At 68.8% G+C, this 57,671-nt stretch carries 36 protein-coding genes (1 of these 36 running past the window's edge); 17 read left to right on the forward strand and 19 right to left on the reverse strand.

Annotated elements, in window-relative coordinates; genetic code table 11:
* Positions 1-56 precede the first annotated feature (56 nt).
* The 8 genes from ABIA33_RS24735 to ABIA33_RS24770 all read left to right on the forward strand — a co-directional run bounded on the left by ABIA33_RS24735 (position 57) and on the right by ABIA33_RS24770 (position 31,134).
* The gene (locus tag ABIA33_RS24735) at positions 57-17,021 is read left to right on the forward strand and encodes a type I polyketide synthase (protein WP_370084620.1); all 16,965 of its coding nucleotides are present in this window, start codon (positions 57-59) and stop codon (positions 17,019-17,021) included.
* Positions 17,022-17,076: 55 nt separating this feature from the next.
* Positions 17,077-22,020 (forward strand): type I polyketide synthase, encoded by a 4,944-nt coding sequence (locus tag ABIA33_RS24740; protein ID WP_370084621.1) that lies wholly within the window; start codon positions 17,077-17,079, stop codon positions 22,018-22,020.
* Between the two features lie 308 nt (positions 22,021-22,328).
* The gene (locus ABIA33_RS24745; RefSeq protein WP_370084623.1) at positions 22,329-22,547 is read left to right on the forward strand and encodes a DUF5988 family protein; all 219 of its coding nucleotides are present in this window, start codon (positions 22,329-22,331) and stop codon (positions 22,545-22,547) included.
* A 51-nt stretch (positions 22,548-22,598) separates the two neighbouring features.
* The gene (locus ABIA33_RS24750) at positions 22,599-24,212 is read left to right on the forward strand and encodes an acyl-CoA carboxylase subunit beta (protein WP_370084770.1); all 1,614 of its coding nucleotides are present in this window, start codon (positions 22,599-22,601) and stop codon (positions 24,210-24,212) included.
* Positions 24,213-24,337: 125 nt separating this feature from the next.
* Positions 24,338-25,660 carry a GNAT family N-acetyltransferase gene (locus tag ABIA33_RS24755; protein WP_370084624.1) on the forward strand — a complete coding sequence of 441 codons (1,323 nt, stop codon included), beginning with the start codon at positions 24,338-24,340 and terminating at the stop codon, positions 25,658-25,660.
* A gap of 386 nt (positions 25,661-26,046) precedes the next feature.
* Complete coding sequence (locus ABIA33_RS24760; protein WP_370084625.1) at positions 26,047-26,730, forward strand: SDR family oxidoreductase; 684 nt, start codon at positions 26,047-26,049, stop codon at positions 26,728-26,730.
* A 160-nt stretch (positions 26,731-26,890) separates the two neighbouring features.
* Positions 26,891-28,972, forward strand: coding sequence for a glycogen debranching protein GlgX (glgX, locus tag ABIA33_RS24765; protein ID WP_370084626.1), 2,082 nt, complete (start codon positions 26,891-26,893; stop codon positions 28,970-28,972).
* Positions 28,972-31,134 (forward strand): AGE family epimerase/isomerase, encoded by a 2,163-nt coding sequence (locus ABIA33_RS24770; RefSeq protein WP_370084627.1) that lies wholly within the window; start codon positions 28,972-28,974, stop codon positions 31,132-31,134. Before glgX ends, ABIA33_RS24770 begins: the two co-directional genes overlap by 1 nt.
* A 150-nt stretch (positions 31,135-31,284) precedes the next feature.
* On the opposite strand, the gene ABIA33_RS24775 is transcribed toward ABIA33_RS24770, so the two are convergent.
* The 6 genes from ABIA33_RS24775 to ABIA33_RS24800 all read right to left on the reverse strand — a co-directional run bounded on the left by ABIA33_RS24775 (position 31,285) and on the right by ABIA33_RS24800 (position 38,319).
* Complete coding sequence (locus tag ABIA33_RS24775) at positions 31,285-31,716, reverse strand: VOC family protein (RefSeq protein WP_370084628.1); 432 nt, start codon at positions 31,714-31,716, stop codon at positions 31,285-31,287.
* A gap of 163 nt (positions 31,717-31,879) precedes the next feature.
* Positions 31,880-32,239 carry an STAS domain-containing protein gene (locus ABIA33_RS24780; protein WP_370084629.1) on the reverse strand — a complete coding sequence of 120 codons (360 nt, stop codon included), beginning with the start codon at positions 32,237-32,239 and terminating at the stop codon, positions 31,880-31,882.
* A gap of 126 nt (positions 32,240-32,365) precedes the next feature.
* Positions 32,366-33,010, reverse strand: coding sequence for an NAD(P)-dependent oxidoreductase (locus ABIA33_RS24785; protein WP_370084630.1), 645 nt, complete (start codon positions 33,008-33,010; stop codon positions 32,366-32,368).
* A 62-nt stretch (positions 33,011-33,072) separates the two neighbouring features.
* Positions 33,073-33,756 carry a TetR/AcrR family transcriptional regulator gene (locus ABIA33_RS24790; protein WP_370084631.1) on the reverse strand — a complete coding sequence of 228 codons (684 nt, stop codon included), beginning with the start codon at positions 33,754-33,756 and terminating at the stop codon, positions 33,073-33,075.
* A gap of 169 nt (positions 33,757-33,925) precedes the next feature.
* Entirely contained in the window at positions 33,926-36,289 is a 2,364-nt protein-coding gene (locus ABIA33_RS24795; protein ID WP_370084632.1) for an alpha-amylase family glycosyl hydrolase, read from the reverse strand.
* Between the two features lie 878 nt (positions 36,290-37,167).
* Complete coding sequence (locus ABIA33_RS24800) at positions 37,168-38,319, reverse strand: lactonase family protein (RefSeq protein ID WP_370084633.1); 1,152 nt, start codon at positions 38,317-38,319, stop codon at positions 37,168-37,170.
* Positions 38,320-38,841: 522 nt separating this feature from the next.
* Between ABIA33_RS24800 and ABIA33_RS24805 the strand changes: the two genes are divergently transcribed.
* Positions 38,842-39,330: a VOC family protein gene (locus tag ABIA33_RS24805; RefSeq protein WP_370084634.1), complete on the forward strand. Its 489-nt coding sequence runs from the start codon at positions 38,842-38,844 to the stop codon at positions 39,328-39,330.
* A gap of 266 nt (positions 39,331-39,596) precedes the next feature.
* Here ABIA33_RS24805 and ABIA33_RS24810 read toward each other — a convergent pair whose 3' ends face one another.
* The 6 genes from ABIA33_RS24810 to ABIA33_RS24835 all read right to left on the reverse strand — a co-directional run bounded on the left by ABIA33_RS24810 (position 39,597) and on the right by ABIA33_RS24835 (position 45,103).
* Positions 39,597-40,220 (reverse strand): glyoxalase, encoded by a 624-nt coding sequence (locus ABIA33_RS24810; RefSeq protein WP_370084635.1) that lies wholly within the window; start codon positions 40,218-40,220, stop codon positions 39,597-39,599.
* Between the two features lie 5 nt (positions 40,221-40,225).
* Entirely contained in the window at positions 40,226-40,690 is a 465-nt protein-coding gene (locus ABIA33_RS24815) for a helix-turn-helix transcriptional regulator (protein WP_370084636.1), read from the reverse strand.
* Between the two features lie 96 nt (positions 40,691-40,786).
* Positions 40,787-41,197: a VOC family protein gene (locus ABIA33_RS24820; RefSeq protein WP_370084637.1), complete on the reverse strand. Its 411-nt coding sequence runs from the start codon at positions 41,195-41,197 to the stop codon at positions 40,787-40,789.
* Positions 41,198-41,592: 395 nt separating this feature from the next.
* The gene (locus ABIA33_RS24825; protein ID WP_370084638.1) at positions 41,593-43,863 is read right to left on the reverse strand and encodes an FtsX-like permease family protein; all 2,271 of its coding nucleotides are present in this window, start codon (positions 43,861-43,863) and stop codon (positions 41,593-41,595) included.
* A complete protein-coding gene (locus ABIA33_RS24830) occupies positions 43,860-44,582 on the reverse strand; it encodes an ABC transporter ATP-binding protein (RefSeq protein WP_370084639.1) in 723 nt (240 codons plus the stop codon). The genes ABIA33_RS24825 and ABIA33_RS24830 overlap by 4 nt, the downstream gene beginning before the upstream one ends.
* Entirely contained in the window at positions 44,579-45,103 is a 525-nt protein-coding gene (locus tag ABIA33_RS24835; protein WP_370084640.1) for a helix-turn-helix transcriptional regulator, read from the reverse strand. The genes ABIA33_RS24830 and ABIA33_RS24835 overlap by 4 nt, the downstream gene beginning before the upstream one ends.
* Positions 45,104-45,371: 268 nt before the next feature.
* On the opposite strand from ABIA33_RS24835, the gene ABIA33_RS24840 reads away from it, so the two are divergent.
* The 3 genes from ABIA33_RS24840 to ABIA33_RS24850 all read left to right on the forward strand — a co-directional run bounded on the left by ABIA33_RS24840 (position 45,372) and on the right by ABIA33_RS24850 (position 47,031).
* Positions 45,372-45,923 (forward strand): hemerythrin domain-containing protein, encoded by a 552-nt coding sequence (locus ABIA33_RS24840; protein WP_370084641.1) that lies wholly within the window; start codon positions 45,372-45,374, stop codon positions 45,921-45,923.
* A gap of 243 nt (positions 45,924-46,166) precedes the next feature.
* Entirely contained in the window at positions 46,167-46,466 is a 300-nt protein-coding gene (locus ABIA33_RS24845; protein WP_370084642.1) for a muconolactone Delta-isomerase family protein, read from the forward strand.
* 193 nt (positions 46,467-46,659) lie between these two features.
* Positions 46,660-47,031: a nuclear transport factor 2 family protein gene (locus ABIA33_RS24850; RefSeq protein ID WP_370084643.1), complete on the forward strand. Its 372-nt coding sequence runs from the start codon at positions 46,660-46,662 to the stop codon at positions 47,029-47,031.
* A 240-nt stretch (positions 47,032-47,271) separates the two neighbouring features.
* Here the strand turns inward: ABIA33_RS24850 and ABIA33_RS24855 are convergent, their stop codons facing one another.
* The gene (locus ABIA33_RS24855; protein ID WP_370084644.1) at positions 47,272-47,724 is read right to left on the reverse strand and encodes an Lrp/AsnC family transcriptional regulator; all 453 of its coding nucleotides are present in this window, start codon (positions 47,722-47,724) and stop codon (positions 47,272-47,274) included.
* 202 nt (positions 47,725-47,926) lie between these two features.
* On the opposite strand from ABIA33_RS24855, the gene ABIA33_RS24860 reads away from it, so the two are divergent.
* From ABIA33_RS24860 to ABIA33_RS24875, 4 genes are all read left to right on the forward strand, one after another.
* The gene (locus ABIA33_RS24860) at positions 47,927-48,838 is read left to right on the forward strand and encodes a 2-dehydropantoate 2-reductase (protein WP_370084645.1); all 912 of its coding nucleotides are present in this window, start codon (positions 47,927-47,929) and stop codon (positions 48,836-48,838) included.
* Entirely contained in the window at positions 48,835-50,010 is a 1,176-nt protein-coding gene (locus tag ABIA33_RS24865; RefSeq protein WP_370084646.1) for a pyridoxal phosphate-dependent aminotransferase, read from the forward strand. Before ABIA33_RS24860 ends, ABIA33_RS24865 begins: the two co-directional genes overlap by 4 nt.
* A gap of 215 nt (positions 50,011-50,225) precedes the next feature.
* Positions 50,226-50,618: a YciI family protein gene (locus ABIA33_RS24870; RefSeq protein WP_370084647.1), complete on the forward strand. Its 393-nt coding sequence runs from the start codon at positions 50,226-50,228 to the stop codon at positions 50,616-50,618.
* A 198-nt stretch (positions 50,619-50,816) separates the two neighbouring features.
* Complete coding sequence (locus tag ABIA33_RS24875) at positions 50,817-51,341, forward strand: pyridoxamine 5'-phosphate oxidase family protein (protein WP_370084648.1); 525 nt, start codon at positions 50,817-50,819, stop codon at positions 51,339-51,341.
* Between the two features lie 90 nt (positions 51,342-51,431).
* Here the strand turns inward: ABIA33_RS24875 and ABIA33_RS24880 are convergent, their stop codons facing one another.
* Positions 51,432-51,887: a helix-turn-helix transcriptional regulator gene (locus ABIA33_RS24880; protein ID WP_370084649.1), complete on the reverse strand. Its 456-nt coding sequence runs from the start codon at positions 51,885-51,887 to the stop codon at positions 51,432-51,434.
* A 172-nt stretch (positions 51,888-52,059) separates the two neighbouring features.
* Positions 52,060-52,656 carry a TetR/AcrR family transcriptional regulator gene (locus tag ABIA33_RS24885; RefSeq protein WP_370084650.1) on the reverse strand — a complete coding sequence of 199 codons (597 nt, stop codon included), beginning with the start codon at positions 52,654-52,656 and terminating at the stop codon, positions 52,060-52,062.
* Positions 52,657-52,823: 167 nt separating this feature from the next.
* On the opposite strand from ABIA33_RS24885, the gene ABIA33_RS24890 reads away from it, so the two are divergent.
* Entirely contained in the window at positions 52,824-53,783 is a 960-nt protein-coding gene (locus ABIA33_RS24890; protein ID WP_370084651.1) for an alpha/beta hydrolase family protein, read from the forward strand.
* 135 nt (positions 53,784-53,918) lie between these two features.
* Here ABIA33_RS24890 and ABIA33_RS24895 read toward each other — a convergent pair whose 3' ends face one another.
* From ABIA33_RS24895 to ABIA33_RS24910, 4 genes are all read right to left on the reverse strand, one after another.
* Positions 53,919-54,449: a GNAT family N-acetyltransferase gene (locus tag ABIA33_RS24895; protein ID WP_370084652.1), complete on the reverse strand. Its 531-nt coding sequence runs from the start codon at positions 54,447-54,449 to the stop codon at positions 53,919-53,921.
* 10 nt (positions 54,450-54,459) lie between these two features.
* Positions 54,460-55,029, reverse strand: coding sequence for a GNAT family N-acetyltransferase (locus tag ABIA33_RS24900; protein ID WP_370084653.1), 570 nt, complete (start codon positions 55,027-55,029; stop codon positions 54,460-54,462).
* 293 nt (positions 55,030-55,322) lie between these two features.
* The gene (locus ABIA33_RS24905; protein WP_370084654.1) at positions 55,323-56,354 is read right to left on the reverse strand and encodes a porin PorA family protein; all 1,032 of its coding nucleotides are present in this window, start codon (positions 56,352-56,354) and stop codon (positions 55,323-55,325) included.
* 383 nt (positions 56,355-56,737) lie between these two features.
* Positions 56,738-57,671, reverse strand: the 3' portion of a protein-coding gene (locus tag ABIA33_RS24910; protein ID WP_370084655.1) for a multicopper oxidase family protein. The gene runs 686 nt beyond the window's last position; only the last 934 of its 1,620 coding nucleotides appear in the window; its start codon lies off the right edge, out of view; its stop codon occupies positions 56,738-56,740.

Genomic DNA, 57,671 nt, shown 5'->3' on the forward strand with positions numbered 1-57,671 from the left:
GGTTCGCGGAGGCGACCGGGACGTTGTTGGATGAGGGTTTTGGGACGTTTGTTGAGGTGAGTGCGCATCCGGTGTTGGTGATGGGTGTGCAGGAGAGTATTGATGCGGCTGGGCGCGATGCGGTGGCGTTGGGGACGTTGCGGCGTGGTGAGGGTGGCCTGGAGCGGTTGTTCGCGTCGTTGGGGGAGGTCCAGGTGCGGGGTGTGGGGGTGGACTGGTCGTCGGTGTTCGCGGACCGGGGCGCCCGGCAGGTCGAACTGCCCACCTACGCCTTCCAACGCGAGCACTACTGGCTCGAGTCGACTGGGTCTGTGTCGGCGGTCGAGGTGCCCGTCGATGCGATGGACGCACGCTTCTGGGAGGTCGTCGAAAGTGGTGACCTCGAGGCGTTGTCCTCGGTTCTGGATCTGGATGGCGACCAGCCGCTGAGTTCGGTGCTGCCGGCTCTGTCGGCGTGGCGTCGGCAGAGCCGCGAGCAGTCCACAGTGGACGGCTGGCGCTACCGGGACAGTTGGAAGCCGGTGAGCGAGACCCCGAGTGGTCCTTCGTCCGGCACGTGGCTGATCGTCGTTCCATCCGGACATGACGAGGACGGCTGGCTGACGGAGGCTACGCGGGCCCTGACCGGGCGGGGAGTAGACGTCCGGCAGATCGAGTTTGACGGTGCGAATGCCGACCGTACCGCTGTGGCCGAGTCGCTACAGCAGGTGCTCGCGGATGGCGTGGTGTCCGGTGTGTTGTCGTTGTTGGCGCTGGATGAGGTTGTGGTTCCGGCTGCTGGTGGGGTCAGTGCTGGTGTGGTTGGGACGCTGGCGTTGGTGCAGGCGTTGGGTGATGTGGGTGTGGGTGCTCCGTTGTGGTGTGTGACGCGGGGTGCGGTGTCGACGGGTCGTTCGGAGCGGCTGGTCAGTGCGGTGCAGGCGCAGGTGTGGGGTCTGGGTCGGGTGGTGGCTCTGGAGCATCCGGATCGCTGGGGTGGTCTGCTGGACCTGCCCGAGATCCTGGATGAGCGGGCGCTGTCGCGTCTGTTGGGTGTCCTGGCGGGTGCGGGTGTTGAGGACCAGGTGGCGGTGCGGTCTTCGGGTGTGTTCGCGCGTCGGTTGGTGCGTGCGGTGCGGCCGGAGGCGTCGGCTTCCGCGTGGCAGCCTCGTGGGACGGTGCTGGTCACTGGTGGTACGGGTGCGTTGGGTGCGCAGGTGGCGCGCTGGTTGGCGCGTAACGGCGCCGAGCAGCTGGTGTTGACGAGTCGTCGTGGGTTGGATGCGCCGGGTGCCGTGGAGTTGCGGGACGAGCTGGTCGCCTTGGGTGCTGAGGTGACGGTGGCGGCGTGTGATGTGGCGGATCGGGTGGCGCTGGCGGAGCTGTTGGCGCAGTTCCCGGTGTCGGGTGTGTTCCACACGGCTGGTGTGTTGGATGACGGTGTGGTGGATGGTCTGACGGCGGAGCGGTTTGCGGGGGTGGCGCGGGCGAAGGTCGCGGCGGCGCTGAACCTGCACGAGCTGACCGCAGATCTTGATCTCTCTGCGTTCGTGCTGTTCTCGTCGATGGCGGGCACCGTCGGCAGCGCGGGTCAGGGCAACTATGCGGCGGCGAACGCGTTCCTTGATGCGTTGGCTGAGCAGCGTCGTGCCGAGGGTTTGCCGGCTACGTCGATTGCGTGGGGTGCGTGGGCGGATGCGGGGTTGGCGACCGAGGATGTGGTGGTGGCCGAGCGGCTGCGCCGTGACGGTGTGCTGGGCATGGCTCCGGGGCTGGCGATCACAGCTCTGCAGCAGGCCCTGGACCACGACGATGTCACGCTTACCATCGCCGACATCACGTGGGACAGGCTCACCGCGGAGTTCGTCGCCGTCCGGCGGACCACCCTGTTCGACGAGATCCCCGAGGTTGTGCGTTTCCTGGCTGCTGCCGAGTCGCGAGTTGAGGGCGCGGAGATCACCACCGGATCCTCCCTGGTGCAGCGTTTGCTTGGGTTGTCGGGGGTGGAGCGGGATCGGGTGGTGTTGGACCTGGTGCGGATGCAGGTTGCTGCGGTGCTGGGGTATGCGGGGTCGGAGGCGGTGGAGTCGGGTCGGGCGTTCAAGGAGCTCGGTTTTGATTCGTTGACGGCGGTTGATCTGCGGAACCGGTTGAATGCGGCGACGGGTCTGCGGTTGCCGGCGACGTTGGTGTTCGACTACCCGTCGGCGGCGGCGTTGGCTGAGTATCTGCGGTCCGAGCTGCTGGGTCAGGAGCTTGAGGTCGCGGTGCCGGTTGCGCTTCCGCTGGCACCGGTGGATGACGAGCCGATCGCGATCGTGGCGATGAGCTGCCGGTTCCCCGGCGGCGTCCGCTCCCCGGAGGAGCTGTGGCAGCTGCTCGTATCGGGTGGCGACGCGGTGGTTGACTTCCCAACAGACCGTGGTTGGGACATCGAGTCACTCTATGACCCGGACCCGGACCGGATCGGCAAGATCTACACCCGCAAGGGTGCTTTCCTTCAGGACGCGACGCAGTTCGACGCGGCGTTCTTCGGAATCAGCCCGCGTGAAGCGATCGCCATGGATCCGCAGCAGCGGCTGTTGCTGGAGACCTCGTGGGAGGTGTTCGAGCGGGCGGGTATCGACCCTGCGACCCTACGCGGCAGCCAGTCAGGTGTCTTCATTGGTACCAACGGTCAGGATTACATCTCCCTCCTGACTGAGGGCCAGGAAGGCGCAGAGGGTCATCGTTTGACGGGTACGGCGACGAGTGTGGTGTCGGGGCGGTTGTCGTACACGTTTGGGCTTGAGGGTCCGGCGGTGTCGGTGGATACGGCGTGTTCGGCGTCGTTGGTGGCGTTGCATCTGGCGGTGCAGGCGTTGCGTGCGGGTGAGTGTTCGTTGGCGTTGGCTGGTGGTGTGACGGTGATGTCGACGCCGGACTTGTTTGTGGAGTTCAGTCGGCAGCGTGGGTTGTCGGTGGATGGGCGGTGTAAGGCGTTCGCGGGTGCGGCGGATGGTACGGGGTGGGGTGAGGGTGCGGGGATGCTGCTGGTGGAGCGGTTGTCGGACGCGCGGCGCAATGGGCATCCGGTGTTGGCTGTGGTGCGTGGTAGTGCGGTGAACCAGGATGGTGCGAGTAATGGTCTGACGGCGCCGAATGGTCCGTCGCAGCAGCGGGTGATTCGGCAGGCGTTGGCGTCGGCGGGTTTGTCGGCGGGGCAGGTCGATGCGGTGGAGGCGCATGGGACGGGTACTCGGTTGGGTGATCCGATCGAGGCGCAGGCGCTGCTGGCGACCTACGGCCAGGAGCGGGCTGGGGATCGTCCGCTCCTGTTGGGGTCGGTGAAGTCGAACATCGGGCATACGCAGGCGGCTGCGGGTGTGGCTGGTGTGATCAAGATGGTGATGGCGATGCGGCACGGGGTGTTGCCGCAGACGTTGCATGTGGATGAGCCCACTCCGCAGGTGGATTGGTCGGCGGGTGGTGTGTCGTTGTTGACGCAGGCCACGCCGTGGCCGGAGATCGGCCAGCCCCGCCGTGCAGGCATCTCCGCCTTCGGTGTGAGTGGCACAAACGCGCACACCATCATCGAGCAGGCCCCGGCCCCCGCTGAGCAGATAGCGACTACGGACCGCCCGGTTCAGGCCGCTGCAGTGCCTTTGGTGCTGTCGGCGAAGAGCGACGAGGCTCTGCGGGCGCAGGCCGAGCGGTTGCGGTCTCTCGTCGAGAGCTTGCCTGAGGTGGCTCTGCCAGACCTTGGGTTTTCGTTGGCGACGGGTCGGGCGGCGTTGGAGCGTCGTGCGGTGGTCGTGGCTGGTGAGCGTGAGGAGTTCCTGCGCGGGTTGGCGGTGCTGACTGGGGGTGAGTCGGCGGCGAACGTGGTGCAGGGTTCGGTGGTCGAGGGCCGGGTTGCGTTCTTGTTCACCGGGCAGGGTAGTCAGCGTGTGGGCATGGGCCGGGAGCTGTATGAGGCGTTCCCGGTGTTCGCAGATGCGTTTGACGAGGTGTGTGCGCATCTGGATGGCCAGCTGGAGCGTCCGCTGCGCGAGGTGGTCTTCACCGCCGAGGGAATGCTGGACCGGACCGAGTTCACGCAGCCGGCGTTGTTCGCGGTCGAGGTGGCGCTGTTCCGTCTGCTGGAGGCGTGGGGTGTGCGGCCGGACTTCCTGGCCGGACACTCGATCGGTGAGTTGGCGGCTGCGCATGTGGCCGGGGTGTTGTCGTTGGCGGATGCGGCCGCTCTGGTTGCGGCGCGTGGTCGGTTGATGCAGGCGTTGCCGTCCGGTGGGGCGATGGTGGCGGTGCAGGCCGCCGAGGTGGAGGTGCTGCCGCTGCTGGCGGGCCGTGGGGCCGAGGTGGGCATTGCGGCGGTCAATGGTCCGAACGCCGTCGTGCTTTCCGGTGTCGAGGACGCCGTGCTGGAGGTGGCGGCCCTGCTGGCAGCCGAGGGCAGCAAGACCAAACGGCTGACCGTCAGCCACGCCTTCCACTCCCCGCTGATGGACGACATGCTGGCGGACTTCCGCCGCGTCGCCGAGACCATGTCCTTCGAAGCGCCCCGCATCCCGATCGTCTCCACCCTGACCGGACAGCTCGCCGCAGTAGCCGATCTACGTTCGCCCGAGTACTGGGTGCGCCACGTCCGCGAAGCCGTCCGCTTCCTGGACGGTATCCACACCCTCGAAGCCAACGGGGTTGCTACCTTCGTCGAACTTGGCCCCGACGGCGTGCTGAGCGCCATGGGCCAGGACTGCGTGGCCGACGCCGGCGCAGTGACATTCGCCCCGGCACTGCGCGGCGACCGCCCCGAAGTTCAGGCACTGAACACCGCCGTCGCCCAGGCGCATGTGCGCGGCGTGGCGGTGGACTGGCAGGCGGTCTTCGCCGGCCAGGGCGCGCAGCGGATGGACCTGCCCACCTACGCTTTCCAGCACCAGTCGTACTGGCCACAGCCTGTGCTCTCGAACCCAGGCGATGTCAAGGCGGCCGGTCTGGGCGAGGCCGACCACCCCTTGTTGGGAGCAGCGGTGTCGTTGGCCGCGGCAGACGGGTTCCTCTTCACGGGTCGGTTGTCGGTGCGGACGCATCCCTGGTTGGCCGATCACGTGGTGATGGGTGCGGTTCTGCTGCCCGGCACTGCGTTTGTGGAGTTGGCAGTTCGGGCGGGCGACGAGGTCGGTTGCGACGTGTTGGAGGAGCTGACACTGGAAGCGCCGCTGGTGCTGCCCGAGCAGGGCGGCGTCCAGGTGCAGCTTGAAGTGGGCGGAGCCGACGAGTCGGGGCGCCGTGCGTTGAGTCTGCATTCGCGTCTTGACGACGCGGTGAGTGGCGAGCCGTGGACGCGGCATGCCACGGGTGTGCTGGCTACTGGTGCTGATTCGGTGTCGTTTGAGCTGTCGGAGTGGCCTCCGGTTGGTGCGGTGGTGGTTGAGGTCGGGGACCTGTATGAGCGTCTGGCCGGGGCCGGGTTCGGTTATGGTCCGGTGTTCCAGGGTCTGCGGGCGGCCTGGCGCAGGGGCGACGAGGTGTTCGCCGAGATCCGTCTGCCGGAGAGCGCGCACGATGATGCGGCGCTCTTCGGTATGCACCCAGCCCTGCTCGACGCCGCTCTGCACGCGGTCGGCATCGGCAGCCTGCTGGAGGACACGGGAGGCGGGCGGCTTCCGTTCTCGTGGAGCGGCGTGACCCTGCACGCTTCTGGTGCTGCGGTGTTGCGTGTGCGTATGTCTCCGGCAGGTCGGGACACGGTCTCTCTAGTGCTGGCGGACGAGTCCGGGCAGCCGGTTGCGTCGGTCGGGTCCCTGGCGCTGCGTGCGGTGTCGGAGGAGCAGGTTCGGGCGGCGCGCGGTGGGTTTGTGGAGTCGTTGTTCCGGGTGGAGTGGACGGCGTTGCCGGTGTCGGCTGCATCGTCTGGCCGTTGGGCGGTGCTGGGTGCCGGCGGCCTCGGTGTGGTGGGTTCGGTGGCTGAGGCGTATTCGGATCTGTCGGCGTTGGGTGCCGCGGTGGATGCGGGTGCGGCGTTGCCTGACGAGGTGTTCCTTGCGGTGGAGCCGCTGGGAGATGCCGGTGATGTGGCTGGTGCGGTGCGTTCGGCGTTGCGTGGCGTGTTGGGTGTGGTGCAGGGGTGGTTGGCGGATGGACGGTTTGCCGGGTCGCGTTTGGTGTTGGTGACGCGTGGTGCGGTTGCTGCTGGGTCTGCGGGTGTTGACGATCTGGTAGATGCGCCGGTGTGGGGTTTGGTGCGGTCCGCGCAGGCGGAGAATCCCGATCGGATCGTGCTGGTCGACCTGGACGACCTGGACGGCCGGGGGGCATCGCATCAGGCCTTGGCTGGGGCTCTCGCCTCCGGTGAGCCGGAGTTGGCGGTGCGTGGTCGTGCGGTGCTGGTGCCTCGGTTGGCGCGGGTCGCGGCGGCTGCGGCTGGCGCCCAGGAGCCGGTGTTCGGTGGGCGTGGCACGGTGTTGGTGACGGGTGCGTCGGGGATGCTGGGTGGTCTGATTGCGCGGCATCTGGTGGTCGAGCATGGTGTGCGGAGTCTGCTGCTGGTGAGTCGTCGTGGTGGTTCGGCGCCGGGTGCGCTGGAGCTGCGTGATGAGTTGGCCGCTTTGGGTGCAGAGGTGTTGTGGGCGGCGTGTGATGTGGCGGATCGGGAGGCGCTGGCGGCGGTCCTGGCCTCGGTGTCTGCCGAGCATCCGTTGACGGGTGTGGTGCATACGGCGGGTGTGCTGGATGACGGTGTGGTCTCTTCGCTCACCCCGGAGCGGATCGATGCGGTGTTGCGGCCGAAGGTGGACGCGGCGTTGAACCTGCACGAGCTGACCGCGGGCCTCGACCTGTCGGCGTTCGTGCTGTTCTCCTCGGCTGCTGGCACGTTCGGTGGTCCGGGGCAGGGTAACTATGCTGCGGCGAATGTGTTCCTGGATGCGCTGGCGCAGCAGCGCCGGGCGCAGGGCCTGGCCGCCACCTCCCTGGCCTGGGGAGCGTGGGCGGACGGTGGCATGGTGGGCAGCCTTGCCGAGCTCGATGTGCAGCGGATGAACCGTGGCGGGGTCCAAGGGATGCTCCCGGACGAGGGTCTGGCGTTGTTCGACGCCGCCTGCTCTGCGGGTGATGCGGTGCTGGTGCCGATGCGGCTCGACCTGTCCGCGTTGCGCGCCGAGTCGGTGTCAGGCACCCTGCCGCCGCTGCTGCGCGGTCTGGTCAGGAAGCCGGGTCGACGGGCGGTTGAGGTCGGAGCGGCGGAGACGGCGACAGGTTCGTCCCTGGTGGATCGTCTGTTGGCGTTGGCGGGTGGTGAGCGTGAGCGGGTGCTGCTGGAGTTGGTGTGTGCTCGGGTGGCGGGGGTGTTGGGGTATGCGGGTGCGCAGGCGGTGGAGCCGGGTCGGGCGTTCAAGGAGCTCGGTTTCGACTCTTTGACCGCTGTGGAGTTGCGTAATGCGTTGAATGCGGTGACGGGTCTGCGGCTTCCGGCGACGTTGGTCTTCGACTATCCGACTCCGGCCGCGCTGGCCGAGCACCTTCGTGTGGAGCTGGTGGGTGAGGCGCCGGTGGCGGTCGCGGTCGATTCGGTGGTTTCGCTGGATGATGAGCCGATTGCGATTGTGGGGATGAGCTGCCGGTATCCGGGTGGGGTGGAGTCTCCGGAGGATCTGTGGCGGTTGGTGTTCGCGGGGCAGGATGCGGTCTCGGGGTTCCCGACGGGTCGTGGTTGGGATCTTGAGGGTCTGTATCACCCGGATCCGGATCATCAGGGTACGACGTATGCCCGTGAGGGCGGGTTCTTGCATGATGCGGGTCTGTTCGATCCTGGGTTCTTCGGGATTTCGCCGCGTGAGGCGTTGGCGATGGATCCGCAGCAGCGGTTGCTGTTGGAGACCTCGTGGGAGGCGTTCGAGCGGGCGGGTATCGATCCGGCCACGGTGCGGGGCAGTCGGACCGGGGTGTTCGCGGGGGTGATGTACCACGACTATGCGACGAGTATCGGTGAGCTGCCGGAGGGGGTCGAGGGTTACCTGGGTACGGGTAACTCCGGGAGTATCGCCTCGGGTCGGGTGGCGTACACGTTGGGGCTTGAGGGTCCGGCGGTGACGGTGGACACGGCGTGCTCGTCCTCGTTGGTGGCGTTGCACTGGGCGATCCAGGCGTTGCGGCAGGGCGAGTGCACCATGGCCCTGGCCGGCGGCGTCACGGTGATGGCCACCCCCGAGACCTTCGTCGACTTCAGCCGCCAGCGCGGCCTTTCGACCGACGGGCGTTGCAAGTCCTTTGCCTCGTCAGCGGATGGTACTGGGTGGGGTGAGGGTGTCGGGATGCTGCTGGTGGAGCGGCTGTCGGATGCTCGCCGCAACGGGCATCCGGTGTTGGCGGTGGTGCGTGGCTCTGCGGTGAATCAGGATGGTGCGAGTAATGGTCTGACGGCGCCGAATGGTCCGTCGCAGCAGCGGGTGATTCGGCAGGCGCTGGCCAATGCCCGCCTGTCGGCGGATCAGGTCGACGCGGTCGAGGCGCACGGCACGGGCACGACGCTGGGTGATCCGATCGAGGCGCAGGCTCTGCTGGCGACGTACGGGCAGGACCGTGACGAGGCGTCGCCGCTTTGGCTCGGGTCGTTGAAGTCGAACATCGGTCACACGCAGGCCGCCGCGGGTGTTGCCGGGATCATCAAGATGGTGATGGCGATGCGGCACGGGGTGCTGCCGCGGACGCTGCACGTAGACGAGCCGTCGGCGCAGGTGGACTGGGCCTCGGGCGCGGTGGAACTGCTGACCGAGGCGCGGCCGTGGCCCGAGACCGGACGCCCGCGCCGGGCGGCGGTGTCCTCCTTCGGGATCAGCGGCACCAACGCCCACACCATCCTCGAACAACCCCCGACCCCCGCCCAGCAGCCGGTGACCACGGCCGTTCCGGTCCGAGCCACCGTGGTGCCGTGGATGCTGTCGGCGAAGAACGACGACGCTTTGCGTGCGCAGGCCGGACGGTTGCTGTCTCTGGTCGTTGGGCAGTCGGAGCTGTCACCGGTGGATGTGGGGTTCTCGCTGGCAACGGGTCGCGCGGCGTTGGAGCGTCGCGCGGTGGTCGTGGCCGGCGAGCGGGATGAGTTCCTGCGTGGGCTGGCAGCGCTGGCCTCCGATGAGCCGGCTGCCCAGGTAGTCCGGGGGTCGGTGGTAGGAGGTCGGACTGCGTTCCTGTTCACCGGGCAGGGGAGCCAGCGCCTCGGTATGGGTCGCGAGTTGTACGCGGCGTTCCCGGTGTTCGCCGAGGCTCTGGACGCGGCGTGCGCAGAGCTCGACCAGCACCTCGACCGTCCGCTGCGTGAGGTGGTCTTTGCGGCTGGTGGGTTGCTGGACCGGACAGGGTTCGCACAGCCGGCGTTGTTCGCCCTTGAGGTGGCGCTGTTCCGCCTGTTGGAGGCGTGGGGTCTTCGGCCGGACGTTCTGGCTGGGCATTCCATCGGCGAGCTGGCGGCGGCGCATGTCGCCGGAGTGTTGTCGCTGGCGGATGCGGCCCAACTGGTTGCGGCTCGTGGCCGGTTGATGCAGGCGATGCCGTCCGGTGGTGCGATGGTTGCGGTGCAGGCATCCGAGACTGAGGTGCTGCCGCTGCTGGCAGGCCGCGAGGCTGAGATGGGGATCGCGGCGGTCAACGGACCTTTGTCGGTGGTGATTTCTGGCGCTGAGGAAGCCGTGCTGCAGGTTGCGGCGCACTTCGAGGAGCTTGGCAGTAAGACGAAGCGGCTGAGCGTGAGCCACGCCTTCCACTCCCCGTTGATGGAGGGGATGCTCGCGGAGTTCCGCGAGGTCGTGGACAGGATTGAGTTCCAGTCCCCCCACATCCCGATCGTCTCGACCTTGACGGGTGTGGTCGCGACCGCCGAAGAGTTGTGCTCGGCGGACTACTGGGTGCGGCATGTCCGCGAGACGGTGCGGTTCAGCGACGCCGTACGGACATTGGCGGCTCAGGGGGTCACCACCTTCGTCGAGCTGGGTCCGGACGGGGTGCTGAGTGCGATGGGCCAGGACTGCCTGGCCGACACCGACACGGCGGTCTTCGTCCCGGCGCTGCGCGGTGACCGGCCCGAGGTCCAGATCCTGACCGCGGCCGTGGCCCGGGCACATGTGCAAGGCGTGGCGGTGGACTGGCAGGCGGTCTTCGCCGACCGAGGTGCCCGCCGCGTGGATCTGCCCACCTACGCCTTCCAGCGCGAGCGGTACTGGCTGGAGGGAGTCGCGCCGGCCCCGGCTGCCTCGTCGGCCGACCCGGTGGACGCGCGCTTCTGGGAGGCGGTGGAGCGCGAGGATCTTGAGGCGCTGGCCGAGACACTTGCGGTTGAGGCTGCGGGCGAGGGGCCTCTGGGGGTCCTTCTGCCGGCATTGTCGGCATGGCGTCGGCAGGGTCGTGAGCAGTCGAGGGTGGATGGCTGGCGGTACCGGGTCACCTGGAAGCCGGTCGCCGATGCGGCCTCGCGGGCGCCTTCGGGAACGTGGGTTGTGCTGGTTCCGGGAGGCCACAGCGAGGACGTTGCGGTACGGGGTGTGGTCGGGGCGTTGGCGGGGTGCGGCATCGAGGTCCGCCAGGTCGAGGTCGATGGGGCGGGTGTGGAGCGCGCCGGGCTTGCCGAGCGCGTGAAGGACGCGTCGGGTGCCGGCTCGGTCGCGGGTGTGCTGTCCCTGCTCGCGCTGGATGAGGCGCCGCACGCGGTGTGTTCGGCGGTGCCTGCGGGTCTGGCGTCGACGGTTGCGCTGGTCCAGGCGCTGGGTGACGCGGGGATCAGTGCTCCGCTGTGGTGCGTGACGCGGGGTGCGGTGTCGACCGGGCGTTCGGAGCGGCTGGTCAGTGCGGTGCAGGCACAGGTCTGGGGTCTGGGCAGGGTCGTGGCTCTGGAGCACCCGCAGCGTTGGGGTGGTCTGGTGGACCTTCCCGAGACCCCGGACGAGCGTGCGTTGTCGCGTCTGGTGGGCGTGCTGACGGGTGGCGCAGATGCTGAGGACCAGGTGGCGGTGCGGTCCTCGGGTGTGTTCGCGCGTCGGTTGGTACGGTCCGCCAGGCAGGAGGCCCCGGGTGCGATGTGGCAGCCTCGTGGGACGGTGCTGATTACCGGTGGTACGGGTGCGTTGGGTGCGCAGGTGGCGCGTTGGTTGGCGCGCAACGGTGCCGAGCATCTGGTGTTGACGAGTCGTCGTGGATTGGATGCGCCGGGTGCCGTGGAGTTGCGGGACGAGCTGCTCGCGCTGGGTGCACAGGTGACGGTGGCGGCGTGCGATGTGGCCGACCGGGATGCCCTCGCGGAGCTCCTGGCGGAGTTCCCGGTGACGGGCGTGGTGCATGCTGCGGGAGTGGCTGCTGACGCTGCGCTGATGGATACCCAGTTGGTTGATCTGGCGGCTGTTGTTGAGGCGAAGGTGTCTGGGGCGGTGCATCTGGATGCGCTGCTGGAGGGTGTTGATCTTGATGCCTTCGTCGCGTTCTCGTCGATTGCCGGTGTGTGGGGCAGTGGTGGGCAGGCGGGGTATTCGGCGGCGAACGCGTTCCTGGATGCGTTGGTGGAGGGTCGTCGGTCGCGTGGTCTGGTGGGGACGTCGGTGGCGTGGGGGCCGTGGGCCGAGAGCGGTATGGCTGCCGATGAGGTGGTGGCCGGGCATCTGGCTCGGCAGGGTCTGCTGGTGATGGCGCCGGGTCTGGCGTTGCTGGGTTTGCAGCGGGCGCTGGAGTGCGGTGAGGCCACGTCGGTGGTCGCCGATGTGGACTGGGAGCGGTTCGCGCCGGCGTTCAGCATGGCGCGGTCTCGGCCGCTGATCGGGGATCTGCCCGAGGTGCAGCGGGCACTGGAGGCCGGTCAGGCCGCCGTCGTGGCGATCGGCGAATCGGCCGGTTTGCGTGCCGAGCTGGCCGGGCTGGCCGGGGCTGATCGGGACCGGGTGCTGCTGGAGCTCGTACGCGGTCAGGTGGCTGCGGTGCTGGGCTATCCCGGGGCGCAGTCGGTGGAACCGGGCCGGGCTTTCCGGGAGCTCGGCTTCGATTCACTGACCGCCGTCGAACTGCGCAACCAGCTCAACAAGGCGACGGGTCTCGCGCTGCCCGCCACAGTGGTCTTCGACTACCCCACGGCGGGCACGCTCGCCGAATACCTGCGGACCGAGCTTCTGGGCGAGGTCGGCGACTTGACCGCGCCAGTCGCGGAGACTGCCGTCGACGACGAGCCGATCGCGATCGTCGCGATGAGCTGCCGCTTCCCCGGCGGTGTCCGCACCCCTGAGGAGCTGTGGCAGCTGCTGGCCTCCGGTGGCGACGCGATCTCAGGGTTCCCGACCGACCGTGGCTGGGACTTGGAGTCTCTGTACAGCACCGACCCCGCTGCTCAGGCACACACGACGTATGCCCGCGAGGGCGGCTTCCTCTACGACGCTGCCGAGTTCGATCCGGGGTTCTTCGGGATTTCGCCGCGTGAGGCGTTGGCGATGGATCCGCAGCAGCGGTTGCTGCTGGAGACCACGTGGGAGGTCTTCGAGCGGGCCGGGATCAACCCCGCTACGGTGCGTGGCAGCCAGGCAGGGGTGTTCGTCGGCACCAATGGCCAGGACTACCTCCAACTGGCGATGGACGCCTCGGACGAGTTCGGCGGCTTCCTGGGCACGGGCAACGCGGCGAGTGTGGTGTCCGGCCGACTGTCCTACACCTTCGGCCTTGAGGGTCCAGCGGTGTCGGTGGACACGGCGTGCTCCTCGTCCCTGGTGGCGCTGCACCTGGCGGTGCAGGCGCTGCGGCAGGGCGAGTGCTCGCTGGCTCTGGCCGGTGGTGTGACCGTGATGGCCACCCCGGGCGCGTTCGTCGAGTTCAGCCGCCAGCGCGGCCTTTCGACCGACGGGCGGTGCAAGGCGTTCTCGGACGGCGCGGATGGCACCGGGTGGGGTGAGGGGGTCGGAATGCTGCTCGTCGAGCGGTTGTCGGATGCCCGCCGCAACGGGCACCCGGTGCTGGCGGTGGTGCGCGGCTCCGCGGTGAACCAGGACGGTGCGAGCAACGGTCTGACGGCGCCGAACGGGCCCTCGCAGCAGCGGGTGATCCGGCAGGCGCTGGCCAATGCCCGGCTGACGGCGGATCAGGTGGACGCGGTCGAGGCGCACGGGACCGGTACCAAGCTGGGTGACCCGATCGAGGCGCAGGCCCTCCTCGCCACCTACGGCCAGGACCGCGTTGCGTCGCCGTTGTGGCTCGGATCCGTGAAGTCGAACATCGGGCACACGCAGGCCGCCGCCGGTGTCGCCGGTGTCATCAAGATGGTGATGGCGATGCGGCACGGTGTGCTGCCGAAGACCCTGCACGTGGACCAGCCGTCGCCGCACGTGGACTGGTCGGCGGGTGCCGTGTCGCTCCTGACGGAGTCGACGCAGTGGCCGGAGACCGGCCGCCCGCGCCGGGCGGCGGTGTCCTCCTTCGGTATGAGCGGCACCAATGCCCACACCATCCTGGAAGAGGCGGCCGTCTGGGCGGACGACGCACGGGCCGATGAACAGGAGCAGCGGGTCACCCCGCCCGGGGCGACGGCTGCGCCACTGGTTCTGTCCGGGCGGAGCGAGGAGGCGTTGCGCGCGCAGGCGGCTCAGTTGCGGTCCCTGGTCGAGGGTCCGTCCGAGCCGAGCGTTGCTGACCTGGGTTTCTCGTTGGTGACGGGGCGGGCGGCGCTGGAGCACCGTGCGGTGGTGCTGGCGAGCGGGCATGAGGAGATCCTGCGGGGTCTGGCGGCGCTGGCTGCGGGTGAGTCTGCGGCGAATCTGGTGACGGGCTCGGTGCAGGAAGGCCGGGTAGCGTTCCTGTTCACCGGGCAGGGCAGTCAGCGCGTGGGCATGGGCCGCGAGTTGTACGCGGCGTTCCCGGTGTTCGCCGACGCGTTCGACGACGTGTGCGCGCATCTGGACGCCCACCTGGAGCGTCCACTGCGCGAGGTGGTCCTCACCGCCGACGGAATGCTTGACCGGACGGCCTTCACGCAGCCGGCGCTGTTCGCGGTCGAGGTGGCGCTGTTCCGTCTGCTGGAGGCATGGGGCGTGCGGCCGGACTTCCTGGCCGGGCACTCGATCGGTGAGCTCGCGGCGGCGCATGTCGCCGGGGTGTTGTCGTTGGCGGATGCGGCTGAACTGGTGGCGGCGCGTGGGCGGTTGATGCAGGCGCTGCCATCCGGTGGCGCGATGGTCGCGGTGCAGGCGTCCGAGGCGGACGTGCTGCCACAGCTCGCGGGGCGCGAGGCTGAGATGGGCCTCGCTGCCGTCAACGGACCCGCGTCCGTGGTGATCTCCGGTGCCGAGGAAGCTGTGCTGCAGGTTGCGGCGCACTTCGAGCAGCAGGGCCGGAAGACGAAGCGGCTCACGGTGAGTCACGCCTTCCACTCCCCGCTGATGGACGGCATGCTGGCGGACTTCCGCAAGATCGCCGATGGCCTGGAGTTCCACGCACCTCGCATTCCCGTGGTCTCGACGCTGACGGGTGCGGTGGCGACCGCCGTGGAGTTGTGCTCGCCCGAGTACTGGGTGGCGCACGTTCGCCAGGCGGTGCGGTTCTGCGACGCTGTGCAGACGCTGGAGGCTCAAGGGGTCACCACCTTCGTGGAGCTCGGCCCCGATGGCGTGCTGAGTGCGATGGGCCAGGACTGCCTGGCCGACAGCGCCGCGGCCGTGTTCGCCCCGGCGTTGCGCGGCGACCGTCCGGAGGCCCAGGCCCTGACCACCGCCCTCGCCCAACTGCACGTCCGGGGCGTGGCGGTGGACTGGCAAGCGGTGTTCGCGGGCCGGGGCGGGAAGCGGGTCGACCTGCCCACCTATGCCTTCCAGCGCGAGCGCTACTGGCCGACCGTCGTCGGCTCGGGCGAGGGCGACTCCGTGGGCCCGGTCGCGGCCGACCTGGTGGACGCCCGCTTCTGGGAGGCGGTGGAACGGGAGGATCTCGAAGCGCTGGCCGAGACGCTTGAGGTGGAGGCTGCGGGCGAGGGACCTTTGGGTGTTCTGCTGCCGGCGTTGTCGGCGTGGCGTCGGCAGGGCCGCGAGCAGTCGACGGTGGAGGGTTGGCGGTACCGGGTCGAGTGGAAGCCGGTCGGTGATGCGGCGTCGGGTGCGGTCTCCGGGACGTGGCTGGTGGTCGTTCCGGCCGGACACAGCGAGGACCCGTGGACCTCGGGCGCCGTCCGGGCGCTGACGCGTCAGGGTGCGCAGGTTCGGCAGATCACCCTCGACGAGGCTGCTGTCAACCGCGTCGGCGTGGCTGAACGACTCGGGCAGGCGCTCGCCGAGTGCGGTCCGGTGTCGGGCGTCCTGTCGCTGCTGGCGCTGGACGAGGTGCCGCATACGGCGTGTTCGGCTGTGCCCGCTGGTCTGGCGTCGACGGTCCTGCTGGTGCAGGCGCTGGGCGATGCCGGGGTGCCGGCTCCGTTGTGGTGCCTGACGCGGGGTGCGGTCTCGACGGGTCGGTCGAATCGTCTTGACCGTCCCGCGCAGTCGTTGGTGTGGGGTCTGGGCAGGGTCGTGGCTCTGGAACACCCGGAGCGCTGGGGCGGTCTGGTCGACCTGCCGGAGAGGGCGGACGAGCGGGCGCTGTCCCGTTTGGTGGGCGTGCTCGCCGGTGCGGGCGGTGAGGACCAGCTGGCGGTGCGGTCCTCGGGTGTGTTTGTCCGCCGCGTGGGACGCGCGGGGCAGGGCGATGCTGCCGTGCAGGCGTGGCAGCCGCGCGGGACGGTCCTGGTCACCGGCGGCACGGGGGCCCTTGGCGGGCAGGTGGCGCGTTGGCTGGCGCGCAATGGAGCCGAGCACCTGCTGCTGACGAGCCGCCGCGGGGCGGGTGCGCCGGGTGCGGCCGAGTTGCGGGACGAGCTGGTCGGGCTGGGCGCTCAGGTGACGATCGCTGCGTGTGATGTGGCGAATCGCGATGCGCTGGCGGCTGTGCTGGCGTTGGTACCGGCGGAGTTGCCCTTGACGGGTGTGGTGCACGCGGCGGGTGTGGCTGTCGATGCGCCGTTGATGGACAGTGACGTGGCCGGCCTGGCGGCTGTTGTCGAGGCGAAGGTGTCTGGGGCGGTGCATCTGGATGCGCTGCTGGAGGGTGTTGATCTTGATGCCTTCGTCGCGTTCTCGTCGATTGCCGGTGTGTGGGGCAGTGGTGGGCAGGCGGGGTATTCGGCGGCGAACGCGTTCCTGGATGCGTTGGTGGAGGGTCGTCGGTCGCGTGGTCTGGTGGGGACGTCGGTGGCGTGGGGGCCGTGGGCCGAGAGCGGTATGGCTGCCGATGAGGTGGTGGCCGGGCATCTGGCTCGGCAGGGTCTGCTGGTGATGGCGCCGGGTCTGGCGTTGCTGGGCTTGCAGCGGGCGCTGGAGTGCGGTGAGGCCACGTCGGTGGTCGCCGATGTCGACTGGGAGCGGTTCGCGCCGGCGTTCAGCATGGCGCGGTCTCGGCCGCTGATCGGGGATCTGCCCGAGGTGCAGCGGGCACTGGAGGCGGGTCAGCCTGCTGCCGTGGATACCGGCGAATCGGCCGGGCTGCTGGCCGAGTTGACCGGATTGCCCGAGGCGGAGTGGGACCGGGTGCTGCTGGAGCTCGTACGGGGCCGGGTGGCCCAGGTCCTCGGCTACCCCGGGGCGCAGTCGGTGGAACCGGGCCGGGCCTTCCGGGAGCTCGGCTTCGACTCGCTGACCGCCGTCGAACTGCGCAACCAGCTCAATACGGCCACCGGGCTGCGCCTGCCCGCGACCATGGTCTTTGACTACCCGACTCCCGCCCTGCTGGCCGACTATCTGCGGTCCGAGGTCGCCCCCGAAGGCCAGGAGCCTGCGCGGCAGCTCCTCGGCGAACTCGGCCGTCTGGAGGCCGCACTCTCCTCGATCGCTCCCGACGACCTGGCCGCCCTTGCCCCCGACGACGCCGCCCACGCACAGATCGCGGTCAGGTTGCAGGCTCTGCTCGCGACCTGGGACGACGTCAGGGGTACGACCGGAATCAGCGCAGGCACGGAGCACATCGACGATGCCAGCGACGACGAGATCTTCGACTACATCGACAAGAAGTTCGGCAGGGGCTGAGCGTAGCGGCGGCTACGACCTCAGCACCCCCTCGGTCTCGACCCCGACTACGTGAATGGGCAGCGTTCCGATGGCCAATGAAGACAAGCTCCGCGAATACCTCAAGCGCGTTCTGAAGGATCTGGACGACGCCCACGAGCGGTTGCGTGACCTGGACGAGAAGGCTCGGGAGCCCATCGCGATCGTCGGAATGAGCTGCCGATTCCCTGGGGACGTCCAGTCTCCCGAGGACCTGTGGCGGCTGGTGTCCGCAGGCGGCGACGCTATCTCCGGCTTCCCCACCGACCGCGGCTGGGACACGGACGGGCTGTACGATCCGGATCCGGACGCGCCAGGTACCTTCTATACCCGCGAGGGCGGCTTCCTGCGCGACGTCGACAGGTTCGACGCCGCACTGTTCGGGATCTCGCCGCGCGAGGCCTTGGCCATGGACCCGCAGCAGCGGCTGCTGCTGGAGACGTCCTGGGAGGCCCTCGAACGGGCCGGCATCGACCCGCTGTCGCTGCACGGCACCCCGACCGGCGTCTTCGTCGGCACCAACGGGCAGGACTACGTGCCTGTCCTGATGCGCTCCGCGGAGAGCTTCGAGGGACACCTGGGCACCGGCAACATCGCCAGCGTGATGTCCGGTCGACTGTCCTACACCTACGGCTGGGAGGGACCCGCAGTCACCGTCGACACCGCCTGCTCGGCGTCGCTGGTGGCCCTGCACCTGGCGGTGCAGGCACTGCGCGCCGGCGAGTGCACGCTCGCCCTGGCCGGGGGTGTCACGGTGATGCCCAATCCGGGCACCCTCATCGAGTTCAGCCGGCAGCGCGGGCTCGCTGCCGACGGTCGTTGCAAGTCGTTCGCCGGAGCGGCAGACGGCACCAACATGACCGAGGGCGTGGGCCTGCTGTTGGTGGAGCGCCTGTCGGACGCGCGGCGCAACGGGCATCCGGTGCTGGCGGTGGTGCGTGGCTCTGCGGTGAATCAGGATGGTGCGAGCAACGGTCTGACCGCGCCGAACGGTCCGTCGCAGCAGCGGGTGATCCGGCAGGCGCTGGCCAACGCGGGTCTGTCGGCGGATCAGGTCGATGCGGTGGAGGCCCACGGCACGGGTACGACACTGGGGGACCCGATCGAGGCTCAGGCGATCCTGACGGCCTACGGGAGTAACCGTCCCGAAGGCAGTCCGCTCTGGCTGGGGTCGGTGAAGTCCAATATCGGGCACACACAGGCCGCTGCGGGTGTGGCAGGTGTGATCAAGATGGTCATGGCGCTACGGCACGGGATGCTGCCGCGGACACTGCACGTCGACCAGCCGTCCCCGCACGTGGACTGGTCAGCAGGCGCGGTCTCGCTGTTGACGGAGAACCACGCCTGGCCGGAGACCGGACGCCCTCGCCGGGCTGCGGTCTCGTCCTTCGGTATCAGCGGGACCAATGCGCACGCGGTCCTGGAGCAGGCGCCCGCCGAGGAGGATGCTGGGCCGACCGGGCAGCGGGAGTCGTCGGTGCGGGCTGCGGCGCTGCCGTTTCCTCTTTCGGGGAGGAGCGAGGCGGCCCTGCGGGCGCAGGCGGCACGCCTGCGCGAGCGAGTGCATGCCGATCCGCGGCTTGAGCCCGTCGATGTGGCGTATTCGCTCGCCACGAGCCGGGCGTCGCTTGAACACCGCGCCGTGGTCGTGGCCGGTGACCGCGACGAGTTCCTGCGTGGACTGGACGCCCTTGCCTCAGGCAGCGGTGCCGCGCAGCTCGTGCAGGGGACGGCGGCCGAGGGCAGGACCGCGTTCCTGTTCGCGGGGCAGGGCAGCCAGCGCCTGGGCATGGGTGCGCAGTTGTACGAAACGTACCCGGTGTTCGCGGAGGCCCTGGACGCGGTGTGTGCGGAGCTGGACCAGCACCTGGATCTCCCCTTGCGTGAGGTGGTCTTCGCGGGCGAGAGCACCTCGGAGAGCGCGCTGCTGGACCGGACGGGTTTCACGCAGCCGGCGCTGTTCGCCGTTGAGGTGGCTTTGTTCCGCTTGGTGGAGTCGTGGGGTGTGCGGCCCGATGTTCTGGCCGGGCATTCGATCGGTGAGCTGGCGGCTGCGCATGTGGCCGGGGTGTTGTCGTTGGCGGATGCGGCCGCTCTGGTTGCGGCGCGTGGCCGGTTGATGCAGGCGCTGCCGACGGGTGGGGCGATGGTGGCGGTGCAGGCGTCCGAGGGCGAGGTGCTGCCGCTGTTGGCGGGCCGCGAGGCCGAGGTGGGCATCGCGGCGGTCAACGGTCCGAACGCCGTCGTGCTCTCCGGTGTCGAGGACGCCGTGCTGGAGGTGGCGGCCCTGCTGGCCGCCGAGGGCAGCAAGACGAAGCGGCTGACCGTCAGTCACGCGTTCCACTCCCCGCTGATGGACGGCATGCTGGCGGAGTTCCGCAAGGTCGCGGAGAGCCTGGAGTTCCGGCCTCCCGGCCTCCGGATCGTCTCCACCTTGACCGGTGGGCTCGTGACCGCCGAGGAGTTGTGCTCGCCCGAGTACTGGGTGCGGCACGTCCGCGAGCCGGTTCGGTTCTGCGACGCCGTGCGGACCTTGGAGGGCGACGGCGTCACCACCTTCGTCGAGCTCGGTCCGGACGGGGTGCTGAGCGCGATGGGCCAGGACTGCCTTATCGACACCGACACGGCGGCCTTCGTCCCGGTGTTGCGCGGCGATCGGCCCGAGGTTCGGACCCTGGCGACGGCCGTGGCCAGGGCACATGTGCGAGGTGTGGCAGTGGACTGGCGGGCGGTGTTCGCGGGACAGGCCGCGCAGCGGGTCGACCTGCCCACCTACGCCTTCCAGCAGGTCCGCTACTGGCCTGAGCCGGCCGGAACCGACCAGGCCACGGCGCAGGAATCCGCCGTCGACGCCCAGTTCTGGGAGGCGGTCGAGCGGGAGGATCTTGAGGCGCTGGCCGAGACGCTTGAGGTTGAGGCTGCGGGCGAGGGGCCCTTGGGTGTTCTGCTGCCGGCGTTGTCGGCGTGGCGTCGGCGGGGTCGTGAGCTGTCGAGGGTGGATGGTTGGCGGTACCGGGTTGAGTGGAAGCGGGTTGGTGAGGCGGCGTCGGGTGCGGTCTCTGGGATGTGGCTGGTGGTGGTTCCGGCCGGATTCTCGGAGGACGTTGCGGTGTCGGGCGTCGTGCGGGCGTTGGCGGGGTGTGGGGTCGAGGTTCGTCAGGTCGAGGTTGGCGGGGCGGGTGTGGAGCGCGCTGGGTTTGCCGAGCGTGTGATGGACGTGGTGGGTGTCGACTCGGTGGCGGGTGTGTTGTCGCTGGTGGCTCTTGATGAGGGTCCTTGTGTTGAGGGCTCGGTGGTGGCGGGTCTGGCGTCGACGGTGGTGTTGGTGCAGGCGTTGGGTGATGCCGGGGTGCTGGCTCCGTTGTGGTGTGTGACGCGGGGTGCGGTGTCGACGGGTCGTTCGGAGCGCTTGACGAGTGCGGTGCAGGCGCAGGTGTGGGGTCTGGGTCGGGTGACCGCTCTGGAGCTTCCGGAGCGCTGGGGTGGTCTGGTCGATCTGCCCGAGGTGGTCGACGGGCGTACGTGGTCGCGTCTGTTGGGTGTGCTGGCGGGTGGTACTGGCGGTGAGGACCAGGTGGCGGTGCGGTCCTCGGGTGTGTTCGCGCGTCGGTTGGTGCGTGCGGTGCGGCCGGAGGCCCCGGGTGCGATGTGGCAGCCTCGTGGGACGGTGCTGATTACTGGTGGTACGGGTGCGTTGGGTGGGCAGGTGGCGCGTTGGTTGGCGCGTAACGGTGCCGAGCATCTGGTGTTGACGAGTCGTCGTGGGTTGGATGCGCCCGGTGCCGTGGAGTTGCGGGACGAGCTGCTCGCGCTGGGTGCTGAGGTGACGGTGGCGGCGTGTGATGTGGCGGACCGGGAGGGGCTGGCGGAGCTTCTGGCGGAGTTCCCGGTGTCGGGTGTGTTCCACACGGCCGGCGTGTTGGACGACGGTGTGGTGGATGGTCTGACGGCGGAGCGGTTTGCGGGGGTGGCGCGGGCGAAGGTGGCGGCGGCGCGGAACCTGCATGAGCTGACTGCCGGACTGGACTTGTCCGCGTTCGTGCTGTTCTCGTCGATGGCGGGCACGATCGGCAGTGCGGGTCAGGGCAACTACGCGGCAGCGAACGCGTTCCTGGATGCGCTGGCCGAGCAGCGCCGTGCCGACGGTCTGCCCGCCACATCCATCGCCTGGGGCCCCTGGAGTCAGGGCGGCATGGCCGCTGACGGGGTCGTCGGACAGCGACTGCTCCGGAACGGAATCCCGCCGCTGGCCCCCGAGTTGGCGATCGCCGCGCTCCAGCATGCACTTGACCACCATGACGGTGCGCTGACGGTCGCCGACATCGCTTGGGAGCGTTTCGCGCCGGCCTTCGTCGCGACAAGGCCCAGCCGCCTGTTCGATGAGCTCGCGGAGGCACGGCAGGCCACTGACGAGGCTGCGGCCACTGCCACGATCGGCGGGGGCGTCGCTCTGGCCAGGCGGATCGCCGACTTGTCCGAGTCCGAGCGCGATACGGTGCTGCTTGACCTCGTGCGAACCCATGTCGCCGCCGTCCTGGGCTACGTCGGCTCCGAGGCCATCGAGGTCGGCAGGGCGTTCAGAGAGCTCGGATTCGACTCGCTGACCGCAGTCGAGTTCCGGAATCTGCTGGGCGCGGCCACGGGCCTGGCGCTACCCGCCACGGTGGTCTTCGACTACCCCACGGTGCGCGCCCTGGCTGACTATCTGCACGACGAACTCTTGCCTGATGGTGCCGCCGCGGCCGCCTCGGTGCTCGACGAACTCGGACGTCTGGAGGCCGCACTTGCGGCGAGTACCCCGGACGGCCTCACCCGGGCCCGCATTCAGATGCGCCTGTACGCCCTGGCAACCAAGTGGAGCGAGGCGCAGCCGTCGGCTGAGGTCGCAACCAGCGAAGTCGGCGATCTCGTCGACGCAGACAGCCTGGACTCGGCCTCTGACGAGGAGTTGTTCGCATTCATCAATGACGGCCTGGCCTGATCTGCCTGCCAGGCAACTCCGGGGCAGCCCGCGGTATTTGATGCCACGCCGCAGGGCTGTTCCGGCACGTCCTGGTGTACCCCTCCATAGGGCCGGTTAGGGGCTGGCACCACGCACGCTAGGGGTTGGCCGGAATACCGGGCTGTGGCACGGTTAGCGGCAGCCGGATCGAACCGGCAGCCGTGACGGCGCGCCGACTTGCTGCGGAATCCCAGGTGAGACCGCCTTCGCGGCCGACCGTCCCGCGGCTCCCGATTCACCTCCAGCGCTCCTGCCCTGCTGTTTCGGCGAGAGATTGAGAGAAATCCATGGCCCTTCGTCAGGCTCACCCGAATGTCGTCCTCCACGGCGGATCGTTGATCCCGGAGGAATTGAGGATCCGTCACATCGAGGACCCGAAGCAGGTGTTCAAACTCCCGGTGGCGAACCGCTACGAGCACTTCGAACCCAGCCCGGACACGGTTGTGATGGACGGCCGCGAATTGCGGGTCCTCGTCTGGGTCGGGCGCACATACGTCGCCGAGTGAGGTGCTCGTCCTCGAACGGACCGTGATCGCCGGAATCGTGAGTTGGTGGAAATGACCGTTCTGCAGTGGACGCCTGCCGGGCCTGGCGCAGCGGCGCCTCCTGAGCAAGCTCCGGACAGTATGGCGGCTCGGGTGGCCGAGCTGCACGGTGTCAAGGACCGGGTGCGTCGCGGGCCCGGCGAGAAGGCGACAGAAGCCCAGCACGCCAAGGGCAAACTGACGGCTCGTGAGCGCATCGAACTCCTGCTGGACGAGGGCTCGTTCCAGGAGGTGGAGCCGCTGCGCCGGCATCGCGCCACCGGGTTCGGCCTGGAGGCCAAGAGGCCGCACACCGACGGCGTGATCGTCGGTTGGGGCACCGTGCACGGTCGTGTCGTCTTCACCTATGCGCACGACTTCCGGATCTTTGGCGGCGCGCTGGGCGAGGCCCATGCGCAGAAGATCCACAAGATCATGGACATGGCCCTCCAGGCCGGTGCGCCGCTGGTGTCGTTGAACGACGGCGCCGGCGCCCGCATCCAGGAAGGCGTCACCGCTCTGGCCGGCTACGGCGGCATCTTCCAGCGCAACACCCGCGCCTCCGGCGTGATCCCGCAGATCAGTGTGATGCTCGGCCCGTGCGCCGGAGGCGCGGCGTACTCCCCGGCGCTGACCGACTTTATCTTCATGGTCCGTGAGACCTCACAGATGTTCATCACCGGCCCGGACGTGGTCCAGGCGGTGACCGGCGAGAAGATTACCCAGAACGGCCTCGGTGGCGCGGACGTTCACTCCGGCGTCTCCGGGGTGTCCCACTTCGCCTGCGACGACGAGGAGAGCTGCATCGAGGAGGTCCGCTATCTCCTCTCGCTGCTCCCGCAGAACAACCGCGAGATGCCGCCAGTAGTGGCCAGCGAGGACCCGGTGGACCGCCGCAACGACGCGCTCCTGGCTATGGTCCCGGTCGATGTCAGGCGTCCGTACGACATGCGCAGGGTGATCGAGGAGATCGTCGATGACGGCGAGTTCCTGGAGATCCACGAGCGCTGGGCGACGAATGTCCTGTGCGTACTGGCTCGGATCGACGGCCATGTGACCGGCATCGTCGCCAACCAGCCGCAGTCGCTGGCCGGAGTGCTGGACATCAACGCCTCGGAGAAGGCCGCGCGATTCGTCCAGATGTGCGACGCCTTCAACATCCCGCTCGTGACGATGCTGGACGTCCCGGGCTTCCTGCCCGGCGTGGCCCAGGAACACGACGGCATCATCCGGCACGGTGCCAAACTCCTGTACGCGTACTGCAACGCGACCGTTCCACGGATCCAGCTGATCCTGCGGAAGGCCTACGGCGGTGCCTACATCGTCATGGACTCCCGCTCCATCGGAGCCGACCTCTCCTACGCGTGGCCCACTAACGAGATCGCCGTCATGGGCGCCGAGGGCGCGGCCAACGTCATCTTCCGTCGGGAGATCGCCGGATCCGTCGACCCGGAGGCGACCAGGGAGCAGAAGATCAAGGAATACCAGACTGAGCTGATGCACCCCTACTACGCCGCCGAGCGCGGCCTCGTGGATGACGTCATCGACCCGGCCGAGACCCGCGAGGTGCTTGCCTCGGCGCTCGCGATGCTCCGTACCAAGCACGCCGACCTGCCGAACCGCAAGCACGGCAACCCGCCCCAGTGACCGACACGGCGTTTCCGATACGTACGGTGCGTACGGTCGCGGCTCCCGGACTGTCCTGATCGGAGCAGGCCCGGGCACTCGGGCCGCCCCTAGCCTCGGGCCACCACAGGCGAGAGGCGGCACCGGTGAACTGGCTCATCCATGACTACCGCGAGGACGACCTGGCGGACGTCGTCCATCTGATCGACACCACGGCCGAGCTCGGCCAGGAGTCGGTCTTCTCCCTCGCCGAGTGCATCGGCGCGCTGACATCCCGGCAGCCGGCGGTCGTCGCCGTGAACGGCGGGGTGCCGGTCGGGGCGGCACTCGCCTGCGTGGCGGGTGACCGTGCCTGGGTGATGCGCATCGCCATCGCCCCCGCCTGGCGCGGCAGGGGGTTGGCCAGTGCCCTGCTCAAGGAACTGGAGCGGAGGCTGCTCGCCGCCCGGGTCCGACGCATCGCCTACGTGCTCCCCGAGGAGGAGTTGCTGGGGGAGGGGCTGCGCAACGCCGGCTACACCAGGCGCCCGGCCGTGGCCTACTTCGAGAAGGCGGAGCCGCCGAGCGGCCCCGCGACCGGCCCCCTGGAGGAGCTCGGAGGAAGGCTCATGCCCGGCGACCTGTGGGCCAAGGTCTCCGGAATGGAGACGGAGAAGAACCTCATCGAGCGGCGCATCGTGCTGCCGCTGGCCGAACCCGAACGAGCCGCCCGCCACGGCGTCCGCCCGCCCCGGGCCATCACCCTCTTCGGGCCGCCGGGCACCGGTAAGACCACCTTCGCCAGAGCCATCGCCTCGCGGCTCGGCTGGCCCTTCGTGGAACTGCTGCCCTCGCGCCTCGCCGACGAGGGCAACCTCGCGGCGGCGCTGCGTACGGCGTTCGCCCGCGTCGCGGAGCTGGAGCGGGTGCTCGTCTTCATCGACGAGGTGGAGGAGATCGCTCCGGTCCGTGGAGGACAGGCCCAGCCGGGCATGCACGGCGTCACCAACGAGCTGCTCAAACTCATCCCCGGATTCCGGGAGGGGGAGGAGCGGCTGCTGGTGTGCGCGACCAACTCCGTCCGCTCGCTCGATCCGGCCTTCCTGCGTCCGGGCAGGTTCGACTACCTGGTTCCGATCGGTACACCCGATGCTGCGGCCCGGTCGGCGATCTGGTCCAGGTATGCCACCGGACGGCCCGACGTCGACCTGGACGCGCTGGTCGCGGCGAGCGAGCTGTTCACCCCTGCCGACATCGAGCACGCGGCGCGGACCGCTGCGCAGGCCGCGTTCGAACGCGATCTCGCGGGGGTCGTCGGTGCCGCCATGGGTGGCGCTGGCGCTGGTGCCGGCGTCGTGCGGGCCGACGGCGACCCGGACGGCGCGAGTACACATGACTACCTGACCGCGCTGAGCCACTGCCGACCCACCGTCACCCCGGAGATGATCGAGGAGTTCACCGCGGACATCGCGTCGCACGCGCGGCTCTGAGCTGTCGCGTACTGCGTCAAGTCGGCTGTAGTTATTGGGTTCTGCACTGCCAATCGGGGTGGTGCCACTGGGACGAGGCCTCCGTTTCTGCTGGTAGGAGGGACCAGGTTCGGAGAATACGAAAGCTTGCGGTTTACACCACTCTTGACTGACCTTGACTGATCTTGTTGTATGGCTTTGGCTGGACCAATGACCAGAGGAGCGGGGATGAGTGGGGGAGGACGCGCGACTGTCGGCATCGCCTTGGCCGATGCTCGTGGCGGGTCGGCGAGGCCGATCACCCTGGAGGCCACCGACCACATCCGCGACGAAGCAGTCATCCCGTTCGCCGGCCGGCGGCGGCTCCGTGCTCTCCCGCCGCTCGGTGTTCCGTCTGGGAGGTTGTGATGGACAGTCCGGTCGCGGTGGTGGGCGGATCCGGTCGAGTCGGGCGCCTGATCGTCCAGCAGTTGCTGGGTCGTGGCGAGCGGGTGAGCGTGATCGGCCGCGCGACGCCGGACGGGTTGCCGGCCGGCGCGGTTTTCCATCAAGGGGATGTCCGGGAACCGGAGTCGCTGGCGGGGCCGCTGGCGCGGTGTTCGGCGATCGTGTTCTGCGTCGAACCGGGGACCGACGAGCGTGGGCCCGACCGACCGGAGGCGACCATGCATCTGGGCGTGTGCAACGTACTGGCTGCGGCACAGGCCGCGGGAGGGCGTCCGCACGTGGTGTTGGTCAGCCAGCATCACGTGACGCACCACGGTCATCCACTGAACGCCTACGGGCGGGTGCTGGACTGGCGGTTGGCGGGCGAGGACGCGGTTCGCTCGTCCGGCCTTCCGTACACCGTGATCCGTCCGGGCTGGCTGACGCAGGGTCCGGTGGCGGGGCGCGGCGTACGACTGGAGCAAGGAGACCGGGCCGACGGCCGGGTCTCACGCGAGGACTTGGCGCAGGCATGTGTGCAGTCCCTGTACTGCCCATCGGCCAGCGCGGTGACGTTCGAGATCTTCAACGAGAGCGGTACGGCGCCGTCGGGCTGGGAGGAGATGTTCTCCGCGCTCGAGTGGGATCCGGCCTCGGTGGGTTGAGCCCGAGACCGGTCTGGTCAGGTCCGTGTGTTGAGTCTGTGAGAGGCGGTTGTGGGTCATGTCGGGTGTGGGTGTGGGTGTGGTCTCGGAGTCTGAGGGTGCGTCGCCTTCGTCTGTCTCCTCCTCGTCGGCTGCGTCGCCGTCGGGGATGGGTGGAGCGGTGTCGATCGGGGTGCCGCAGCCGCTGGGTGCCTCGGTGGTGCGCGCGGGTGTGAACTTCTCGGTGTTCTCGCCGGGGGCGACACGGGTGGAGTTGTTGCTGTTCGAGCGCCACGACGCGCAGGAGCCCTCGCGGGTGGTGGTGCTGGACAGCGAGATGAATCGGTCGTACGACTTCTGGCACTGCCACGTGGCGGGGTTGAGCGCGGGTCAGGTCTACGGGTTCCGGATGGACGGGCCCGGCGGCACACGGGAGACGGGGTTCAGATTCGACCGGGCCAAGGTGCTGCTGGACCCCTATGCGCGGGCCAACATCAATTCGGTGTGGGACCGGGTGGGCGCCGTGGGGCCCGGGGACAACTGCGCGTCGTCGATGCGGTCGATGGTCGTTGACCTGGACGCCTACGACTGGGAGGGAGACCGGCCGCTCAGGACGCCCCTCGCGGAGTCGGTGATCTACGAGGCACACGTGCGCGGGCTCAGCGCGTCGCCGACGTCGGGGGTGGAGCACCCCGGGACCTTCGTGGGTCTGGTGCAGAAGATCCCCTACCTGAAGGAACTGGGGATCACGGCGGTCGAACTGCTGCCGGTGTTCGACTTCGACGAGACGCAGGTGCTGCGGACCGGTCCGGACGGGACGGAGCTGCGCAACTACTGGGGATACGACCCCTTCGGCTTCTTCGCCCCGCATACCGGTTACTGCGCCGACGCGCGGAACTGCCATCACATCACCGAGTTCCGGGACATGGTGAAGGCGATGCACCGCGCGGGCATCGAGGTGATCCTCGACGTGGTGTTCAACCACACGTCGGAGGGAAACGAGAACGGGCCGACGATCAGCTTCCGGGGCCAGGCCAACGAGGCGTACTACCACCTGTGGGCTCAGGACCGTAGGCACTACATGGACTTCACCGGCTGCGGGAACGCGGTGAACGCGAACCACCCGGCGGTGGCGAAGTTCATCATCGAGTGCCTCGAGTACTGGGTCACCGAGCACCATGTGGACGGGTTCCGCTTCGATTTGGCCTCGGAGCTGTCGCGCGGGCCGGGCGGCTACGAGCTGGAGGTGCCGCCGTCGCTGTGGGGGATCGAGCTGTCGGGGATCCTCTCCGAGACGAAGATCATCGCGGAGCCGTGGGACGGGTCCGGGCTGTACCAGGTGGGGCGTTTCCCCGGGAACCGGTGGTCGCAGTGGAACGGGCCGTTCCGCGACGAGGTGCGACGGTTCGTCCGCGGCGACGCCGGGCTGGTGGGGTCGATCGCGACGCGGGTGGGCGGGTCGCGGGACGTGTTCTCGCGGTCGTCGGACCTGGCGACGAACGGCATCAACTTCATCACCTGCCATGACGGGTTCACCCTGAACGACCTGGTGAGCTACGACACGAAGCACAACTGGGCCAACGGGGAGTCGAACGCCGACGGCGCGGGGGAGAACTACTCCTGGAACTGCGGCGTGGAGGGGCCCACCGACGCCGAGGACGTGGAGCGGCTGCGGGTGCGGCAGATCAAGAACCTCGCCGCGATCCTGCTGCTGAGCCGCGGGGTGCCGATGATCCTGGCCGGCGACGAGTTCCGCAACAGCCAGGGCGGCAACAACAACGCCTACTGCCAGGACAGTGCGCTGGCCTGGCTCGACTGGGACCAGGCCGACAAGGAGGTCGAGGTCCGGGGATTCTTCCAGGGCATGATCGGGCTCAGGAAGGGCGTGGCGGCTCTGCGCTCGGCACGGTTCTTCTGCGGACGCCTCAACGAGCGCGGCCTGCCCGACGTTTCCTGGCACGGGACCGCCCTGGGGGCACCGGGGTGGGATGACCCGCAGGCGCGGGTGCTGTCGTTCACCCTCGCGGGCTTCGACGGCGAGCAGGACCTGCACGTGATCTTCAACATGTTCCATCTGGGGCTGGACTTCGAGGTGCCGGCCATCGCCGGGCACCGCTGGGTCAAGACCGCGGACACCGCGGAGGGGACGGGGCGTGACGTGTTCGCGCCCGGGTCCGGTCTGCCGGTGTCCGGTTCCACCATCCATGCTCATGGGCGCAGCGTGGTCGTGCTGACCGCGCTGCCGGACGACGGAGCGATCTGATGAGCCAACCGACTGAAACCCCGCGGACGTTTTCGGATTTGGTTGCGGGGTATGTGACTGGGTTTGAGCCGACGTTGTCGCGGTTTGGGTTGCGGACGTCGGACGGGCGTGTGTTCACGGTGTATCTGGGGGATTCCCTGGTTTCGCAGGTGGTGCGGAATCTGGGGGACGAGCGGCGGGACACCTCGGCTTCGACGCGGGACATGTTGGCGGCGGGCCGGTATGTGTTCGTGTACGGGATTTTCCACCGGTGGGAGGGTGGGGAGCGGATCGAGGCGCGGGAGGTGGTGTTCCCCGAGGAGCGGCGGGGGTCGTATGTGTTCGAGCATCCGGGGTGGTGGGTGCAGCAGGCGACGGAGATCGCGGATTTCTATCTGCGGGGGCATTTCCCGGACGGGAAGTACGACTGGCGGCATTTCCGGACGCGTCTGACGTTGGGCGGCACCCATGTCCCCGACGCGGAGGGCGTGGATGTGCGCCAGGAGACCGATACGATCTCGCGGCTGGTGTACGGGCTGGCGACGGCGTATCTGCTGACCGGGCAGGAGCGGTTCCTGGAGGCGGCGGAGTCCGGGACGGAGTATCTGCGCGAGCACATGCGGGTGGTGGACGACGTGGACGCGGTGGTGTACTGGTATCACGGGATCGATATCACCTCCTCGGGGCAGCGCAAGGTGCTGGCGTCGGAGTTCGGCGACGATTTCGATGCGATTCCGATGTATGAGCAGATCTATGCGTTGGCGGGGCCGACGCAGACGTACCGGGTGACCGGGGATCCGCGGATCCTGGAGGACATCGACCGGACGGTGGCGTTGTTCCACCGGTATTTCAAGGATCCGGAGCGGGGCGGGTTCTTCTCGCATCTGGATCCGATCACGATGGATCCGCGGGCGGACTCGTTGGGGCGGAACCGGTCGCGGAAGAACTGGAACTCGGTGGGGGACCACGCGCCGGCGTATCTGATCAACGCGTATCTGGCGACCGGGCGGCCGGATTTCGCGGCGTTGCTGGAGGAGACGGCGGATGCGATCGCGACGCGGTTCCCGGACGAGCCGAATTCGCCGTTCGTGCAGGAGCGGTTCCATGAGGACTGGTCGCCGGACCGTACCTGGGGCTGGCAGCAGGACCGGGCGGTGGTGGGCCACAATTTGAAGATCGCGTGGAATCTGACCCGGATCGGGGCGTTGTTCGACAAGCCGGAGTATGCGGCGTTGGCGGAGCGGATCGCGCAGATCATGCCGGCGGTGGGTTCCGACACTCAGCGCGGTGGCTGGTACGACGTGGTGGAGCGGGTGGCGGACCCGGACAGTGGGGCGCACCGGTTGGTGTGGCATGACCGCAAGGCGTGGTGGCAGCAGGAGCAGTCGATCCTGGCGTACCTGATTCTGGCGGGGGTGACCGGGGATCCGGAGCACCGGCGGCTGGCGCGCGAGGCAGCGGCGTTCTACAACGCGTTCTTCCTGGACTACGACGACGGGGGGGTGTACTTCAACGTCCTGGCCAACGGGATCCCGTATCTGGTGGGGACCGAGCGGCTCAAGGGCTCGCATTCGATGGCGGGGTACCACGCGTTGGAGTTGTGCTACCTGGCGGCGACCTACACCGGGTTGCTGATCACTTCCTCGCCGCTGACCTTGCACTTCAAGCCGCAGCCGGGTGCGTTGCCGGGCAATGTGCTGCGGGTGGCGCCGGACCTGCTGGCGGCCGGCACGGTGCAGGTGGCGCGGGTGTGGGTGGACGACGAGCCGTACCGGGACTTCGACGCGGCCGCGTTGACGGTCAAGCTGCCGGTGTCCTCGAAGGCGTTGCGGGTGCGAGTGGAGGTGGAGCCGGTGCAGATGCGGTTGCGGATCTCCAGCGACTTCGACGGCCGCACCGCGCACATCCATCTGCAGGGCGTGGTGGACCGCGCGGAGTTGGACAAGTTCCGGCGCGGGCTCTCCGAGGCGTTGTCGGCGGGTCCGCGCCGGGTGGAGTTCCACCTGGGGCAGGTCACCGAGATGAGCCGACCGGCGATCAACGAGTTGCTGTTCCAGCGCACGAAGATCGGCCTGGACGTGGACTTCGTGATCGTGGGCTGCGTCCTGCCGGACGTGATCGCCGCACTGGTGGCCACCGACGCCTTCCTGGTCGACCCCACCCCCACCACCCCCCAACCCTGACCCCAGGCCCGGCGCCCACCCCGGCGCGCGCACCGTCCCTGAGCCCGCCGACCCCCCCGGGGGCCGACGGGCTCAGGCACACCACGACCTGCCCGTACACGAGCCACACCCAAGCCCCGGCAACGCCCCCGCCCGGACCGGGGCGAGGCGTCACCCGGGAGTGATCGAGGTGCCGCCCCATTCCTCCGGGGCGACATCCGCCAGCGTCTCCGAGAACGTCCACTGGTGGCCCGCGAGGTCCTCGGCGGCATATTGCCGCTCGCCGAACTCGAAGTCGGTCGGCTCCATGACGATGCGCGCTCCGTGCGCGCGTGCCCGCTCGCAGTGGGCACGCACGTTCTCCACGCGCACCATCACCGAGTGGGTGACTTCGCCGGGGCGCGGCGGTCGGCGATCATGTCGTACATCGCCGACGATCACGGCACCATCGCCGATGCTGAGCTGAGCGCGATGATCCTCACCAATGCGCACCCGCTCGACAAACCCGAACGCTGCACCAAGCCAAGCGACCGCCTGCCGGACATCGGGATAGATCAGGACGGGGATCACCGTCGACGCCGGGACGGAGCGATTCGGCTTCACCAGTGACTCCCGATGCTAGGACCACGCAGCGGCTCGTCGTATCCCACGCAGGGGCATGTCGCGGCGAGCAGCAACGCTACCCCGGTAGAGCGCGAACCGGCGGTCTGACGTTCGGATTGAAGTGTCCATGCTTGTCGCTGCCGGCAGGCACCCTGTGGTGCGCTCACCCGGCGTCGTCCAGGAGGCGCAGGCCACTGACAGCCTGGTGCATGTCGCGGAAGAGTGCCGTCCAGTCCAGCCCGAGGGCCTGCAGTATTCGCCGGTGCAGCAGTGAGGGGGCAGCCACGCGCACCGGCACTCCAGCTTGCTGGCCTCGACGCCAGGTATCGATGATGAGCGCGCCGCCCTCGGATCCCATGAAGGAGACGTGGGTGAGGTCGAAGACGACATCACTCAGTTCGGGCAGGTGGTCCCAGAGCTGGTTGCGCGCGCAGAATCTGAGGTGATCGATGTTGGCCAGGTCCACCTCGGCCGGCAGCGTGACAATGGCGCAGCCCTTCAGGGTGCGAACGCGCAGCGGCATGGCCCTCGCCTCCCGTGGCAGTGTGAACCAGGGTCCGGCGGCAGTTCCGGTGCATCCCAGTGTGGCCCAACCGCCCCGGCTGCACCATAGTCCTGTTTTCCATGCCGTGACGCGTGGAGGTATGGGTCATTTCCCAGGGGTGAGGACGGCGACGCTTCGGCTGAACGCGGAGCTGTCGATCTGATTGAGCATGAAATCGGCGACGTCGGCACGACTGATCCGCGGCATGCCCGTCAGCTTCACGGACACATCCGACCTGTAGGCACCTGTGTGCGGGCCGTTGGTGAGCAGGACGGGGTAGACCAGCGTCCAGTTCAGGGTGCTGTCGCGCAGCAGCTTTTCGGCTGCGGCCTTGTCGGCGTAGACCGGCCCCAGGAAGTACCTGAACATCACCTTCAGCAGCGGCGGAGCTGCGGCGTAGGAGTCGCCGACGCCAAAAGAGGAGAGAAACACCAGCCGGTCTACTCCGCCGTCCGTCATCGCTTGGATGATGACGGGCATGGCCTGGGACATGATCGTCGGTGAGCGCATGCCGTGGAGCGTCCGAGCAGTGCCCAGAGCACTGATGACGGCGTCGTGTCCCTCGACGGCGGCGGTGACGGCCGCCTGGTCGGTCGTCACCTGTCCGACGGAGACATGCAGCTGGGGGTGGTGCACGTCGAGCCGAGCGGGATCACGCACGAAGGCAGTGACCTCGTGGCCGGCGTCCAGTGCTCGTTGCACGACCTGCCGGCCGGTCTTGCCTGTTGCTCCGAAAACGATGATCTTCATGACGTGCACCTTTGTGTGGGTGTAGGTGTGCGAGGCCGCAGGTCCGGCAGCGTGCGCGCTGTTCAGCTGCCGCCCGGTCGCACGAGGTCGGCCCGTCTGCGCTTGAACAAGGAGACCTCCATCGCCGGACCCTCCAGAGCGCTGGTCGGGCGGGCGGACCCGAAGGCCCGCAGCCCGTCGAAGTAGATGTCCAGGTGCCGGTGGGCCAGAGGCCGGTCCTCCGGATACGGGCCGCCAGGGAAGGCGCGTGACAGACGGACGGTCATCATGACGATGTCGCCGAATGCCGCGTCGGGGCGGATGAGGCCCTGCGCGCGGGCCCGCTCCAGCAGCGCCTGGACGAGGTCTGCGTTGTCCGCCTGGAGCTCCTCCACCACCGCGTCGAAGTCGAACCGCGATACCAGGGCCGGCAGTACCGACCCCACGTTGAGATCGAGGGAGACGTGCATGAGGCGGCGTAGCGCTTCGAACGGATCGTTGTTCGCCGCCACGGCTTCCCGTCCGGATTCGGTCAGCTTGCCCAGGACGTCGGCGGCGACGCCTTGGTAGAGCGCCTCTCTGGTCGGAAAGCGCCGGTAGAGAGTGCCGACCCCCACCCCGGCTCGGGAGGCGATCTCCTCCATGGCCACGTCCGGACCCGCCTCCACGAATACCTTGCTTGCCGCGCGCAGGATCAGTTCGCGGTTGCGCCGGGCGTCTGCCCGCTCCCCGCGCACCCGAGGTATGCCCTGCTCTTTCGGCTTCATCTCTGCGCTTCCGTGCTGACCCAATCTTAGCTGGACGAAAATCGTCCGGATAGAGGCAAGAGTAGTCCGTCAGGAACTCTCCGCCCGCCCCGCCGAGGACGCATTGCCGTGCGACGAGGAAGGTCGCACGGGCGAGCGACACCGTGGGCCGGGCGGAGACGCGGCGGCGCTACTTGGCGATCAGCAGCAGCACGGCCCGGGCGTGCAGCACGTAGGTTGTTCCGGCGCCGCCGATGAGGGCCTCGCTACCGGGCAGGGCCACCTGGCTGGGACCTTCGGCCCAGGTGGAGGTGTCGGTGACGCGGTACCAGTTCTTCCCGGTTCCCGGCGAGGGCAGAGTGAAGGTCACGTCGCCCGACCAGCCGTTGTAGCCGACGTAGAGGGCGCTGCTGGGATCGCCCAGCTCGGTGCCGTCGATGCGCCAGCCGAGGGCGTGGTTGTTCGGGTCGTTCCAGTAGGTGGAGTCGGGCGTGCCGCCGGTGGGGGTGAACCAGTCGAGCTGGTTCATGCCGTTGCCGTTGTTGTCCGAGGAACTGTAGAAGCCGAGTGGGCGCAGCGCGGGGTGGGCCTTGCGGAAAGCGATCATCCGCTGTGCGTAGGTGTCGAACGTGGACTGGTCGCTGCTCCAGGTGGTGGTAAGCCAGTTCGCCGATGAGTCGAGGTTGTAGGGGTTGTTGTTGCATTGCAGGGAGCGGAGGTATTCGTCGCCACCGGTCATCATCGGCGTCCCGGCGGACAGCATCAGGAAGGCGAAGCCGTTGCGCGCGGCCTTGCGCTGGTCGGCCGCGATCCCGCCCTGGTCCCAGGAGATGTTGTTGTCCGAGCCGCCGTCGGACGGGCCGTACGGCCATGCCTGGGTGTTGTTCTTGGCGTTGCACTGGTAGAGGTCGGCGAGGGTGAACCCGTCGTGAGCGACCATGAAGTTGATGGAGTTGTACGGCGCCCGGCCGTTGGGCTGGTAGAGGTCCGAGGAGCCGGCGAAGCGGGTGGCCAGCTGTCCGGGGGTGGTGCTGATCGTGCCCAACGCGTTCTGGCTGCCGCGTAGGGTGTCTCGGAAGACTCCGTTCCACTCGGACCAGCCGGTCGGGAAGTTGCCGACCTGGTAGGTGCCGTTGCCGATCGCCCAGGGTTCGGCGATCCAGTCGGTGCCGGTTCCGCCGGTGGCGGGGCGGGGCGGCATCATGGCGGTGATCCGGTTGAGGGCGGTGTTCGGGTCGGTGCGGCTGTACTGGAAGCAGCCGCTCTGACAGGTGTTGCCGAGGACCGGGGCCAGGTCGAAGCGGAAGCCGTCGACGCCCAGGCTGTCCTTCCAGTACGCGAGGGAGTCGGTGATGAGGTTCTGGGTGACCGGGTTGTACGTGTTGACGTTCCCGCCGACGCCGGTGTTGTCGACGGGGCTTTGCATGTCACTGGTCAGCTCGTAGTACGTGGGGTTGTCCAGGCCGCGCAGCGACAGCAGGCTGTAGGTGTTCTTGTCGTTGGCGTTCCAGGGGCCGCCCTCCGCGGTGTGGTTGTAGACCACGTCCGTGAAGACCTTGATTCCGGCGTCGTGGAAGGCCTTGACCATGGTCTTGAACCCGCGGGTGGGACCACCGGCGCTCTTGTCGGCGGAGTACCGGCGGTCCGGTGCGAAGTAGTTCAGCGTCGAGTAGCCCCAGTAGTTGTCGCCGGTCGTGCTGGTCGGGTTCACGTCGTTGGCGTCGTTCTGGGTCTCCTGGACGGGCAGGAACTCCACCGCGGTGACGCCGAGTGCCGCCAGCGCGGACGCCTTGAGCGCGGCGCCCTGGTAGGTGCCCTGATCGGCGGCCGGCACGGACGGGTCGTTCTTGGTGAGGCCGCGCACATTGACCTCGTAGATGATGTCGTCCTTCAACGCGCGGGTCGGCTTGGTGCCGGTGCTGGTGGTGTCGTCGGCCAGGGCGATTCCCTTGGGCGCGAGTGTCCCGTCGTCCGTGGCCCGGTAGAGCGGGCCGGTGCCGTAGACGGTGCCGTCGGCGGCGGCACTCGGCCCGATCGGGTCCTGGCTCAACTCCCGTGCGTACGGATCTGTCAGCAGCTTGTTGGGGTCGAATCGGTTCCCGGCGGCGTCTACGTCGGAGAGGAAGCCGGCCGACGAGCCCTTGGTCCAGGTGGAGGCGTAGGGCCAGTTGGGGCCCCAAGCCCGGTAGCCGTAGTACACCGGCCCGGTGATTCCGTACTGGCTCCGCAAGGTCGCCACCGGCAAGGTGACTGACCAGATGCTGGTGGCGGGATCCTTCGCCAGCTGGTAGCTCACCGCCTCCTGACTTCCCGTCGGCGCGGTGTAGAGGTACAGGTCGATGCGCGTGGCGCGGGACGAGTAGACCGCGAAGCTGATGTTGGCACCCGTGCTGTCGTAGTGCGCGCCCAGAGCCGGCGTGGCGGCGGCGTAGGCCGGTGCGGCGGGCCCGGTAGGGCCGGTCAGTGCCAAGGAGAGGGCGGTGGCGACGGCGAGTACGCCGAAGCGCGTGCGGTTCCGGCGCGGGGGGACGGACTGTGGGGGCAAGGCAGTCAAAGGTCGTTCCTTGATGTCGGTGGTGGGGGGCGGCCCTGGTGTGCCGCACCGACGGCGACTGCAAGGGCTTGCAGCTGCTGCCGCAAGTTAGTCGGAGTGGTGGCCTCCGTAAAGACCTTGCGCAGCTTCGGTTTCCAGCATCGGTTGCCTTCACCTGCTCGCTGGTCTGCGGGTGAAGTTCGTCGAGGCCCTTCAGTTCTGCAAAAATTTGCTGAAACGCTCAGCTGTCTCCGCTTTGGTCGGGAACCTGTACGCTGCACCCTCCCCGCGACTCACCTACGCTCGAGCGATGCCGTGGCGCAGGGCGTAGATGACGGCCTGGGTCCGGTCGGCCACGCCGAGATTGGCGAGGATGCTCGACACGTGCGACTTCACCGTGCCGGCGGGCGACCGGGTCGGTCTTCAACGTCGTTGCCAGTCCGTGAAACACGCCGTCCACACCCGGATCCCGGGGTGTGCTGTGCTCGCGGAGCAGCCGGCGACCAGCGCGAGCGAGGCCGCCGCCAGGGCGAGGGGGAAACGGTGAAATCGGTGACTCATGGCAACTCCCCGGACCTTTACGGGGCGTGCCCCCAGCCTGTCCCAGCCGCCTGCGCGACGCCTCACCACGCAGCGGGAACCCGGTCTCCCTCATTTCGGGGAGACCGGGAGAGACCAGGCACCACCGGCCGCTCGCAGGAGGCATCGCGTGCCCTGGCAGTGGCCCCGCAGCGGCGCGATCAGGACAGCGAGCGGCAGCAGGGCTTGCGGCCACGCGCAAGGAGGCCCGGGCCCCGGTCAGGCCCGCACAGCGCACGAACCTGGCCTTACCACGGTGCGCCGGACGCTGGCAGGCAATTGGGGCCCGCGTCCGGCGCACCGAATCGTGTGGAGTGTGATCAGAAGGCGACGATGCCCTCGCCGCCGACAGCGCCGGGGACCGTCTCGGAGCCCAGCGAGGTCAGCGAGCCGTCGCGGTTGACCGCGAATTCGTCGAGAATGCCGTTGGCCCCGGTCTGGACATAGAGGAAGCGACCGCCCGAGGCCGAGGCGGCGTCGACGGTGCCAGGGTCCGTCGTCGTCGTGCCCAGGTGGGTCAGGTTACCTTGGCGGTCGACCCGGTAGCCGCTGAGGCTCGAACTGCCCGCGTTCGAGGTGTAGAGCAGCTCCTTGCCGGCGAAGGTCACCCAGCAGGTGGCCTGCTGTCCAGTGAGTGCGGAGGCCGTCTTGGTCGCTGTGCCGTCACGGTGGACTGTGAATGTCGACAGGGCGTTGGGTCCGGCTTCGGTCATGAACAGCCGCCGCTGACTCGAGACGAAGCCGAAGGGAACCGCGTCGGGGTCGGCTGTGACCTCGGGAGACTTCGAGGGCGCTCCGGAATGATTGAGGTTGAACACGTCGATGTTGTTGCCGTTCGCCTTGGTCGTCACCACGAGCTGCGAACCGTCGGCGACGAAGCCGACCTGTCCGGGTGTGTGAGTGAACACGGGTGTGGCGTTCGGGTCCAGGCCAAGTGAGCGGTGCCAGTCCTTCTTGAGGTGCAGTCGCTGGTCGTCGACGGTGTAGCCCTGGATCGAGCCGCCGTCCAGCGCGTTGAGGACGTAGACGAGGTCGTCGTGCACCGCGACGCTCACCGGGAACGTGCCTCCGGACCCGATGACCTGTCGCAGCTTGAGCTTCTCGCCGTCGACGGAGAAGACGGAGACAGTGTCGCTGCCGGCGTTGACTGCGTAGAGCAGGGCGTGCCGCGGATCGTAGGTGAGGGATCCTTGGGAGGCGAGGTGGTCGACGACCGACCCGTCCAGCGCGCCGCCCAGGCCCGAGGTGTCGTAGCTGGCGGCCTTGGTCAGGTGTCCGTCGCCGTGGCGGTGGTAGGCGATGATCTGGTTGCCTGCGAGGTTGTCGGTCTGGACGAATACGGCGTGGTCGCCGCCGTTGCCGTACCAGTCGTCGTGGCCGCCGGCGGTGGCGAACGGGGCGGACACGGCCAGTACGGCCGTGGTCGCAAGCGCGGTCGCGGCGGCGATGCCGAGACGAAGGGAAGCGTGCACGCTGAGGTCTCTCCTTGCGAAGGGGAATCGGGTTCGACAGCCCAGCCGAGGTGAGCCGCGCGACGCGAGCGAAGGCCTCGGTGCCGGATCACGCTTCCCGGGCCATCGGATGCCCTCATTTGTGACGTTATATGGCGATACGTCAGAAGGAGTGGAGGCGCTGCGGGAGGGCCGAACCGGCGACCCGAACGGCAGAGCCCCGCTACCGGTGGATCCGCGTGAGTGGCCGTGACCACGACGCTCCAGCCCAGCTGAGTGTCCGGGTCGATCCCGTCGCCCTCGTGGGCGACCGCTACCCCGGCGCCTCCCGGGCGCTCGGTGGCGGCGGTAGGGGCCGCGCCTTGATGGGTAGCGGTGTCACACACATGACCTTCGCGAAACCCTGGCGCGCGGCGATGGAGTTCCCGAGCTCGGCCCACCGTCCGAAACCCGCCCGCCCGTCACGCCGCACCCGCGCGACGGCGCTGCCGCTGGGCTAACGTCGGCTATGACCCGAGCGCAGCGCACAGAAGGAGACCTCCCGTGGGATCCACGCCGAACCCGGCACCGTCCAGCGACCAACCGTCAGGTCAGGGCGCTGACAGCGGTACCGCGGCCGCGCCGGCGTACCGCCTGGCGTCAGTGGTGTTGAACGTGTTCGAGCTCGAGCAGCCGGTGGGCTTCTACTGCGACCTCCTGGGGTTGGCGGTGTCCCACCGGACCGCCACTGCCGCGTTGCTGGTCAGCCGCGAGGGCTCCCAGCTGTATCTGCGCTCATTGAGCCCACACGCAGAGCACGTGATCGGCGGCATCGGAGTGCACAGCGTGATCTGGACGGCTCCCAGCGCTGTGGAACTGCGTCGCTGCGAGCAGCTGCTCAAGGATCGACACCTCCACACCACAACCCAGGCGGCTGAGGGCTTCGTCTGGGTCGAGGGCCGCGATCCGAGCGGCAACACCGTGGTGGTGACCCACCCGGGGCCCGAGGAGGCGGTGCGCCGCCGGATCATCTCCCGGGTGTACGCCTGGTAACTGCCGCTGGGGCGACCTCACTCCACTGGGTCAGCCGTTCGGTGTGTTCCCGTGAGGCGGTCAGCCGAGCCAGCGGCCGTCGCGCATGAGGTCCCGTCCCCGCAACTCGTTCGCCTCCCGCCAGGTCTGGATGCGCCGTGGCCGGACCCGGAGGTACCGGTAGGGCTCGTCGAGCTCACGCGGGTCGAAGTCCGAGGTCCGACCGCCGGCGGGCGCGGCCGCCGTCTCGTGATCTGCGGCCAGGTCGGGCAGGCAGCAGTGGCAGGTCAGGGCGTGGGTGTCGGCGATGCGGACTCCCAGGCGAACCCGTCCGGGTCGGTGAAGGACCCGGTATCGCTGCCCATCACGAGCCGGTGCGATCCGGTGCCGTCGATCGGGACGCCGACGTCCTTGGCCAGGGCACGGCGCCCGTAGAGCGCCAGCTTGACGGGACTCGACCCAGTGGCGAACTCGACGTACTTGCGGCCGAAGCTCTTCGCCACGGTGAGGCCGCGGTCAACGTAGAAGCGCTTGCTCGCGGCGACGTCCGAGGCTCCCAGCAGGAGCACGATCTCGTCGATCTGCAGGGTGGCCGGGCCGGTGTCCTTCTTCGCCGACGTCGCGACCTTCCAGATCGTCCCGTCCGGGGCCCGGACGACGCCGCCGTAGCCCCAGAACGACTTCGCGGCGGGCTTCAGCGGCGTGGCACCGGCGTCGAGGGCGGCGCCGATGAGGCTGTTGACGGTGGCCGGCTGGGACGCAGTGAGCGACAGCGCGAACCCGCGGAAGCCGGTCGTTGCTGTCTCCGAGGCCCGCAGGCGTACCTGCGAGCCCAGACCGAAGGCGGTGTAGAAGCGGGTGGCGGCCGTCGGGTCGGCCACCTCAAGGGTGAGGGATTCGATGGAAGTCATAGCCGTCACGCTAGTTGCAGGTCGGCGGCCGGTGCTTCTCGATTCCTGATCGGTCTGGTGACCTGTTTCGCGACGCATGACGGTATTCCTGCCGTCGTGTCTGCCGCGCGGTGTTGGTAGGTGCTGGGCGGCATGCCGACCAGTTCGGTGAAGCGGGTGCTGAAGGTGCCCAGTGAGGAGCAGCCGACGGCGAAGCAGACGTCGGTGACGCTGAGGTCGCCGCGGCGGAGCAGCGCCATTGCGCGTTCGATGCGACGGGTCATCAGGTAGGCGTACGGCGACTCGCCGTAGGCGAGCCGGAACTGGCGGCTGAGGTGCCCGGCCGACATGTTCACGCCGCGGGCCAGCGCCTCGACGTTCAGCGGCTGCGCGTACTCCCGGTCGATCCGGTCGCGGACCCGGCGCAGCCGCGCGAGGTCCTTCAGGCGCTGCGCTGCGGTGAGTGCGCGCCCCCATGCGGGATGGCACATGAGAGAACTCCTTTCATCGATGTCCGCGAGCACCTGGGCTCGATGGCGCGGTAGGCGGCGAGATGCTCGCGGGTGAAACATCGGATACTGAACGGCTCAGCGAAGCTCTTGGATGCGCACCAGGTTGCCCGCGGGATCACGGAAGGCGCAGTCGCGGATGCCGTACGGCTGCTCGGTCGGCTCCTGGACGACCTCGGCGTCGCCGGCCTGCAGCTTCTCGAAGGTGCCGTCGAGGTCCCGGGTGGCCAGCAGGATCCAGCCGTAGGTGCCCTTGGCCATCATCTCGAGGATGGTGCGGCGCTCGTCCTCGGTGACTCCGGGGTCGGCGGCCGGCGGAGCCAGGAGGATGGACGTGCCGGGCTGGTCGACAGGGCCGACCGTGATCCAGCGCATCTTGCCGTGTCCGACGTCGGTGCGGACCTCGAAGCCGAGGGTGTCGCGGTAGAAGGCCAGGGCGGCGTCCGGGTCGTCATGCGGGAGGAAGCTCGTGTGAATGGTGATGTCCATGGCCATCACGTTAGCTGCGGCTCGGTGGCCGGCGCTTCTCGAATCCTGATCGGTCCGGCCACCTGTTTGCGCCACGCGCGACGGCGCTCTGGCCGCGGCGGACGGTGCGTCCGACGCGGCCATCGCCCGGCCGTTGGGCCGGGCAACCGGACACGGTCCGGGCGTGGCGCAAACGTTTCACCGCTGTGAGGACGGCGGCGCCGGCCGAGCGACCTCGCTCGCTCGGGCGGCCCCGGTTCACCCGCTCGCCGTGCCGCTCGAACCGCCAGGCGGGCAGAGCCCTGCCGCCGACGCCCAGCGCCTCCTGCCGTGATCCGTTCGGGCCGGTGACGAACCGTCGAGCGAGTGCGACGTGCTCGAGATGACCGGTCCCATGCTCGTTGCGGGTCCTCAGCTCATTCGTTCCTGGCGGTCTCGGGCCCGGTGATCCGCTTGAGCAGCGGGAGAGTTGAGGCGATGATCCCGAGCGAGACGGCGAGCCCCAGGGCGACGATGACGTAGTACTCGGTTCCTGGCGCTCGAAGCGAGTAGTTCTCCTGCGATCGGAGGAACAGCCCGGCGGCCAGGAATCCTGACCCGCTCGCCACGACGGCGACGAGCAGGAGCGGGACCGCGCTCTCCATGGCGACCATGCGGCGCAGCATGCCGAGCGGAACACCGGTCAGCCGCAGCAGGCTGAAGGGGCGTTTGCGTTCGCTCACGCCGCCGGCGACGCTCACCGCCAGGCTGCAGCCGGCAACAGCGAGGCTGACCAGGATCACCACGTTGGCCAGTTGCTGGTATCCGGTGAGGACCTTCGAGGTGGAGGAGAAGAACTCGGCCATGGTGCTGATGGGATACCGCTGGTAGGGGTAGGCGACCTCGAGGACAGTCTTGGCCTGCTCGATCGCCGATGTCGACCCGTTGGTGGCCACGACGATCGACAGCAACGGGAGGCTCTGCAGCTGTTCGCCGGAGACGGACGCCGCGGGCCAGACCGGCGAGCCGTGGGGCTTGCCGCCCCCGCCGAAGTATACGAATCCCGGGTCGACCGATGCCACCTGCACGCCGGCTTCGCAGCGACCGAGAGACGGAGCGCGGGAGAGCTCGGCGCAGGAGACCAGGCCGGGGCTGACGGTGTCGTTCCTTTGGGAGTTCCCGAACGCGCTGGGGTTGGCGTGGGTCACCAGCACCGCTTGGACGCCCTGGATCGAGGCCAGCTTGGACGTCACGGTTGCCGGGGCCGACGTCGCGACGCTCGCCCGCGGACCTGAACCGGTCTGAACCGGCCAGAACTCGTCGGCCACGGTGCTCTCGGCCGCCGCGCTGTGTGAAATGCCGCTGGGGATGCCTTGGTTGTCGACCAGCGTGGTGATCACCCCGACGGCCGTGCTGGTGACGAAGAGCGCGAGGACGAGCCCGCTGACGGCGCGGAAGCCGGCCTTCGGGTCGTCCGAGAGCCGTCGCGCGGCGATGAGCGTCGCCGGCCGGTTGGTCCGCCGGGCCATGATCCGGGCCCCGACCATGGTCAGCCACGGTCCGGCGATGACCAGGCCACCCATCATCAGGAAGATCCCCGGGAGATACGCCAGTACCTGGCCGTTGGTGGTGGGTGGGCGTCTGCCGACGAAATAGGCGAGTTCGCCGATGCCGACGGCGAGCGGGACCACCCGGTAGGCCCGTGGCGGTCGCGGGGTGACGCGCCGGCTCACCCCCAACGGGGAGATCCGCACGCGCCGCAGCGCAAGTCGGGCCGCGCCCGCCGCCGCCACCGGGACACCGACCGCGACGAGCAGGATGTCGAGCAGCCCGAGCGTGAGATCGCTGGGGTAGAAGGGCTCGCGGGTGAAGGGCACACCCGCCAGCGGCACCCGTAGCAGGAAGAACAGTCCGAAGCCGGCGGCTGTGCCCACGACAGCCGCGACGCTGGACTCCACGGCCGAGATCACCGAGACCTGTCGAGGCGTCGCACCGACCAGGCGCATCGCCGCGAAGCGTTGTTCGCGGCGTGCCGCGGCGAGCCGGGTCGCGGTGCCGATGAAGATGAGCACGGGGAACAGCAGTGCCGCCGAGGTGACGGACAGGATCAGATCCATGCCCGCGGCGTTGGTGCCGTGCTGACAGCCGCTGCAGCTGCTGGGCGTTTTGTTGGCGATGCTGGTCACCTGCGCGGCGCCGGGCACGTGCGACAGCTGGTCGGCGGTGTGGCCGACGATGATGATCAGTGAGTCGGGGGAGGGGAGCGCTGCCTGGCCGATCGTGCCGATCTGGCTTCCGGGGTAGCGGTCCCCGAGTTCAGTGGCCGGAGCGGAGCGGAGCAGCGTGCTGAGGGCCGGTGAGGCGTAGTACTGGCCGGGGCCTGGCAGGTGCGCGATGCCCGGCGGGACCGGCGACTGGGGCCCGGTGGCGGCGACGTCGACGCGGGTGATCTCCTTGCCCTGATAGAGATCGATGCCGAGTGCCCCCCACAGCGGATCGGGCGACGGCTTGACGCCGGCCGACGTGGCAGTGGGATTCCCCGAGTTGAGCCATGCGTAACGGGCGTTCTGGGCATTGACCGCATTGATGCCCGCCAGGGTGACCAGCAGCAGGCCCACTCCCAGCGCCACGGCGGCCGCGATCACCATCAGGCGGGCCACTGCTTCCCTGCCGCCGCTCAGGGTGAGCCGAAGACCGAAACGGATCATGAGGCGAGCCGGTCGGCCGAGAGCGAGTTCACTTTTCCGTCACGCACGATCACTTCGCGGTCCGCGTAGGCGGCCACCCTGGGCTCGTGGGTGACCAGGATGACCGTGGTGCCCTGCTCGCGGGCGGCGTCAACCAACAAGTCCATCACCTGCTCACCGGTGAGCGAGTCGAGCGACCCGGTCGGCTCGTCCGCGAACAGGATCTCCGGCCGGGTGACCAGGCCGCGGGCGAGCGCGACACGCTGTGCCTGCCCCCCGGACAGTTCGCCGGAGCGGCGCTTCTCCAGCCCGCCCAGGCCGAGCCGCTCGAACCACGTGCCGGCTTCCTTGAGCGCCGCCGCCCGGCGGGTCCCGCCGAGCAGCAGCGGCAGCGCGATGTTCTCCTCGGCGGTCAGCTCGGGGACCAGCTGGCCGAACTGGAAGACGAACCCGAACCGGTCCCGGCGCAGGGTGCTGCGTTCGGTCTCACCCATGGTGTCGACCCGGCGTCCGGCGAAGTGGATCTCCCCGGCCGCCGGGGTCAGGATCCCGGCCAGGCAGTGCAGCAGCGTCGTCTTACCCGAGCCGCTCGGGCCCATGACGGCCAGGATCTCTCCGGGGCCCACCGACACGCTTGCGCCCTGCAGCGCCGGTGTCCGCCCGAACGACAGGACCACGTCACGGGCCTCGATGATGCAGCCGGCGGCCGTGGATTGCTCGGGATCGTTGGTGGCATTCATGACCGCACCGCCTCCGAAAGCGCGTCGAGGCGGGCAGCGGTGAGGTCGATCCACCGCAGATCGGATTCCAGGTGGAACAGGCCGTGATCGGCGAGCAGTGCGTCGACCAGACCGCTGCTCCGCTTGATCTCCGTCAGCTCGCGCATCCGCTGCAGATGCGCGGCGCGCTGGGCGTCGAGGTAGCGCTCGGCGTCGCGCCCCAGCATCAGCGCGAGCACGACCTTGCTGAACAGCACCGTCTGCAGGTGCGGCTCGGCTGCGACCGGCTCGGCCAGCCAGGCCTCGAATTCGGTCGCCCCGGCGTCGGTGATGACGTAGCGCTTGCGGTCGGGCCCAGCGCCTGGCTCGGTCTCTCCGACCACCACTTTGCCGTCGCGTGCCAGCCGACTGAGGGTTGCGTAGACCTGGCCGAACGGTAGCGGTTTGCCGCGACCGAAAAAGGCGTCGTAGTCACGTTTGAGGTCGTAGCCATGGCTGGGCTCCCGTTCGAGCAAGCCAAGCAGCATAAGAGGAACACTCATGAAGGGGAATGTACGCTCAGAGTATACTCTCCGTCTATACATGCGGTGACATGGGCGCTTGCGGGGGCATGGTGCAGGTCGGCGGAGCCGAGGTCGTACCCACCCGCGCGGTCGGACAACCGAGGCACGCAGCACTGTCACTTGATGAGCCGGCCCGGGGCCAAGCGGGTGATTGTGCCCCAGCGCTATGCGCAGCGTGCCGGGCGCCGTGAGGGGCAGCGATTACACAGAGAGCGGTCTGCGTAATTTCGAACGAGAGGTGGACGCCATGGGACATGGTGGGAACGTCATCGCGGAACTGACCGCCGACCACCGTGAGGTGGAGGAACTCTTCGAGCAGATCCAGGCCCTGGCCGCGGGTGACCCGCGGCGCGGGGAGATCGCGGACCGCTTCACCACCTCGCTGGTGCGGCACTCGGTGGCGGAGGAGAGGTACCTGTATCCGGCGGTGCGCGAGCATGTGCCGGGCGGCCACGCGCTTGCCGACAAGCAGATCGCCGACCATGCCACCATCGAGAAGCTCCTGAAGGAACTGGAGCACAGCCACGCGAACCAGGCCGCGTTCAACGCCCTGCTGTCCAAGGTGGTCACCGAGGTCAAGGCGCACGTCGCCGACGAGGAGGAGCGCCTGCTCCCGGCCCTGGCCAAGGTGTGCTCTCCGCAGCAGTTGGACGAACTGGGCGAGCGGATCCGTGAGGCCAAGGAGAAGGCGCCCACCCACCCGCACCCCTCGGTTCCGCCCGAGAGCAAGCTTCTGGCTCCCGGCGTCAGCCTGGTCGACCGGGTCCGCGACTTCATGGCCGGCCGGGGTAAGGCATGAGCAATTTCCCGGAACACCTCCCCGAGCCCGGAACCGAAGACTGCGACCTGAAGGCACCCGGGGCCCAGTGCGTCCGAGTCGGCGTCCGGGGTCCGGACGTTGGCCAGGGCGCCCACCAGGGCCCATCATGGCGCTCGTTCGCGATCCCAGCGCGGACGAGGTAGCGCGAGGACGACATCCAGGCCGCCCCAGCCGCCGGCCGTAAAGTACAGACGAGTGCTGCCGCCCACGAGGGAGATGATCATGGAATACCTGGTCACGATGACCACCCACGTCCCGGACGGGACCTCGGAGCAAGCCGTCGAGGACATCCGCGCCCGCGAGGCCGCACGGTCGCGTGAGCTCGTGGCTCAGGGACACCTGCTCCGCCTGTGGCGCCCTCCGCTGCAACCGGGCGAGTGGCGCACACTCGGGCTCTTCGCTGCCGATGACAGTGGCCAGCTCGAGGAGGTCCTGGCCTCGATGCCGCTGCGCGTATGGCGCACCGATGAGATCACTCCGCTATCGCCTCACCCCAATGACCCCAACGCTGCCCGCAGCTGACCGACGCCCACGCACCTGCACATGTCGCGATGACCGTTCTCGCGGGAGGGCGCACCGGCCCGACTGGGCTTACCTTCCCGAACCAGAAGGTCGACCTCGCCGTGCCGAAGGGCACGCCCGCGCACGCGGTTCTGACCGCCGTCGGCGGCCGACTGCGAGCGCCGGTGCCCATCACACACAGGGAAGAAGTCCGATGAACAGCACAGCAGACAACGAGACGATCCTTCGTGGCGTCCTCGACGAGTGGAAGGCAACCGTCGACGCACACGAACCCGAGCGGGTCGCCTCCCACTTCAGCGAGGACGCGATCTTCCAGGGCCTCCATCCGTACAGCGTCGGCCGGCAGAGCATCGCCGACTACTACGACTCCCAGCCGCTCGGAATGACTGCCGACTACCGGATCCTCGAAACCAGGCAGTTGGCCGAAGACCTCGTGCTCGGCTACATGAGCGTCGACTTCACTTTCACCGACCGGCCCACGCTCACGGTGTACCTGAGCCTGGTGGTCAAGCAGACGGCAGACAACTGGTACATCAGCCACTACCAGGTATCAAGCCTCGGTTGAAGAGCCAGTCAGATGACCACGTACATGGGCCGTCACTGGAAGCATGTGTACCGATCGCGGGCCGCCAACCCGGGCCATTCGCCCGTGGTTCCGACGTGAGTCCTCTCGAGGGGCATCTGCCCTGGGCACAGCCGAAGGGGCGAGTGCGTCAGCGGGTGGTGAGCACCATCCGGAGGCGGGCGGCGCCGGCACGTCTGATTCGGGACGGATCACCGCCGCGACCTGCATCTGGGCGGGTGGCTACTCGGGGAGCGTGCGGTCGTTGACGACATGCTTCATGACGATGGTGGAGTTCAGCCGTTGGACGCCCGGCAGGGTGGCCAGCTGCTGGTCGTAGAGCTGCTGAAAGGCCGCCAGGTCAGCGGCCACTACGCGCAACAGGTAGTCGGGCTCACCGAACAGACGCTGTGCCTGCACCACGTGCGGGACCGCTGCCACGGCCTGCTCGAAGGCGGCGACGGTGTCGCGGTCCTCCCAGCGCAGGGTGGCGAACACCAGGGCCTCGAAGTCCAGGCCGACGGCGGCTGGGTCCACGACCGCGCGGTAGCCGCGGATCGCACCTGTGCGTTCGAGGTCTCGCAGACGGCGGTGGCACGGTGAGACGCTCAGCTTCACTCGGGCGGCCAGCTCGGTGATCGTCAGACGGCCGTCGAGCTGAAGCTCGGCAAGAATCTTCCGATCCAGGTCATCCATGAAGAAGATTCTCCCCCATAAGGCGGGAATGTGGAGAAGACATAGAAACACCTTCGCCCCAATGTCACCTAAACTTGCCTCTCGTAAAGATGAACCGGAGAGGGAAGAACCGCCGATGGGGCACGACGTTCCTCCTGATCGTCCTTCCGTCCGCTCCCGGCCTCACGCAACACCCCAACGCCCCGGCGACCAGGAAGACAACATGAACCCACTCGCCAGTGAGCGACCCGTCGCGGTCATCGGTGCGGGCGCGATCGGCCTCGCACTGGCCTCCGCGCTGGCCCGAGCGGGCCGGTCGATCACCGTCTGCGGCGGGCGCGAGCCCGTCGACCACATCGAGATCACCGAGGACGGCATACCGGAAACCTGGCCCGTCCGTCACGTGGCCGACCCGGTTGACATCGCGGGGCACACCACCGCGATCGTCGCCGTGAAGGCGCACCACACGGCAGCTGTCGCGGACTGGCTGCGCGCCCTCGCGCACCCCGACGCGACGGTGCTCGTCGCGCAGAACGGCGTCGAGCAACGCGAACGCGTCGTTCCCTACGTCGGACCGGCCCACATCGTGCCGAGCATCGTCTACCTCAACGTCGAGCGCACCGCACCCGGACACGCAATCCTCCGGCGGGTCGGCGGACTCGACGTCGCCCTGCCCGATGACGCGGCCAGCGCCGCCGTCGCCGCCGAACTGAACGCCGGCAAAGTGCGCACCTCCACCAAAGCCGACCTGAAGACCGTCGCCTGGGCGAAGCTGCTCAGCAACATCACCGCGAACCCTTTGACCGCCCTGACCGGTCGACGTGTGGAGGTCATGCGCGATCCCGGCATCGAGCGCATCGCCCGGCGCATCATGACCGAGGCTGTCGACGTCGGCCGGGCCGACGGCGCAGCGCTGACCGAGGAGCACGTCGATCGCGCCATGCACTGGCTCCAACACGTACCCGAGGGCAGCACCACCTCGATGCGGGAAGACCGCCTCGCCGGCCGTCCCCTCGAATACGACGCCCTCACGGGTGCCGTGGTGCGAGCCGCCGAACGCCATGGCGTCGAAGTTCCGGCCAACCGGTTCGTCCTCGCGCTCCTGACCGCGATCGAGCCGGAGGTCGCGGCATGAGGATCTCCCAACGTGCCCAGGCCGTCGCCCCGTTCTATGCCATGGAGTTCGGCAAACAGGCCGCGACGCTGGAAGCCCAGGGGCATCACGTCGTCAAACTCAGCATCGGCGAACCGGACTTCGGCGCGCCCCCGGCCGTCCTGAACGCAATGCGCGAGGTCATGGACGGTCGGCCGATGACCTACACCGCGGCCCTCGGACTGCCCGCGCTGAGGCAGGCGATCGCGCAGTTCTACCGGGACTGCCACGGCGTCGAAGTGGACCCCTCCCGGGTCGTTGTGACCGCGGGAGCCTCCGCCGCCCTGGTACTGGCCGCCGCCGCCCTCGTCGACCCCGGTGACGAGGTGATCATCGGAGATCCGTCGTATCCCTGCAACCGGCAGATCGTCGAGAGCTTCGGTGCCCGCGTCACCCTCGTGCCCACCACCGCCGAGACGCGCTTTCAGCTGGACGCCGCATCGGTGCGGTCGCGGTGGACGGACAGCACGCGCGGGATCATGATCGCCACCCCGTCGAACCCGACGGGCACCTCGGTTCCGACCGACGAGCTGGCCGCGATCTGCCACCTTGCTCGCGAGCGCGACGCGTGGTGCATCGTCGACGAGATCTACCTCGACCTGAGCGACCACGACGACCGGGGTCGGCCACCGCAGAGTGCGCTGTCACTCGACCCCGACGCCATCGTCATCAACAGCTTCTCGAAGTACTTCGGCATGACCGGCTGGAGGCTGGGCTGGTGCGTCGTCCCCGAGACCCTTGTGCCGGCGATGGAGCGCCTGGCCCAGAACTACTTCCTCTGCGCCTCGGCTCCCGCGCAGCATGCCGCTCTGGCCTGCTTCACCCCCGAGTCCCTCGCGGTCTGCGAGGCACGCCGCCTCGAGTTCGCCCAGCGGCGCGCGCTCGTCCTTGAGGGGCTGGCGCGGATCGGACTGCCGGTCCCGGTCCCGCCCGACGGCGCGTTCTACGTCTACTTCGATGTCAGCCGGACGGGACTCACCTCCTGGCAGTTCTGCGAGCGCGCGCTGCAGGAAGCGCACGTCGCCCTCACCCCGGGCAGGGACTTCGGCGTGCGCACGGCGGAGACGCACGTCCGCCTCTCGTACGCGGCGTCAACGGATGACCTTCGCGAAGGGATCACCCGGCTCGGGAAGTTCGTGGCCGGTCTTCAATGAACTGAGCGACGGGTGGCGGTCGGTCGGCCACTACCGCCGCGCGGGAATGCCAGATCCCACGACTGCGGAGTGACCTGCCACGACCGAGAGGCATCGCCGTGTCGAGATCGACGAACCCCCGGCGCAGCGCAGTAGTCCATCCCGGGGCATGGAATCTCAGGGTGAGTGTCGATACGGCCCGCTGCCATTCGTAGTGGTTGCATCAGGCTGGCAGGATGCCGGTCGCACACGACGAGGAGAAGATCATGAAGCAGTACCTGCTGGCGGTGCACATGGTTGAGGGCCAGGAGCCGCCTGCTCCCGAGGCGATGCAGAAGATCTACGCCGACGTCGAGGTCTTCAACAAGCGGCTGCAGGCTGAGGGGGCTTGGGTGTTCGCCGGTGGGCTGTATCCCGCCGACTCCGCCACTGTGGTCAGCGTCCAGGCGGACGGGAAGGTGGTCACCACCGACGGGCCCTTCGCGGAGACCAAGGAGCACCTGGGCGGCTTCTGGGTCGTCAAGGCCGCCGACCTGGACGCCGCGCTGGCGCTGGCGGCCGACGGCAGCCGGGCCTGCCAGGGCCCTGTTGAGGTCCGTCCCTTCCAGGAGGACCCGGCGGAGCAGTAGTAGGCCGGTGCCCTCACCCGATCAGCGCGACGCCCGCGAGGAGACCGAGCAGGTCTTGGGCAGCGAGCACGGCCGCTGCGTGGCGACCCGATCCGCTTCCTGGGCGACTTCGAGATCGACATCGCCGAGGAAGCGGTAGGCGTCGGCGCGTCACGTCATACCGAGTGAGGGCAACCCTTCCGAGTGGGGAGAACCACTATGACCGAGCTCAAGCCCCTCAAGACGAAGAACCTCGATGCCCAGTACGGCACCGTGACGCTGGAATGGGACCGTATCGAGGCGGCGATCGCCGCCTTCAGGGCCGGGCCCGGCCGCTCCTGGTTCCTGGGCACCGTACGCCCGGACGGCCGCCCGCACGCGGCCGGCTTCGGCCATGTCTGGCACGAGGGGGCGATCTTCTTCACCACGCACCCCGAGGCCCAGAAGACCCGGAACCTCCGCGCCGACCCGCGCTGCACAGTCTCCGCAGGCGTCGAGGACTGGGACTTCGTCTTCGAAGGTGAAGCCGTCCGCGAGACAGACCCGGCCGTCCTCGCTGCGGTCACCGCCAGATACCGCGAGGTCGGCTGGCCCGCCGAGGCGGACGGCGACGTCGTCACCGCCCCGTACAGCGCTCCGAGCGCCGGATCCGGGCCCTGGCACCTCTACCGGGTGACGGTGCACACGGTCGTCGCCACCGCCATGAAGGAGCCGCACGGTGTGACGAAGTGGTGGTTCTGCTGAGCGACGAGGTCCGCGGGTTCTCGGGCCTTCGGTGCGCCCGATCCGTGCGCAGGACGAGTCGAAACGGATGAGAGACCTCGGCTCAGCGCCTCACGGTGCCGTCTGTGCAGGCTCGGCGGCCGGTGCTTCTCGATTCCTGATCGGTCTGGTGACCTGTTTCGCGACGCATGACGGTATTCCTGCCGTCGCGTCTGCCGCGCGGTGTTGGTAGGTGCTGGGCGGCATGCCGACCAGTTCGATGAAGCGGGTGCTGAAGGTGCCCAGTGAGGAGCAGCCGACGGCGAAGCAGACGTCGGTGACGCTGAGGTCGCCGCGGCGGAGCAGCGCCATTGCGCGTTCGATGCGACGGGTCATCAGGTAGGCGTACGGCGACTCGCCGTAGGCGAGCCGGAACTGGCGGCTGAGGTGCCCGGCCGACATGTTCACGCCGCGGGCCAGCGCCTCGACGTTCAGCGGCTGCGCGTACTCCCGATCGATCCGGTCGCGGACCCGGCGCAGCCGCGCGAGGTCCTGCAGGCGCTGCGCTGCGGCGGGTCTGCTGGTCACCTGCACGATCGTGTCACGTCGCGCCGGAGTTGCCCAGCGCAGCTGCGGTCCCCCCACTCCTGGCGGGATCGCCGCCGCTGCCACGGAGGGCTGACCGATGGCCGGGGCAAGCGTTCGGACCCTGTACTGCCGCTGACCGGCGACGTCCGGTCCACCGAGAGCGTCGTCGGCATCAGGATGACTGCGGTCGCCGTAGTCCCTGGAGGAGTAGTTCGACCAGTCGGCGGGGGTCATAGCGCCGGTCGCTGTCCCGTCCGATGCAGAGGTTGCCGATGCCGCGCATCAATTCGTAGGCCTGGGTACCGGGTCGGATTTCGCCGGCTTCGACTGCGGCGTCGAGCAACTGCGCGCAGACGGGCTCCAAGCGGTCGAGGAAGTAGCTGTGCAGTGCTTCGAAGCCGCTGCTGTCCGATTGCAGCGCGTTGGCGAGTCCGTGCTTCGTGACCAGGAAATCAACGAAGAGGTCGGCCCACTGCCGGAGTGCTGCGAGCGGAGAGTCGGCGCTGGCCAGCAGGGTCGGGCCGGCCTCGGCGCAGGCCTCGACCTGGTGGCGGTAGACGGCGACGACGAGATCCGCCCGAGTCGGGAAGTGGCGGTAGATCGTCCCCATCCCGACGCCGGCTCTGGCTGCGATCTCACGGATCGGCGCGTCGACCCCGGAGGTGACGAACACAGCGGCGGCGGCGTCCAGCAGTGTCTGCCGGTTGCGCAGAGCGTCGGCCCGCTTGCTTCGGGCAGGCACCTCTCCGGACTGGCTAGGAGTGGACACCACACTTTCCTTCCGGACGACCGTTGACAAAACGGAACGTTGCTCCGTATCGTTCCGGAACGAGGCTCCGCTTTGAGCCTAGCCGAAGCGGGACGCTCCTGTCCGCCTCACCCGCCGCCGGCCGAACGAGACCGGCAGCAAAGCCTACGAAAAGGGACATGCTCATCATGAGTGAATCGACCTACGGAGCCGACGCCGGCAGCTCGCCCGCTCCCGTCCTCTCGGTCAGTCCGGTATCGCTGCCGGCTCCCGGCCGTGCCGTGGATCTGCAGGTGCGAGTCTCCGCGCCCGTGAACGGAAGCGAGCTGCCGATCATCCTTCTCTCGCACGGCCAGGGCTACTCGAACCACCTCTCCTCGCTGAACGGCTACGCCCCCCTCGCCAACTTCTGGGCGGCGCACGGCTTCGTCGTGATCCAGCCCACCCATCTGAGCTCCAGGACGCTGAGCCTGGATCCCGATACCCCCGGGGCGCCTCTGTACTGGCGATCACGGGCCGAGGACATGACGCGCATCCTCGACCAGCTCGACGCGATCGAGGCCGCCGTCCCGCAGCTCCTCGGGCGCCTGGACCAAAGCAAGGTCGCCGTAGCCGGGCACTCGATGGGCGGCCACACCGCGAGCCTGCTGCTGGGCGCCCGGCTCACCGATCCGCACGACGGAACGGAAGTGAAGCTGGCCGAGCCCCGGATCAAGGCGGGTGTACTGCTTGCCGCGCCCGGCAGGGGCGGCGATGCCCTCACCGAGTCCGTGGCCGAGAATCTCTCCTTCTTCTCGACCACGGACTTCTCCGAGATGACGACGCCCGCACTCGTGGTCGCCGGGGACAAGGACGCCTCTCCCCACCTGACGGTTCGGGGCCCGGACTGGCACGCCGATCCGTACTTCCTCTCCCCGGGCCCCAAGTCCCTGCTCACCCTGTTCGACGCAGAGCACGGGCTCGGCGGGGTCTCCGGATATGACGTCGCCGAGACCACGGACGAGAACCCCGAGCGAGTCGCTGTGGTCCAGCGGCTCACCTGGGCCTACCTCCGCACCGAGCTCTACCCTGGGGATTCCGCTTGGCGGACAGCATGTGACGCGCTGACGGCCGGACCCGACCCGCTCGGACGGGTTGAATCCAAGTAGGCCCGGGCGTGAGTAGTTTCAGTGGGTGAAACGCAAGGTTTCGCCTGATATGTCGTCACCTGATCGTGTGGGGTCGGGCGGATTCGGCTGGCCTGGTAGCTGAGTTAGGACTCCGGGGCCGACCCCGAGGCAACGTCAGCGCTTCCACTCCTCGGCCAGCATCCCCAGCACGACCTGGTCAGCGAACGCACCGTCGACCCAGGCTGCCCGGCGGAGCGTTCCCTCCCGGACGAATCCGGCTCGCTCGGCCGCTCGCAGCATGGCGTCGTTGTCGGAGAGGGTCTCCAGCTGAAGCCGCTGCATCCCCCGCACCCCGAAGCCGTACCAGCACAGGACCCGGATGATGTCCGTGCTCAGGCCTCGTCCGCGGAAGGCCGGGCGCAGCGCCAGGCCCAGGTGCGCTGACCGGTTGTGGTTGTCGATGCCCCACAGGAGCGCTTCGCCCGCCAGTTCGTCCCGTTCCAGGGTCACCACCGAGAAGCAGGCGGCGCCGTCGCTGGGATCACAGACCGCGAACGGGGATGCGGCGGAGCCGGAGGAGAGTGGCCGCCAGGGCCGGTTGTCGGCCCGCGAGCGGGTGGCGACGTCGTTGTAGAGCTCGGTGTGCAGGACGGGGACGTCGGATTCGTGCCGGGCCCGGAGCCCAACCGTGTGACCTTGCAGCATGGGGGCGTTCCTATCCGATCCCTACCGGTTCATCAACGGGTTTCTTTCTGGCGCCCGGGTCCCGTCGTTTTCGGTACACCACATGCCGACGCAGCGGGCCCGGCTCGACGTCCGGGTCGTCGAAGTCCTCGGCGGGATCTGTGGTCATGGCGATCCGCCGCATCACCGCTTGCGAGCGCAGGTTCTCCGCCATGGTGACAGCGAGGATCTCCGGCAGTCCCACCATGTCGAAGCCGTACTGCAGCGCTGCCCGCGCCGCCTCGGTGGCGTAGCCGTGGCCCCACGCCGGCCGCGCCAGCCGCCAGGCGAGCTCGATGCCGGTGAACGGCATCTCCACGGTGCCCAGCCCTGTGAAGCCGATGAACTCCCCGGATGCGCGGACCTCAACGGCCCAGAAGCCGAAGCCGTTGCGGTCCAGATCGTCCTGGAAGTTCAGAACCCAGGCCGAGGCCTGCTCGAAGGTCAGTAGCGGGCCGAGGTACTGCCGGACTTGCGGGTCAGCATTCATCGCCGCCCACGGCTGGAGATCGGACTCCCGCCAGTCGCGCAGGATCAGTCGGTCCGTGCGGAGTGCCGCCATCCGGCGAGTGTATTGGGAGTGTACAAGTGGTGGTTTCCCCGGGTGTCCACGCCCGGCGGCCAGGCACCGCCCACAGACCGGGACCGCGCCGGCTGGCGCGCAGTCGCGCAGGAACTCTCCGCACTACTCGGTTGACCCGTCGGCGTCGGCTACCGGCTGGCCCCCTGATGACGAACCGGCCCCGGCCGTCGCTCCGACGCCGGCCCTGGGCAGCACCCCGGTCGTGTCGGCCGCCTCCCAGGCCCAGTGGCGCACCCAAGCCAGGTCCGGTGCGCCTCGGGAGCCCGGTCTGTTCAGGCCGGGCTGTCCGAGCGAGGGCGGCTGGCGCGCCGACGTCCGAACAGGAGCGCGGCGGCGACCAGCAGGGCTCCGACCACGCCCGCGACGATCGGCAGGATCGTGCCGAAGAGCGAGATGGCGTCGCGCCCCTTGTTGGCGTCGTGCACGGCGGACGAGACAGCAGCGGAGGTCTGCTGGTAGGTGGCATCGGAGACCGGCAGCAGGGGAATGAAGGTTGCGTCGATGGGGGAGACCACCCCGGCCATCCGCTGCTGTGACCGCTTCACGTCGATCACGACGCCGGTCTCGGGCTCCACCCAGAACGTGTCGGAGCCCCGCAGGGTGTAGGCGAGCGGTACGGGATTGCCGAGCTTCGGTAGCAGTGCCGCTAGTTGCGTCTTCTGTGCGGGCGCGGCCGAGCTGAACTGGACGGCCAGTGCCAGCGTCTGCTCCGGGATGGCCGGGGGCAGTCCGGCGAGTACCTGGGTGTCGGTGATCCGGGTGGCGGGGATGCCGGCCTGGTACACATACGTGGTGAGCCCTGACCTCGTCTCGGTGTGCGAATACGTCACCGGGGTCGTGGTCGTGGTCTCGGGGACCCAGCCCGTGTAGGTCGTCTTCTTCGCCCCGACAGGCCAACTGACGGTCAGGCCTTTGGCGTTGACCACCGCCCAGCTCTTCGGGTAACTGCTCTTAGGCTCCAGTGTCCTGCGGTCCAGGGCGTACGCCCAGGAGGTCTTCTCGACCGGAGTGCCCGCGGCGGACGTGGTCCTGGTGTCGCTGACCAGGGCCGTGTTGCCCGCGGTGCTCTGCACGACGACGGACCGGTCGACCGTCATGGGCACGTTCTGCTTGAATGCCGCGGCCAGATTGCCCTGCGCCACCGCTCGCGCGTCGAGAAGCGTCGCGAAGGTGCCGGTGTAGGTGCGCTGGGCGTTGGTGTCGCTGGGCAGCCGTGCCACGAAGACAGGGGTGATGACGAACGAGAGCACGAATGCGCCTGCGATCAGGACGACGCCGACCACGCCCGCGGTAGCTCGTGCCACCTTCCTTGCCCGCATATCCTGCTCCCGGTTGTCCTCGGTCCGCGGTGCTTTCCCGCTTGGGCCAAGGATTCGGTCGATCCGGCTTCCGTGCGACCTCCGCGCCCTGGGCTGTGTGGTCCGGCAGTGACCCGTGGCCGTCCCAGGAGCATCGCTGACCTGCATGGACGATCTCGCTGAGGTGCCACTGCGTCGCGCGGGCAACTTACGCCGTCCGAGTGCGGCGTAGATGACGGCGCTGTCGACCACAGCGGCCGGCGCCGCGCTGTTGACCGCGGAGATCGCGCCGTGGACGTTACCCGATGCGGTGAGGAGCACCACCGGCGTGCCGGTGGTGCTCCTCTGGTGCTCCTCAGGTGCTCTCGATGGACCGTGGTCAGCTGCGATCAGGGGACGACGTTGATGTAGCTCATCATGCCGTTGTCCTCGTGGGCGCCGATGTGGCAGTGGAACATCCAGTGGCCGGTGTAGTCGGTGAAGGCCACGCGCAGGACTACCTGGCCGGGCACGCCGTTGACCGCATGCGGGACCGGAACGGTGTCCTGCCGGTGGGTGTAGGGCAGCGTGGCTCCGTTGACTGACATCACCTGGAAGGCGTTGGTGTGCAGGTGGAAGGGGTGGTCCTCACCGCTGTGGTTGACGATGGTCCACTGCTCGACGGTGCCCAGCCGGGCCGGGGTGGCGAAGACCGAGCTGTCCATCGAGAACTGTCGGCCGTTGATGTAGAAGCTGGTGCCGGCGTCGTTCTCGGACAGGTTCACGGTGCGGTGCTGGGCGACAGGTGCGCGGGACAGGTCGGCGGGGGCAGTGGGGATGGCGCCGGCGACGGCGGGCAGCGGGTGTTCGGGGCGGCCGGTGACCTTGAGCTGGAGCAGGTTGACCTGGGGGTAGGAATCGCCCTGGGGGCCGTTGCTGTAGGCGTTGGTCCGCAGCCAGGTGCGGCCGGACCTGGTGTCGGCGGTGACCAGTACGTCGTAGCGCTTGCCCGGGGGCAGCAGCAGTGTGTCGGGAGTGGTGACCTTCGCGACCGGGGTGCCGTCCTCGCCGATGACGGTGAAGTGATAGCCGTCCAGATGCGGCTGGTAGAAGATGTCGGCCCCGGCGTTGACCAGACGCCACAGCTGGGTCTCTCCCGGACGCATGGACAGGACCGGCCGCAACTGCCCGTTGACCAGGCGCACGGTCGGGTTGTTGGAGTTGATCGAGCTGGCGGCGGCGTTCTGGACGATGTGGCCGGACCCGTCGATCTGCACGTCCTTCAGGACCAGGGTGTGCACGGTGATATGACGCAGTGCCGCGGGCAGTAGCGTCCGGTCGTCG

Source organism: Streptacidiphilus sp. MAP12-16 (genome assembly GCF_041262165.1).
Taxonomy (GTDB): Bacteria; Actinomycetota; Actinomycetes; order Streptomycetales; family Streptomycetaceae; genus Streptacidiphilus.

Coding starts and splice junctions, on each gene's coding strand:
- ABIA33_RS24750 (WP_370084770.1), top strand. CDS start 22,599: ATGACCGTTCTGCAGTGGACGCCTGCCGGGCCTGGCGCAGCGGCGCCT.
- ABIA33_RS24810 (WP_370084635.1), bottom strand. CDS start 40,220: ATGACTTCCATCGAATCCCTCACCCTTGAGGTGGCCGACCCGACGGCC.
- ABIA33_RS24900 (WP_370084653.1), bottom strand. CDS start 55,029: ATGGCGGCACTCCGCACGGACCGACTGATCCTGCGCGACTGGCGGGAG.
- ABIA33_RS24850 (WP_370084643.1), top strand. CDS start 46,660: ATGAACAGCACAGCAGACAACGAGACGATCCTTCGTGGCGTCCTCGAC.
- ABIA33_RS24870 (WP_370084647.1), top strand. CDS start 50,226: ATGCCGGTCGCACACGACGAGGAGAAGATCATGAAGCAGTACCTGCTG.
- ABIA33_RS24835 (WP_370084640.1), bottom strand. CDS start 45,103: ATGAGTGTTCCTCTTATGCTGCTTGGCTTGCTCGAACGGGAGCCCAGC.
- ABIA33_RS24820 (WP_370084637.1), bottom strand. CDS start 41,197: ATGGACATCACCATTCACACGAGCTTCCTCCCGCATGACGACCCGGAC.
- ABIA33_RS24740 (WP_370084621.1), top strand. CDS start 17,077: ATGGGCAGCGTTCCGATGGCCAATGAAGACAAGCTCCGCGAATACCTC.
- ABIA33_RS24895 (WP_370084652.1), bottom strand. CDS start 54,449: ATGCTGCAAGGTCACACGGTTGGGCTCCGGGCCCGGCACGAATCCGAC.
- ABIA33_RS24780 (WP_370084629.1), bottom strand. CDS start 32,239: ATGCCGCTGCGCGTTCGCACCCTGAAGGGCTGCGCCATTGTCACGCTG.
- ABIA33_RS24785 (WP_370084630.1), bottom strand. CDS start 33,010: ATGAAGATCATCGTTTTCGGAGCAACAGGCAAGACCGGCCGGCAGGTC.
- ABIA33_RS24860 (WP_370084645.1), top strand. CDS start 47,927: ATGAACCCACTCGCCAGTGAGCGACCCGTCGCGGTCATCGGTGCGGGC.
- ABIA33_RS24760 (WP_370084625.1), top strand. CDS start 26,047: ATGGACAGTCCGGTCGCGGTGGTGGGCGGATCCGGTCGAGTCGGGCGC.
- ABIA33_RS24830 (WP_370084639.1), bottom strand. CDS start 44,582: ATGAATGCCACCAACGATCCCGAGCAATCCACGGCCGCCGGCTGCATC.
- ABIA33_RS24855 (WP_370084644.1), bottom strand. CDS start 47,724: ATGGATGACCTGGATCGGAAGATTCTTGCCGAGCTTCAGCTCGACGGC.
- ABIA33_RS24840 (WP_370084641.1), top strand. CDS start 45,372: ATGGGACATGGTGGGAACGTCATCGCGGAACTGACCGCCGACCACCGT.
- ABIA33_RS24875 (WP_370084648.1), top strand. CDS start 50,817: ATGACCGAGCTCAAGCCCCTCAAGACGAAGAACCTCGATGCCCAGTAC.
- ABIA33_RS24890 (WP_370084651.1), top strand. CDS start 52,824: ATGAGTGAATCGACCTACGGAGCCGACGCCGGCAGCTCGCCCGCTCCC.
- ABIA33_RS24745 (WP_370084623.1), top strand. CDS start 22,329: ATGGCCCTTCGTCAGGCTCACCCGAATGTCGTCCTCCACGGCGGATCG.
- ABIA33_RS24845 (WP_370084642.1), top strand. CDS start 46,167: ATGGAATACCTGGTCACGATGACCACCCACGTCCCGGACGGGACCTCG.
- ABIA33_RS24815 (WP_370084636.1), bottom strand. CDS start 40,690: ATGTGCCATCCCGCATGGGGGCGCGCACTCACCGCAGCGCAGCGCCTG.
- ABIA33_RS24825 (WP_370084638.1), bottom strand. CDS start 43,863: ATGATCCGTTTCGGTCTTCGGCTCACCCTGAGCGGCGGCAGGGAAGCA.
- ABIA33_RS24770 (WP_370084627.1), top strand. CDS start 28,972: ATGAGCCAACCGACTGAAACCCCGCGGACGTTTTCGGATTTGGTTGCG.
- ABIA33_RS24790 (WP_370084631.1), bottom strand. CDS start 33,756: ATGAAGCCGAAAGAGCAGGGCATACCTCGGGTGCGCGGGGAGCGGGCA.
- ABIA33_RS24865 (WP_370084646.1), top strand. CDS start 48,835: ATGAGGATCTCCCAACGTGCCCAGGCCGTCGCCCCGTTCTATGCCATG.